Source organism: Burkholderia sp. S-53 (genome assembly GCF_025560745.1).
Lineage (GTDB): Bacteria > Pseudomonadota > Gammaproteobacteria > Burkholderiales > Burkholderiaceae > Burkholderia > Burkholderia pyrrocinia.
Genome location: NZ_CP090484.1, coordinates 2102357 through 2158524, shown reverse-complemented (window position 1 = coordinate 2158524; position 56168 = coordinate 2102357). Strand labels below are relative to the sequence as shown.

The 56168-nt window shown below is 67.1% G+C and carries 55 protein-coding genes and 1 pseudogene (1 of these 56 cut by a window edge); 26 read left to right on the top strand and 30 right to left on the bottom strand.

Going from position 1 to position 56168, the window contains the following annotated elements:
• The 3 genes from LXM88_RS31850 to LXM88_RS31840 all read left to right on the top strand — a co-directional run.
• Positions 1–367: the 3' end of a helix-turn-helix transcriptional regulator gene (locus LXM88_RS31850; protein ID WP_262543419.1), read on the top strand. Its footprint begins 518 nt before the window's first position; the window shows 367 of its 885 coding nt (coding positions 519–885); its start codon lies off the left edge, out of view; its stop codon occupies positions 365–367.
• A gap of 163 nt (positions 368–530) precedes the next feature.
• The gene (gene speB, locus LXM88_RS31845) at positions 531–1481 is read left to right on the top strand and encodes an agmatinase (protein ID WP_262543418.1); all 951 of its coding nucleotides are present in this window, start codon (positions 531–533) and stop codon (positions 1479–1481) included.
• A gap of 22 nt (positions 1482–1503) precedes the next feature.
• Entirely contained in the window at positions 1504–2985 is a 1482-nt protein-coding gene (locus LXM88_RS31840; protein ID WP_262543417.1) for an aldehyde dehydrogenase family protein, read from the top strand.
• A 327-nt stretch (positions 2986–3312) separates the two neighbouring features.
• Here LXM88_RS31840 and LXM88_RS31835 read toward each other — a convergent pair whose 3' ends face one another.
• A complete protein-coding gene (locus LXM88_RS31835; RefSeq protein ID WP_262543416.1) occupies positions 3313–3717 on the bottom strand; it encodes a nuclear transport factor 2 family protein in 405 nt (134 codons plus the stop codon).
• A 148-nt stretch (positions 3718–3865) separates the two neighbouring features.
• Complete coding sequence (locus LXM88_RS31830) at positions 3866–4621, bottom strand: class I SAM-dependent methyltransferase (protein ID WP_262547016.1); 756 nt, start codon at positions 4619–4621, stop codon at positions 3866–3868.
• 393 nt (positions 4622–5014) lie between these two features.
• Between LXM88_RS31830 and LXM88_RS31825 the strand changes: the two genes are divergently transcribed.
• Both LXM88_RS31825 and LXM88_RS31820 read left to right on the top strand, forming a co-directional pair.
• The gene (locus LXM88_RS31825; protein WP_262543415.1) at positions 5015–5551 is read left to right on the top strand and encodes a hypothetical protein; all 537 of its coding nucleotides are present in this window, start codon (positions 5015–5017) and stop codon (positions 5549–5551) included.
• A gap of 120 nt (positions 5552–5671) precedes the next feature.
• Positions 5672–7018: a DUF2325 domain-containing protein gene (locus LXM88_RS31820; protein ID WP_262543413.1), complete on the top strand. Its 1347-nt coding sequence runs from the start codon at positions 5672–5674 to the stop codon at positions 7016–7018.
• A 25-nt stretch (positions 7019–7043) separates the two neighbouring features.
• On the opposite strand, the gene LXM88_RS31815 is transcribed toward LXM88_RS31820, so the two are convergent.
• The 4 genes from LXM88_RS31815 to LXM88_RS31800 all read right to left on the bottom strand — a co-directional run bounded on the left by LXM88_RS31815 (position 7044) and on the right by LXM88_RS31800 (position 9614).
• Positions 7044–7367 carry a winged helix-turn-helix domain-containing protein gene (locus LXM88_RS31815; protein ID WP_047901809.1) on the bottom strand — a complete coding sequence of 108 codons (324 nt, stop codon included), beginning with the start codon at positions 7365–7367 and terminating at the stop codon, positions 7044–7046.
• 121 nt (positions 7368–7488) lie between these two features.
• The gene (locus LXM88_RS31810; RefSeq protein ID WP_262543410.1) at positions 7489–7980 is read right to left on the bottom strand and encodes a molybdopterin-dependent oxidoreductase; all 492 of its coding nucleotides are present in this window, start codon (positions 7978–7980) and stop codon (positions 7489–7491) included.
• Positions 7981–8122: 142 nt separating this feature from the next.
• Positions 8123–8890 carry a DeoR/GlpR family DNA-binding transcription regulator gene (locus LXM88_RS31805; RefSeq protein ID WP_262543409.1) on the bottom strand — a complete coding sequence of 256 codons (768 nt, stop codon included), beginning with the start codon at positions 8888–8890 and terminating at the stop codon, positions 8123–8125.
• A gap of 43 nt (positions 8891–8933) precedes the next feature.
• Positions 8934–9614 (bottom strand): MgtC/SapB family protein, encoded by a 681-nt coding sequence (locus LXM88_RS31800; protein ID WP_262543402.1) that lies wholly within the window; start codon positions 9612–9614, stop codon positions 8934–8936.
• A 269-nt stretch (positions 9615–9883) separates the two neighbouring features.
• On the opposite strand from LXM88_RS31800, the gene LXM88_RS31795 reads away from it, so the two are divergent.
• The 4 genes from LXM88_RS31795 to LXM88_RS31780 all read left to right on the top strand — a co-directional run bounded on the left by LXM88_RS31795 (position 9884) and on the right by LXM88_RS31780 (position 14332).
• Positions 9884–10828, top strand: a complete 945-nt coding sequence (locus LXM88_RS31795; RefSeq protein WP_412524150.1) for a choline ABC transporter substrate-binding protein — start codon at positions 9884–9886, stop codon at positions 10826–10828.
• Between the two features lie 23 nt (positions 10829–10851).
• The gene (locus tag LXM88_RS31790) at positions 10852–11532 is read left to right on the top strand and encodes an HAD family hydrolase (RefSeq protein WP_262543401.1); all 681 of its coding nucleotides are present in this window, start codon (positions 10852–10854) and stop codon (positions 11530–11532) included.
• 167 nt (positions 11533–11699) lie between these two features.
• Entirely contained in the window at positions 11700–11837 is a 138-nt protein-coding gene (locus LXM88_RS31785; protein ID WP_262543399.1) for a hypothetical protein, read from the top strand.
• Between the two features lie 44 nt (positions 11838–11881).
• Positions 11882–14332 (top strand): phosphocholine-specific phospholipase C, encoded by a 2451-nt coding sequence (locus LXM88_RS31780; RefSeq protein ID WP_262543397.1) that lies wholly within the window; start codon positions 11882–11884, stop codon positions 14330–14332.
• Positions 14333–14407: 75 nt separating this feature from the next.
• Here the strand turns inward: LXM88_RS31780 and LXM88_RS31775 are convergent, their stop codons facing one another.
• The gene (locus LXM88_RS31775) at positions 14408–15067 is read right to left on the bottom strand and encodes a M24 family metallopeptidase (protein WP_262543396.1); all 660 of its coding nucleotides are present in this window, start codon (positions 15065–15067) and stop codon (positions 14408–14410) included.
• A 695-nt stretch (positions 15068–15762) separates the two neighbouring features.
• Here LXM88_RS31775 and LXM88_RS31770 point away from each other — a divergent pair.
• The gene (locus LXM88_RS31770; protein WP_262543393.1) at positions 15763–16353 is read left to right on the top strand and encodes a GNAT family N-acetyltransferase; all 591 of its coding nucleotides are present in this window, start codon (positions 15763–15765) and stop codon (positions 16351–16353) included.
• Between the two features lie 30 nt (positions 16354–16383).
• Here the strand turns inward: LXM88_RS31770 and tam are convergent, their stop codons facing one another.
• The gene (gene tam / locus LXM88_RS31765; protein ID WP_262543391.1) at positions 16384–17169 is read right to left on the bottom strand and encodes a trans-aconitate 2-methyltransferase; all 786 of its coding nucleotides are present in this window, start codon (positions 17167–17169) and stop codon (positions 16384–16386) included.
• A gap of 138 nt (positions 17170–17307) precedes the next feature.
• Between tam and LXM88_RS31760 the strand changes: the two genes are divergently transcribed.
• A complete protein-coding gene (locus LXM88_RS31760) occupies positions 17308–18204 on the top strand; it encodes a LysR family transcriptional regulator (protein WP_262543390.1) in 897 nt (298 codons plus the stop codon).
• 131 nt (positions 18205–18335) lie between these two features.
• On the opposite strand, the gene LXM88_RS31755 is transcribed toward LXM88_RS31760, so the two are convergent.
• From LXM88_RS31755 to LXM88_RS31725, 7 genes and pseudogenes are all read right to left on the bottom strand, one after another.
• Positions 18336–18770, bottom strand: a complete 435-nt coding sequence (locus LXM88_RS31755; RefSeq protein ID WP_262543388.1) for a GNAT family N-acetyltransferase — start codon at positions 18768–18770, stop codon at positions 18336–18338.
• A gap of 196 nt (positions 18771–18966) precedes the next feature.
• Complete coding sequence (locus LXM88_RS31750; RefSeq protein ID WP_262537513.1) at positions 18967–19806, bottom strand: ABC transporter permease subunit; 840 nt, start codon at positions 19804–19806, stop codon at positions 18967–18969.
• A pseudogene (locus tag LXM88_RS31745) lies at positions 19803–20782 on the bottom strand (ABC transporter permease subunit). Before LXM88_RS31745 ends, LXM88_RS31750 begins: the two are co-directional and overlap by 4 nt.
• 10 nt (positions 20783–20792) lie before the next feature.
• The gene (locus LXM88_RS31740; RefSeq protein WP_262547012.1) at positions 20793–21893 is read right to left on the bottom strand and encodes an ABC transporter ATP-binding protein; all 1101 of its coding nucleotides are present in this window, start codon (positions 21891–21893) and stop codon (positions 20793–20795) included.
• 245 nt (positions 21894–22138) lie between these two features.
• Positions 22139–22288: a hypothetical protein gene (locus tag LXM88_RS31735; protein WP_262543386.1), complete on the bottom strand. Its 150-nt coding sequence runs from the start codon at positions 22286–22288 to the stop codon at positions 22139–22141.
• 252 nt (positions 22289–22540) lie between these two features.
• The gene (cynS, locus tag LXM88_RS31730; RefSeq protein WP_047901820.1) at positions 22541–23011 is read right to left on the bottom strand and encodes a cyanase; all 471 of its coding nucleotides are present in this window, start codon (positions 23009–23011) and stop codon (positions 22541–22543) included.
• Positions 23012–23041: 30 nt separating this feature from the next.
• Entirely contained in the window at positions 23042–23701 is a 660-nt protein-coding gene (locus LXM88_RS31725; protein ID WP_262543384.1) for a carbonic anhydrase, read from the bottom strand.
• 113 nt (positions 23702–23814) lie between these two features.
• On the opposite strand from LXM88_RS31725, the gene cynR reads away from it, so the two are divergent.
• Positions 23815–24747 carry a transcriptional regulator CynR gene (gene cynR / locus LXM88_RS31720; protein WP_262543382.1) on the top strand — a complete coding sequence of 311 codons (933 nt, stop codon included), beginning with the start codon at positions 23815–23817 and terminating at the stop codon, positions 24745–24747.
• 37 nt (positions 24748–24784) lie between these two features.
• On the opposite strand, the gene LXM88_RS31715 is transcribed toward cynR, so the two are convergent.
• Together LXM88_RS31715 and LXM88_RS31710 are read right to left on the bottom strand one after the other, a co-directional pair.
• Positions 24785–24985: a hypothetical protein gene (locus LXM88_RS31715; RefSeq protein ID WP_262543381.1), complete on the bottom strand. Its 201-nt coding sequence runs from the start codon at positions 24983–24985 to the stop codon at positions 24785–24787.
• 34 nt (positions 24986–25019) lie between these two features.
• Positions 25020–26339, bottom strand: coding sequence for a DUF3422 family protein (locus LXM88_RS31710; RefSeq protein WP_262543379.1), 1320 nt, complete (start codon positions 26337–26339; stop codon positions 25020–25022).
• A 129-nt stretch (positions 26340–26468) separates the two neighbouring features.
• Between LXM88_RS31710 and LXM88_RS31705 the strand changes: the two genes are divergently transcribed.
• Positions 26469–27344, top strand: coding sequence for a LysR family transcriptional regulator (locus LXM88_RS31705; protein WP_059605089.1), 876 nt, complete (start codon positions 26469–26471; stop codon positions 27342–27344).
• Here LXM88_RS31705 and LXM88_RS31700 read toward each other — a convergent pair whose 3' ends face one another.
• The 3 genes from LXM88_RS31700 to LXM88_RS31690 form a co-directional block, all read right to left on the bottom strand.
• Positions 27345–27905 carry a hypothetical protein gene (locus tag LXM88_RS31700; RefSeq protein WP_262543375.1) on the bottom strand — a complete coding sequence of 187 codons (561 nt, stop codon included), beginning with the start codon at positions 27903–27905 and terminating at the stop codon, positions 27345–27347.
• Between the two features lie 144 nt (positions 27906–28049).
• On the bottom strand, positions 28050–28400 hold the full coding sequence (locus LXM88_RS31695) for a hypothetical protein (RefSeq protein WP_262543374.1): 351 nt from the start codon (positions 28398–28400) through the stop codon (positions 28050–28052).
• Between the two features lie 515 nt (positions 28401–28915).
• Positions 28916–29842: a LysR family transcriptional regulator gene (locus LXM88_RS31690; protein WP_262543373.1), complete on the bottom strand. Its 927-nt coding sequence runs from the start codon at positions 29840–29842 to the stop codon at positions 28916–28918.
• 413 nt (positions 29843–30255) lie between these two features.
• On the opposite strand from LXM88_RS31690, the gene fae reads away from it, so the two are divergent.
• From fae to LXM88_RS31670, 4 genes are all read left to right on the top strand, one after another.
• Positions 30256–30780: a formaldehyde-activating enzyme gene (fae, locus tag LXM88_RS31685; protein WP_031397394.1), complete on the top strand. Its 525-nt coding sequence runs from the start codon at positions 30256–30258 to the stop codon at positions 30778–30780.
• A gap of 40 nt (positions 30781–30820) precedes the next feature.
• Entirely contained in the window at positions 30821–31843 is a 1023-nt protein-coding gene (locus tag LXM88_RS31680; protein WP_262543372.1) for an aldo/keto reductase, read from the top strand.
• A gap of 30 nt (positions 31844–31873) precedes the next feature.
• Positions 31874–33325, top strand: a complete 1452-nt coding sequence (locus tag LXM88_RS31675; protein WP_262543371.1) for an NAD-dependent succinate-semialdehyde dehydrogenase — start codon at positions 31874–31876, stop codon at positions 33323–33325.
• Between the two features lie 161 nt (positions 33326–33486).
• Complete coding sequence (locus LXM88_RS31670; protein WP_262547010.1) at positions 33487–34821, top strand: MFS transporter; 1335 nt, start codon at positions 33487–33489, stop codon at positions 34819–34821.
• A 182-nt stretch (positions 34822–35003) separates the two neighbouring features.
• Here LXM88_RS31670 and LXM88_RS31665 read toward each other — a convergent pair whose 3' ends face one another.
• Together LXM88_RS31665 and LXM88_RS31660 are read right to left on the bottom strand one after the other, a co-directional pair.
• Positions 35004–35303 carry a type II toxin-antitoxin system RelE/ParE family toxin gene (locus LXM88_RS31665; RefSeq protein WP_262543370.1) on the bottom strand — a complete coding sequence of 100 codons (300 nt, stop codon included), beginning with the start codon at positions 35301–35303 and terminating at the stop codon, positions 35004–35006.
• Positions 35300–35557, bottom strand: a complete 258-nt coding sequence (locus LXM88_RS31660) for a type II toxin-antitoxin system ParD family antitoxin (protein ID WP_262543369.1) — start codon at positions 35555–35557, stop codon at positions 35300–35302. The genes LXM88_RS31665 and LXM88_RS31660 overlap by 4 nt, the downstream gene beginning before the upstream one ends.
• Positions 35558–35970: 413 nt before the next feature.
• On the opposite strand from LXM88_RS31660, the gene LXM88_RS31655 reads away from it, so the two are divergent.
• Positions 35971–36696 carry a hypothetical protein gene (locus LXM88_RS31655; protein WP_262543368.1) on the top strand — a complete coding sequence of 242 codons (726 nt, stop codon included), beginning with the start codon at positions 35971–35973 and terminating at the stop codon, positions 36694–36696.
• Positions 36693–37058 carry a hypothetical protein gene (locus LXM88_RS31650; RefSeq protein ID WP_262543367.1) on the top strand — a complete coding sequence of 122 codons (366 nt, stop codon included), beginning with the start codon at positions 36693–36695 and terminating at the stop codon, positions 37056–37058. The genes LXM88_RS31655 and LXM88_RS31650 overlap by 4 nt, the downstream gene beginning before the upstream one ends.
• Before the next feature lie 95 nt (positions 37059–37153).
• Here the strand turns inward: LXM88_RS31650 and LXM88_RS31645 are convergent, their stop codons facing one another.
• Entirely contained in the window at positions 37154–38029 is an 876-nt protein-coding gene (locus LXM88_RS31645) for a LysR substrate-binding domain-containing protein (RefSeq protein WP_262543366.1), read from the bottom strand.
• A gap of 225 nt (positions 38030–38254) precedes the next feature.
• Here LXM88_RS31645 and LXM88_RS31640 point away from each other — a divergent pair, with 225 nt between their 5' ends.
• From LXM88_RS31640 to LXM88_RS31615, 6 genes are all read left to right on the top strand, one after another.
• Positions 38255–39193, top strand: a complete 939-nt coding sequence (locus LXM88_RS31640) for a LysR substrate-binding domain-containing protein (protein ID WP_262547008.1) — start codon at positions 38255–38257, stop codon at positions 39191–39193.
• Between the two features lie 315 nt (positions 39194–39508).
• Positions 39509–40933, top strand: a complete 1425-nt coding sequence (gene aldA, locus LXM88_RS31635; protein ID WP_262543365.1) for an aldehyde dehydrogenase — start codon at positions 39509–39511, stop codon at positions 40931–40933.
• Between the two features lie 133 nt (positions 40934–41066).
• Complete coding sequence (locus LXM88_RS31630) at positions 41067–42398, top strand: MFS transporter (RefSeq protein ID WP_262547007.1); 1332 nt, start codon at positions 41067–41069, stop codon at positions 42396–42398.
• Positions 42395–43612: a mandelate racemase/muconate lactonizing enzyme family protein gene (locus tag LXM88_RS31625; RefSeq protein WP_262543364.1), complete on the top strand. Its 1218-nt coding sequence runs from the start codon at positions 42395–42397 to the stop codon at positions 43610–43612. Before LXM88_RS31630 ends, LXM88_RS31625 begins: the two co-directional genes overlap by 4 nt.
• A gap of 17 nt (positions 43613–43629) precedes the next feature.
• Positions 43630–45297, top strand: coding sequence for a GMC family oxidoreductase (locus LXM88_RS31620; protein ID WP_262543363.1), 1668 nt, complete (start codon positions 43630–43632; stop codon positions 45295–45297).
• A 625-nt stretch (positions 45298–45922) separates the two neighbouring features.
• Positions 45923–47299, top strand: coding sequence for an acetate kinase (locus tag LXM88_RS31615; protein ID WP_412524149.1), 1377 nt, complete (start codon positions 45923–45925; stop codon positions 47297–47299).
• Between the two features lie 118 nt (positions 47300–47417).
• Here the strand turns inward: LXM88_RS31615 and LXM88_RS31610 are convergent, their stop codons facing one another.
• From LXM88_RS31610 to LXM88_RS31580, 7 genes are all read right to left on the bottom strand, one after another.
• On the bottom strand, positions 47418–48128 hold the full coding sequence (locus tag LXM88_RS31610; RefSeq protein WP_262543362.1) for a hypothetical protein: 711 nt from the start codon (positions 48126–48128) through the stop codon (positions 47418–47420).
• Between the two features lie 8 nt (positions 48129–48136).
• Positions 48137–48829 carry a C39 family peptidase gene (locus LXM88_RS31605; protein WP_262543361.1) on the bottom strand — a complete coding sequence of 231 codons (693 nt, stop codon included), beginning with the start codon at positions 48827–48829 and terminating at the stop codon, positions 48137–48139.
• Between the two features lie 3 nt (positions 48830–48832).
• The gene (locus tag LXM88_RS31600) at positions 48833–49492 is read right to left on the bottom strand and encodes a hypothetical protein (protein WP_262543360.1); all 660 of its coding nucleotides are present in this window, start codon (positions 49490–49492) and stop codon (positions 48833–48835) included.
• Positions 49493–49551: 59 nt separating this feature from the next.
• Positions 49552–50796, bottom strand: a complete 1245-nt coding sequence (locus LXM88_RS31595) for a hypothetical protein (RefSeq protein WP_262543358.1) — start codon at positions 50794–50796, stop codon at positions 49552–49554.
• Between the two features lie 688 nt (positions 50797–51484).
• A complete protein-coding gene (locus LXM88_RS31590) occupies positions 51485–52306 on the bottom strand; it encodes a quaternary amine ABC transporter ATP-binding protein (RefSeq protein WP_262543357.1) in 822 nt (273 codons plus the stop codon).
• Positions 52307–52320: 14 nt separating this feature from the next.
• Entirely contained in the window at positions 52321–53286 is a 966-nt protein-coding gene (locus tag LXM88_RS31585; protein ID WP_262543356.1) for an ABC transporter permease, read from the bottom strand.
• 70 nt (positions 53287–53356) lie between these two features.
• A complete protein-coding gene (locus tag LXM88_RS31580; protein WP_262543355.1) occupies positions 53357–54394 on the bottom strand; it encodes an ABC transporter substrate-binding protein in 1038 nt (345 codons plus the stop codon).
• Positions 54395–54966: 572 nt separating this feature from the next.
• On the opposite strand from LXM88_RS31580, the gene LXM88_RS31575 reads away from it, so the two are divergent.
• Complete coding sequence (locus LXM88_RS31575; RefSeq protein ID WP_262543354.1) at positions 54967–56118, top strand: porin; 1152 nt, start codon at positions 54967–54969, stop codon at positions 56116–56118.
• Positions 56119–56168: the final 50 nt, after the last annotated feature.

The window sequence follows — 56168 nt, the reverse complement described above, 5'->3', positions numbered from 1 at the left end:
CATCAGCGACGTGCTGTTCCCGCTGCTCGAACTGCATGCGTCGACCACCGCCGTGCGGCGCGTCGCGCACCCGACGCCCGAAGTCCATCCGCTCGCGCAGTTCGATGCGCGGATCGCGGCCGACGGCGTGAAGCTGTCGAAGCGCGAATACGAAACCTGCAAGCACCTGATCTCCGGCAAGACCGTGCCGGAAACCGCCGGGATCCTCGGCGTGCGCGTCGCGTCGGCCGAGTCGTACGTGAAGCGCGCGTTCGCGAAACTCGGCGTGCGCACCAAGCGCGAACTCGCCGCGTGGGGTTCTGCGACCGCCGCGCTCCCTTCCGCCGGATCGCACGACGGCACCGTACGCCCCCCGATCTCCGGCTGACCCGGTCCGGCCGCGCGGCCGCCTTCGGTTGTGCCGCGTCGATGCGCGGGCGCCGCTCGCATCGAGACCCGTCGATGTAAACGTTGCGACTTCAAAATCTTCGCGCGGGCGTTCTCCTCTACCATCGGCCGATCGCTTGACACCCAAAAGAGGAGACGGTCCCATGCCCCGCGAACTGAACCAGCCGATGGGCGGCAACGAGATGCCGCGCTTTGGCGGCATCGCCACGATGATGCGGCTGCCGCAAGCCGCGACGACCGACGGCCTCGACGTGTGCTTCGTCGGCGTCCCGCTCGACCTCGGCACGTCGAACCGTTCGGGTTCGCGTTTCGGCCCGCGCCAGATCCGTACCGAATCCGTGCTGCTGCGCCCGTACAACATGGCCACGCGCGCCGCGCCGTTCGACTCGCTGCAGGTCGCCGATATCGGCGACGTCGCGACCAACCCGTACGACCTGAAGGACTCGGTGCGCCGCATCGAGGAAGCGTATGACGAGATCGTCGCGAACGGCTGCCGGCCCATCACGCTCGGCGGCGACCACACGATCGCATGGCCGATCCTGCGCGCGCTGCACCGGAAGTACGGCAAGGTCGCCGTCGTGCACGTCGACGCGCACGCGGACGTGAACGACACGATGTTCGGCGAGAAGATCGCGCACGGCACGCCGTTCCGCCGCGCGGTGGAAGACGGCCTGCTGCAATGCGACAAGGTCACGCAGATCGGCCTGCGCGGCACCGGCTACCACGCGGACGATTTCGACTGGTGCCGCGAGCAGGGCTTCGCCGTCGTGCAGGCGGAGGAATGCTGGAACAAGTCGCTCGCGCCGCTGATGGCGCAGGTGCGCGAACGCGTCGGCGACACGCCCGTCTATCTCAGCTTCGACATCGACGGCCTCGACCCGTCGTTCGCGCCCGGCACCGGCACGCCGGAAATCGGCGGCCTCACCGTGCAGCAGGGCCTCGAAATCGTACGCGGAATGAAAGGCCTGAACATCGTCGGCGCGGATCTCGTCGAAGTCGCGCCGCCGTACGACCCGACCGGCACCACCGCGCTCACCGGCGCGAACCTTGCGTTCGAGATGCTCTGCGTGATGCCGGGCGTCGCCTACCGCTAACCCGATCGACAGGATGACCCTCATGTCCACCGCCGAACTTTCCCGTTCCACCGCCACGTTCGTGCTGCCCGCGGCGCACATCGCCGGCCGGCCCGTGCGCCCGCATTCCGACGCGGCCGGCGCGCCGATCTGCAACGCGTCGACCGGCGACACGATCGGCTGGCAGGAATTCGCGACGGCCGCGCACGTCGACGCCGCGGTGCGCGCCGCGCGCGACGCGTTGGCCGGCTGGCGCGATACGCCGCCCGCCGAGCGCGGCCGCATTCTCGCGACGATCGCCGAGCGCGTCGAAGCCGAACGCGACCGCCTCGCCGCGCTGCAGATGCAGGTGAGCGGCAAGCCGCCGTTCGAGGCAGAAGCCGACGTCGGCGATGTCGCCGCGACGTTCGCGTACTACGCGAAGCTGTGCGAAGACCCGACGCTGTTCGCGGCCGAGCCTGTCGCGCTGCCGAGCGACGCCGTCACGGCCGAACGCTTCCACGACGCGGTCGGCGTCGCCGCGCTGGTGATGCCGTGGAACTTCCCGATGGTCACGACCGCATGGAAGCTCGCACCCGCGCTCGCGGCCGGCTGCGCGGTCGTGCTGAAGCCGTCCGAACTCACGTCGCCGACCGAGCACGCGCTGCTCGACATCGTCGAGCAAGCCGGCGTGCCGGCCGGCGTCGTCAACGTCGTGAACGGCGGCGCCGACGTGGGCGCGGCGCTGACCGCGCATCCGCTGATCGACAAGATCTCGTTTACCGGCAGCACGGCGGCCGGCCGCAAGGTGATGCAGGCCGCGGCCGAGGACATGAAGCGCGTAACGCTCGAACTCGGCGGCAAGTCGTCGCTGATCGTGCGCGACGACGCCGATCTCGACGTCGCGGTGTCGCTCGCGGTCGCGGGCGCGTTCACGAACGCGGGCCAGATGTGCTCGGCCACCGCGCGCATCCTCGTGCACGACAGCGTGTACCGCAGCTTCATGGCCGCGTTCGAGACGGCCGTGCGCGCGCTCGTCGTCGCGCCGCCGGCCGCGGAACAGGTCGCGATGGGGCCGCTGATCTCGGCCGCACATCGTGCGCGTGTCGAAGCGATGCTCCGGAACGGCATCGATGCGGGCGCACGCGTCGCCTTCAGCGGCCGCGTCGCGGATGCGGGCGGCGCCGGCTTCTTCATGGCGCCGGTCGTGATCGCCGAACCGGCCGCCGACAATCCGCTGTGGACCGACGAAGTGTTCGGCCCCGTCGCATGCGTGAAGTCGTTCCGCACCGACGACGAAGCGATCGCGCTCGCGAACGACACGCGCTACGGGCTCGTCGCGACCGTCGTGACGCGCGATGCGGGCATCGCGAAGCAGTTCCAGAAGCGCGTACGCGCGGGGCTCGTGTGGATCAATGCGCCGCAACTCATCTATCCGCACGTGTGCTGGGGCGGCTTCGGGCTCAGCGGGATCGGCCGCGAGCTCGGCGTCGCGGGGCTGCGCAGCTATCAGGAACTGCGCCACGCGATGCGCGCGATCGACTGACCAGTGCGGCCGTTCAGGCCGTTGGCGACACCGTGTCTCGCGGCGCGGTGTCGTCTTTTTTCTCCGCGGCGTTCGGGACAACGGAAGAACCTGTCTGCGTTCCGCCAGAAAGAGACCGCCGGCCAACGCATGCGTTTCGCTCTTCCGATGGTGCTGATGTCGACGCACGAACGCGGCGACAGGTTGCCCTATCTCCTGCGGAACCCGGGTTTCATCTGGGCCGCCTCTTGCAGCCCTGGAATATTCGCACCGGATTCCACGGCCGCAACAAGCGGCCTCGCTTGTTCGAGCGGATCGTCCCGGGCGGCAGGCGCGCGTGCGCCGCCGTCACTGTCGATGTGCCGCCGCTTCCGCCTCGGTATCGTGATACTCGGTAAACGCCGTGATCTTTCCGTTTTCGATCGTGATCAGATGCACCCACTCGTCCTCGTACGTGCGCCCGGTCGAGTGGACATACCAGCGTTGTGCACCGACCACGACGACCCGGTTGCCGCTGGCGATGAACTCGCGCGGCTCGAACCGTTCCGCGGTCTGCGCCGACGCAAGCGCCGCGAAGAACGCCGCGACCTCTTGAGGCCCATGTCTTCTGCCGGCGAACGGAATGAAGCCGGTCGGCCCCGGTATGAACCAGTCGACGCTTTCGGAGAGCGTCTGCAGGATGCCGTCGATATCGGCCCGGCCGAACGCCGCGTACGCCTGCTGCACCAGTTGAACGTTGCTTTGCTCGGTCATCGTGCCCTCCCGTCATCGCCGGTTCGCAGCGTTGCGGCGCGAAGCGCGGGCTGCAGTCAATTCAGCATAGTCGAACCGCAGCGCGACACACTTAGGGTTGGCGAGCAATCGAGCAGCGCCGATTTGATATGAGCAATCCGGGATGCCGCTATCCCGCCGCCACGATGACATGCGCCTGAATCTTGCCGGCCACCGGCCCGGCGCCATGGTGGGCGGCAATTGCTTCTGTCGCCCGGTCCGTTGCCAGCTGAAGCAGGCCGGCATCGCGTGCATCGATTTCGTTGCGCAGCGGCGTTCCCAGGCAATAGGCGGTGGCAACGTCGCGTGCCGAGGCCGCGCAACTCACCTTCTCGCGTGTCTCGATGTCGACGTCGGCGAAACCCGCGTGGCGCAACTCCTCCCGGATCAGCGCGATATCGTGATACCCGTGCGGCGTGCGGGCCAGGAATCGCGGCGGATCATGCGGAAACACCATGGCGACCGCGTGGGTGACTTCGTCCGCAAAGGCGTTCTCTTCGATGCGATCCCAGACATTGAAGACAAAGCGCCCGCCCGGCCTCAGGACGCGGCGCGCCTCGGCGTAGCCCGCGACCCGGTCGGGAAAAAACATCGCGCCGAACTGACAGCAAACGACGTCGAACGACGCATCTTCGAACGGCAGGTCGAGCGCGTCCGCCTGTCGCCATTCGATGCGGCTGTCGGCGCCCTGCCTGGCGGCGGCATGGTCGAGCATGGGCCGGTTGAGGTCGGTCACCACGTAGCGCGCGCCGGGGTCGAGTCTTGGCGCAAGCGCGCGCGTGACCGCGCCGCTGCCCGCGGCCGTTTCAAGTACCGAGCGCGGCGAGAAGGCGGCGACACGCTCCGCCAGGTCGGTGGCATAGGCTTCAAAGATCAGCGGAACCATCAGCGTGTCGTAGAACGCCGGAATCGAGCCCGCAAACGCGTTGTCGCGATCAGTCACGATGCCCCCTTTGCAAACGCCCGATAACCCGTTGCAGGACACGCCGAGCGACGCCAGCGAACGCTCGGCATTGTCGGCCATCGGCGACCATCCGCGAAGGTGGCCGCGCATGCCGACGCGAAGTCGGCTGGATACATGATAGGCCTCGAAACCGACGAACGGTGCGGGCGTCGGACCTACGCCGAAAGCCGCCGTTTCCGCGGCAGCGACGAACGACGACGACGGGTTGAATCCACAGTCGATCAGCGACATTCACCGGATTTTGCGAATGTGCCGTTTTGCGCAGACGATATATCCCATAGAATATAACGACATCTGCACCACCGGAGACACGCCATGCCCCGCACGCCGACGGACCGCGCACCGCTGCGCGCCGCACGCGACCAGACGCCGGCACTGACTTGCAAGATCAGCGCGCTCAGGCCGTTGCCGAGCGACGGTCGTGCGCAGCAGGTCACGGACGTCGTCGATGCGTTCCGGCGCCTGCGCGGCAGCGTCGCGCGTTTCATCCGGCTATTCTCGGCGGCCACGGACGAAACGCTGTCCGCGATGAGTCTGCGCGACCTGCTGTCGGCGCTCGAGCGCGACGCGCGCGCCGCGCGCTTCACGCGCCTGCCCGAACTCGAACGTGCAATCGGGCACGCGCGCCACCTCGAACGCACGCGCGACGACGTGTTTTCCGATTCGTTCAGCAACGACCCGGCCGCGATGCGCGACGCGGTCACCGCGCTGGAGCGCGTCGACGTACTGCTGGTCGGACTGTGCGTCGAGTACGTGTTGGCGTGCCACGCGCCGGCATCGCTCGCGGTTTCGACCGCGGCCCCGGCCGCGGCCGCGCTGTCGCGCACCGACCGCTCGACCGCACTCTGCTGATCGCGGCACCCCGTACTGCTTGGCGATTTCCCCGCAATTTCGCCCGTTATATTCCGTGGTATATTTCGCGAATCTTTCGCGCATCCGTCCCCGGTCCGACAGGGCCGGACAGAGGTCAACATGCACGCTCCGCCCTTTCGCCTTGCCCGCACGGCGGGCCTCCCGTCGTCCGGCGGCCATCCGGCCGCGGCAACCGGCGCGCGAGTCGACGCATGCTGCGCGCCGTCGCGCGCGCAACTGGCCGAGCTGAAGCGCCGTGCGCGCCTGTCCGAACTCGACGCGAACCTGCACTGCTCGATCATCGGCACCTGCCTGACCACGCACGAACTGCGCCGGCTCGTGCCGAAATTCACCGATCTCGACCGGCAGCGCGCCACCGACCTCGAAATCCATCACGCTGCCGTCGAGCTCGCGATCAACGGCACGGCCGGCGCCAAGGCGTTGCACAAGGCGCTCGACGAACGCTATGCCGGTGCGATACGCGCGTTCGACAGCGCGAAGGATGCGGACGAACTCCTCGCACGCTGGAAGGACGCGCTCAAGAGCGGCGACATTCCGCCCGCGTACTGGGCGCTGATGACGCATCCGCGCACGACGATGGGCGTGCGCCAGGCCGCGTTCGGCGACCTGCACATGCTGTCGCACCTGGTCGGCGCGGCCAATCGCGCCGATATCCGGCGGCTGGTCGCGCTGGAGGAAGAGAATGCCGCGCTGCATGCGAAGATCGAGCGGCAGCAGGCGCGCCTGCACGAGATGAGCACGCAGCGCGACGCGGCGCTGAAGGAACTGGATGCGATGACTGCGCGCCAGAACGTGCAGCCGCCGGCTGCCGAAACCGTATTGCGCGACGAAGTACACGAACTGCGCGAAGCGCTGGCCGCACGCGACGAACGGCTCGCGCTGCATACGAGCCGCCGCGAGGCGGCCGAGCAGCGGATCGCCGCGGAACAGGCGAGCGCCCGCGCGATGCGCGCGCGGCTCGACGACCTGATGGCGATGGTGAAGACGCTGCGCGCCGAAGCGAGCGCGCTCGAACAGGCGGTGCAGGCTTCGACGGACGATCCGGCCGAGCAGACGGTGGGCACGCTGTCGATGCTTCGGCACACGCGCGTCGTGTATGTCGGCGGGCGGCCCGGTTCGAACCGCGCGATCCGGCGGATCGTCGAAACGGCGGGCGGCGACGTGACGATGCACGACGGCGGCATCGAGGATCGCAAGGGCCTGCTGGCCGCGGCGTTACCGGGCGCGCACCTGGTCGTGTTCCCGGTCGACTGCATCGACCACGATTCGATGAACCTGCTCAAGCGCATCTGCGAACGCCATCACATCGCGTACTACCCGCTACGGACCGCGAGCGTCGCCAGCTTCGTCGAACTGATCGGGCGGCTCGATGCGCAGGCGCGCGATGTCATCGCGCCGGACGCAGCCGCGGGCGACACGCCGCGCTTTTGCCTGCGGCACGGCTAGGCGAGCGTCAACCGGAAAGAAGCCTTCAGCGGCGCACCATTTTCGTGAGCGCGGCGATCTCGTCCGCGCAGGCCGCGTACGCACGTTCCTCGATCCCGCGATACAGGCGGATGATCTCTTCGCCGACCGGCGTCAGCACGCTGCCGCCGCCGCTCTGCCCGCCATGCTCGGACACCGTCGCCGGCGATTTCAGCGAACGGTTCAGTTCGTCCATCAGCAGCCACGCGCGCCGGTACGACATCTTCAAGCTGCGCGCCGCCGCCGAAATCGAACCGTGCTCGCGCACGGCCTCCAGCAGCGCGACCTTGCCCGGGCCGAGCGCGATCGTATCGGCCTGCTGGATGCGCATCCTGAACCGCACCTCTGGCTTGGGGTGTGCCGAAGTCTTCATGTTGTCCTGCCGTTAGAACGATGCGGGCAAGCATACACGATGGCCGGCGCGGCGAACGCCGGCAGTACACGGGCCGCGCTCAGAACTCGAGCACACGCGCGACGATGCCGGCCAGCCGCTTCACATGACGCGGCGCAGGCAGGAGGTCGGCGCCGGAAAACAGCAGCGGCGCGCCGTCGTCGATCGACAGCGGCGCATCGCCGCATTCGAACGCGACGATCACGTGTTCGCCAACCGGCGTGTTGTACAGCTCGTGCCATGAAAACGTGACCGCGTAGCCGTCGTGCGCATGCGCGATGAACACCATGCGCTTGAAGTCGCCGGGCGCGTCGTTGCGCAGCCCGGCCGTGTCGAGCAGGTCCTTCAGCCGCGCGCCGCGATACGGTGCGACCGAGCGGATGAAGCGGTTCGTCGTGAAGCAGCGCAGGTCGAACGGCTCGGCCGTCGCGCTCGCATGCCGGCGCAGATCGTCGAGCGACACCGTCATCGGCCGCACGAATGCGCCGGTCAGCGCGATCGAGCCTGCCGCCGTTTGATGCGCCGAAGGCGCCGCCGTCCCTGCCATCTCCATCGCCCGCCTCCGTGCAGGCGCCGCCGGATGGCGCGCCTTCGTTGTATCGGCGGATATATTACGCCGGGAAACGGCTGGCCGGCAGAATGCGCGCCGCATGCACGGCATAACCGCGGCCGATCGTGCCCCGCGCGTCTCGCCGCTACGCCAGCACGATGTTCTTGACGACCTTCCTGATGCTCTTGAAGCTGTCGACCGATTCCGCCTTCTGGTCCGTCACGAGTGTGCCGATCCGCGCCGGTTCGCAGAAGCTGATCCGGCTGTTCGTGCCGAGCTTGCTGAAATCGGCCAGGATCGCGACCTCCGCCGCGCTGTTGACCATCGCGCGCGCCACTTCGGTTTCCATCCGGTCGTAGTTCGTCGCGCCCCGCACGGAATCGACGCCGACCGGCGACAGCAGCGCGAGATCGGCGCGGTAGCGGAAGATTTCGGCGACCGTGCCGTCGCCGACCGTCGCGGCCGCGCGGCTGCCGATCATCCCGCCGAGCAGGATCGTTTCGTTCTTCGCCTGGGCCGGGTCGCTCGAACGCATCTTCAGCGCGACATCGATCGAGTTCGTGACGATCGTGAGGCCCGACAGCTTGGAAAGTTCCTCGGCCAGCAGCGTGGTGGTCGTGCCCGCGTCGATGAACAGCGTCTGCGAGCCCGTGACCAGCCGGGCCGCTGCGCGTGCGATCGCAAGCTTCGCCTTCACGTGCGTCTGCGCGCGCTCGGCGATCGGCGCTTCGTCGCCCACCTGCACCGCGCCGCCATGCACGCGCTTCAGTTCCCCCAGCGCCTCGAGGTCGACGAGATCGCGGCGCACGGTTTCCCGCGACACGTTCAGGTCGGCCATGATCCGGTCGGTGGAAACGCGCTGCATCTTCGATAACAGAAGCCGAATCCTCTGATATCGCTCTTCTTGCCACATGGGTGTCCTCGGAAGTGAAGGTCAATGTTATTCGAACGGCGATCTATGCTGCGCTCTCCTCCATCTTTTTGATGCCGACGAGGGTCTGCAAGGATTGACGGACGGCCTGGAACTCGGCGCTCGTCATCTTCGAAAACACCACGTGGATGCGGTCGTCGTCCGGCTCGGCGTCGTCCTGTTCGATGATGAACTGGACGATGCGCGCCTGGTCGATGCCGGGCATCGCCTGCAGCGACGTCAGCTTCACGGTGCCGCGGCTCGCGAGGATGCGCACGCCCCGGCGCTGCCGCGCGGCGAAGAAGCGTTTCTCGATCGGCTTCAGCCCGGCCAGGATCGCCAGCACGATCGCTGTCGCGGCGATCGCGGCCACGTACATGCCGCCGCCCACGGCCAGCCCGACTGCAGCCACGACCCACAGGCTCGCCGCCGTCGTCAGCCCGCGGATGATCTCGCCGCGCAGCATGATCGACCCGGCGCCGAGAAAACCGATGCCGGACACGACCTGCGCGGCGACCCGCGACGGGTCCAGCGACACGTTCTTCGCATCCTGGATATCCGCGAAGCCGAACGCCGACACGACCATCACCAACGCGGCGCCCACCGCCACCAGCATGTGCGTGCGCAACCCGGCCGCCCACGACAGGCGCTCGCGCTCGATGCCGACGATGCTGCCGAGCAATGCCGCCAGCAACAGGCGGGAAACGATTTCGAGTTGACTGATCATTCGAGGCCTCCTTTCTTTTGCCTTACCGATCTGGTTGATGCAGCGCGGCCGTTCCGGACCGCCGCCCGAGTTTTCCCGCCGTCGCCAGCCCGCTCGACCGGCCGTCAGCGATTTGCATTTTTGTGCGATCTTGCGATTTTGTGCGTTCTAATATACGGTACGAAAAACTGCAAAGCCAGACCCAAGTTCGTTTGTTTCATCCGATCGACACGATCAATCGTCAGACCATTCAGGCAACACGATCCGGAACACTTGCTTAGGAGACCGACATGATGAGGAAGGCATGGATGCTGGCTGCAACACTGCTGGCGGCGCTTGCGACAGCCCCCGTTCACGCGTCCGAGGGCGACGTCTGCAGGAAGGTGACGCTCGGCGATGTCGGCTGGAGCGACATCGCGGCCACCACCGGCGTCGCGATGATGCTGCTCGACGGGCTCGGCTACGAGGCGACCAAGACGATCGCGTCGCCGCCGATCGTGCTGGCCGGCGTGAAGAAGGCGCAGATCGATGCGTTCCTCGGCTACTGGGATCCGAGCATGACGCCGACGGTGAAGCCGTTCGTGGATGCCGGCGCCGTGCACCAGTTGCCGCAGCCCAACCTGATCGGCGCGCGCTACACGCTGGCCGTGCCGCAATACGCGTCGGACAAGGGCCTCAAGAGCTTCGCCGACATCGCCAGGTTCCGCGACCAGCTCGACGGAAAAATCTACGGGATCGGCGCCGGCAACAACGGCAACGCGCTGATCCAGCGAATGATCGACAAGAACGAATTCGGCCTCGGCGGCTTCAAGCTGGTCGAATCGAGCGAGGCCGGGATGCTCGTCCAGGTGACACGTGCCGTGCAGGAGCACCGGATGATCGTGTTCCTGGCCTGGGAGCCGCATCCGATGAACATCAACTACAGGATTGCCTATCTCGACGGCGGCGACGGCGTGTTCGGCCCGAACTACGGGTCGGCGAAGGTCTATACGCTCGTCACGCCCGGCTATCTCGAACGCTGCCCGAACGTCGGCCGGCTGCTGACCAACCTGAAATTCACGACCGACGAAGAGAACCAGTTGATGGTGCCGATCATGAATCACGCGGATCCGGTGGCCGTCGCGAAGGAATGGGCGAAGAAGAATCCCGGCGTGCTGTCGAAGTGGCTCGACGGTGTCACGACCATCGACGGGAAGAACGCCAAGGACGCGATCGAGAAGCTGATCGGCGCGTAAGCACGCAATCGAAGGAACCACCCATGCACAAGAATCTCGCGCTGTTCGACCTCGACCACACGCTGCTGCCGCTCGACAGCGACCAGGCCTGGAGCCGCTTCCTCACGCGGGTGGGGTGGCAGGAGGACGACGCGCACGCGGCGCTGATCGACGAGCACTACGGCCACTACGCGGCCGGCACGCTCGACATGGACGCGTATCTCGCCGTGACGCTCGCGCCGCTCACCCGCTACTCGCGGGAGCAGCTCGAACGCTGGCATGCGCAGTTCATGGACGAGGTGATCCGGCCGGCCATCACGCCGCAGGCGCGTGCGCTGGTCGACCGGCATCGCGAGAACGGCGATCTCTGCTGCATCGTCACGGCCACCAACGTGTTCGTCACGCGGCCGATCGCGGCCGAGTTCGGAATAGAGCACTTGCTCGGTATCGAGCTCGACACCGACGACGGCACGCCCGGCGGGCAATTCACCGGGCGCAGCACCGGCGTGCCGAGTTTCCGCGAAGGGAAGATCGTGCGCACGGCCGCGTGGCTGGATTCGCTCGGCTACGCACCGGCGGATTTCGAGCGGACCTACTTCTACAGCGATTCGATCAACGACGTGCCGCTGCTCGACTACGTCACGCATCCGGTCGCGACCAATCCCGACACACGGCTTTCGCAGGTGGCAGGCACGCGCGGTTGGCCTGTCATGAAGTTGTTCTGATTCGGGCGATATTCTCTGCTGTCCATTTCATGTTCGGAGGGGAAATGAAATCAGGAGTAGGCAGCACCCAGTCCAGTCAATCAGGAATCCGATTCGAATCGGATCGACAGGATGTCGTCCCGCCGCCCCGTTCGGAAAGCCGTTTTCCGCACTGGCGCGGCGTTTGCATGATCGCGCTTCTTTGCACGCTGGCCGCTTGCGGCGACGGCGACTCGGGTGCGGCGGGCAAGGTCGCCGCTGCCCGCGCATCGGCACCGGGTTCGGCCTCCGCGCCGGTCCTGCACTGCGCGAGCGCGTGCCACTGACCGACGCAGGCCCCTCGGCCGGCCATCCACGACAGAGAGCGATCATGCAAAACAAACCCACAACACGACGTCAGTTCCTTGCCGATGCGTTGAAGCTCGCCGGTGCGACCGCGATCACGGGCATGCTGCCCGAAAGCATCGCGCGCGCCCAGGCCATTCCCGCGGCTACCGTTACCGGCACGATCCAGGACGTGAAGCACGTCGTGATCCTGATGCAGGAAAACCGTTCGTTCGACCACTATCTCGGCACGCTGGGCGGCGCACGCGGCTTCGGCGATCCGCGGCCGGTCGTGATTTCGAGCGGGTATCCCGTGTGGCGCCAGCCCTGGCTGATGTCCTACGTGTTTCCGTTCAACCCGTCCCCGCCCTTCGGCACGGCGAACGGCGACACCTACTACGGCGACCTGGACCACAGCTGGACCGGCACGCACAGTGCCTGGAACAACGGCCGCTACGACAACTGGGCCGACGCGAAGACCAGCGGCACGATGTACTACTTCACGCAGCAAGACATCCCGTTCTACTACGCACTGGCGAGCGCGTTCACGGTGTGCGACGACTACCACTGCTCGATGCTCGGTCCGACCGACCCGAACCGGCTGTATCTGTGGACCGGATGCTGCGGCAACGTGCCGGGCTATTCGCCGTACACGGACAACACGATGACCGGCACCGGCTGGACGACCTTGCCGGAACGGCTGAACGCGGCCGGCGTCACGTGGAAGTTCTACCAGGACAAGGGCAACGGCCTGGATGCCGGCCACGCGTACGGCAATTCCAACAGCGCCGGCAGCACGCTCTGGTGGAACGGGAACTACGGCGACAACATCGTTCTCAACTTCAAGCAGTACCAGAACCTCGGCGCCAACGATCCGCTGGCGCCCGCGATCAACGGCACGCAGATCGACCCGAGCGGCGGCGGCAAGGAATACGACACGAACCTGTTCAGCCAGCTGCAGGCCGACGTCGCGAACGACACCTTGCCGCAAGTGTCGTGGATTGCCGCGCCTTACGCGTACTGCGAGCATCCGTCGTGGGCCGCGAGCGGCGGCGAATGGTACGTGAGCAACGTCCTGAATGCGCTGACCTCGAATCCGAAGGTCTGGGCCAGCACGGTCCTGCTCGTGATGTACGACGAGAACGACGGCCTGTTCGATCACGTCCCGCCCGCCGTCCCGGCCAGCTCCGCGGCCGGCACCGGGCAGTCGACCGTCTCGACGGCCGCGGAATTCGTCGCCAGCAGCGGCAGCGCATCGGATGGCTCGGCCAGCGGCGACGTGCCGATCGGGCTCGGGCCGCGCGTGCCGATGTTCGTGATCTCGCCGTGGTCGAAGGGCGGCAAGGTGAATTCGCAGGTCTTCGATCACACGTCGGTGGTCCGCTTCCTGGAGGCGCGCTTCGGGTTTCAGGAAACCAATATCTCGCCGTGGCGACGCGCGGTGTGCGGCGACCTGACGTCGGCCTTCGATTTCTCGAACGCCGACCAGACCGTTCCCGCGATCCAGCCGCCGGCGAGCAACATGAACCCGAACGGCCCGGCCGTCCTGATCCCCTACCCGACCACCACCGCGGTGCCGGCGCAGACGGCCGGCCGCAGCACCGCCTGCCGCCTGCCCTACGAGTTCTTCGTGCAAGGCAAGGTCGACCGCGCCGGCAACGCGCTGTCGCTGACGATAACCAACACCGGCACCGCCGGCGTACACCTGCAGGCGTGGGTCGACGGCACGAGCACGATTCCCCGGCATTACACGATCGCGGCCGGCGCGAGCCAGTGCGCGAACCTGTCGGATTCGCTCGCGCTGAATGCCGGCGGCGGCTACGACTATTCCGTGTACGGCCCGAACGGCTTCCTGCAGACGTTCCGCGGCAGCGTCGGGTCGTCCGGCAACACGGGATCGACGGCCGAAATCAGCCTGTGCTACGACGTGGCGAACGGCAACGTGCAGATCACGCTCGACAACTCCGCCGGCTCCAGTGCGACGACGTTCCAGCTCACCGACAACGCATACGGCATGAACACGAGGCAGTCGGTCACCGTCGCCGCCGGCGCGACGCAAGCCGTCACGTGGTACGGCGACGGCGGCTGGTACGACGCAAGCATCCGCGACGCGAACGATCCGAACTTCCTGCGCCGTATCGCCGGCTGCGTGCAGATGCAATCCGGCACGTTGCTGACGGATTCGGCGATCGGCAATACGAACGGGAAATTCGTCGCGGCGCTGGCGTCGCAGGGGTCGTCGTACGGCACGCTGCGGTTCGACTACGTCGTGCCGCCGTGGCGCCACAGCCCGAAGAACTGGGTAGGCATCTATGCGCGCGGCGCGCAGCCGACCAAGGGCGGCTACAAGTCGTGGGCGTACCTGCCCAAGAGCACCGGCTCGCTGCTGTTCTCGTCCACCGCGAACAGCACGCTTGCGTCGGGCCAGTACGACGCGTGGTATCTGTTCGACGACGGCTATACGCCGCTCGCGGGCCCCATCCCGATCAGCATCTGAGATCGCGGCGGTCCCGCCGTTGCCCAAGGGCCCCGGCCGGCGCGCATGCATGTCGCGCGCCACCGGGCGCCTCGCTTACACGAGCAGGTCTTCGTGGAACGCGCCGAACGGCCGCGTCGGATGCGCGATCTGGATCTCGAGGATCCACAGGCCGGCGGCCGGCGCGCCGTCGAAATCGCCGAGATTGCCGGCCTTGTAGATCGCGTGCGGGAAATCGCTGACGCGATGCCCCTTGATGTCGACGTTCAGCCGGAAGCCGTGCGCGTCGGCGCGTTGCGCCGCGAATTCGTACAGCGCGATGCCCGCGCATCCGGTGGTCCGCCAGTGATGCTCGACTTCGCCGTAGATGATGCCCGCCGCGCGCGCGCAGGCATGCATGTCCGGATCGTCGCCGCACACGAACGTCGCGCCGGCATCGCCCTCGTGCTTCGCCCAGACGGCGCCGAGGTCGATGAAGTAGATGTCGTCGTCGGCGAGGACGGGGTCCGCCACCGACCGCTCCTTGAACGTGCGCAGCGTGTTTTCCCCGAAGCGGACGAGGATCGGATGCCAGATCCGGTCCATCCCGAGATCCTTGAGCACGCTCAGCCCCAGCGCGTTCGCTTCCGATTCCCGCATGCCGGGACGGATGCCCGCGGCGATCGCGTCGACGGCCTGCCACGTCATGGTTCTTGCGTGCTGCATCGCGTCGAGCGAAAAGGCCTCGCCGACGGCTTCGCGGTGCGTCGAATTCAAAATGGTGCTCCCGTGCGGGTGAATGTGGGGTGATGGAGTCGAACGGTGCCTCGATATGCACCGGAAAATATATCGCTTTCCGCACCGGCGCGTTGCCCGTGCGCGCCGTCATCCACAGCGAAACGGGCGCTCCGATGGCGCGCCCGCTGTCGTGCCGGCACCGGTTCCGGACGTCGCGACGGGCGCTGCGCGCGTCGGCAACGCCCGCCCGGTCGACCAGAACGTGTGACGCAGGCCGATCCGCATGACGAGCGGCGTGTTCGCGCCCGCACGGCCGGCGAACGACGGCGACGAGCCGATCCCGGCCGGTATCGGCACCGCGCGGCCGTTGATCGTATTGCTGGCAGGCCGCGCTCCCGTACGCGCCCGTGCGTTTCGACAGTGCAAACACGATGCACGGCGGCCGGCATCGCACCGATACCGGCGCCGGGCCGACATCGAAATCCAGCATAATCGGGCGGGTCAAGCAGTGCCGCAGCCAGCGCGCGAAGTCGCAGATGCCTGCGGCGCCATCCGGTTCACGGCTTGCCCGCGTTCGACAACCGTGGATACAGCCAGTCCGGGCCGATTTCGCACGCGGCAAAATGTGCAGGTGCAGAAAAGACGACCAAGGAGCGAACGCGGCGCGTATCACGGCACCGGCGATCGCGTCATAGACAAGACCACACCACCCGCCGAAGACAGGACACCGACACATGGACCGAACCGAGCACATCAGCATCGAACCGGCGAGCGGGCTTTCCGCCGACGAACTGGAACGATGCGACTTCTCGTTCGACATCGCATGGGAACTGAATGCGCCGTACCAGGACTTGCTCGATCTTCGCGCGCTGCCGGTCCGGCGCAAGGACTACGGCTTCGATCCGGCCGGCTGGGCAAGCGAAGCGTCAGGCAAAACGGCGCTCTTTCGCGCGACGGCCGGCGGGCGGCTCGCCGGGTTCGTGGCGATCGCGGAGAGCTGGAACGGGATGGCCGAAATCTCGGAGCTGGCCGTCGACCGAAATTGCCGGCGCCAGGGGATCGGGCAGTTCCTGCTCGCGGCGGCTGAAGCATGGGCACGCAACCACGGGTTCGGCTTCATGCGGCTGGAAACGCAGGCGAACAATGTCGCGGCCTGCAGCACGTATGCACGCACGGGCTTCGTGCTCGGCGGCCACGACCGCTTCCTGTACACGGATGGCGACCACGACGGGGAAGTCGCGCTGTTCTGGTACAAGGATCTGCGCGACGGGCAGACCGCACGGAGCCGCACGGTCGACCCGGAATCGGTGCGGGCGGTGCGCTGACGCAGCGTCGCCCGGCGCGCCATTGCCGCATCACGTCCGCGTCGCCACGATGAACAGGCGCGGGAACGGCAGCAGCACGGTGCCGTCGGCAAGTGCCGGATAGCCGTTCGGGCCGGCGAGCGCCTCGCGATAGCGCGCGAGGAACGCACGCTGTTCGCCGTCGTCGAGCGCCGCGAGGAATGGCCGCAACGCGCTGCCCTTGAACCATTCGACGACCGCATCCGCACCGCCGCGCAGCGGGTGGTAGTAGGTCGTGCGCCACACGTCCACGCGCGAACACAGCGGCGCCAGCAGCGCGTAGTAGTCACGCGCGTCGAACCGTTCGGTGCGCGCCGCGCCTTTCAGCTTGTTCGCCCAGGGCCCGGCTGCTGCGACTTCTCGCATCAGCCGGTGCGCCGGTTCGTCGAGGTTGTCGGGCATCTGCACCGCGAGATGGCCGCCCTGCGCGAGCCGACCGACGAGCATCGGAAACAGCGTGTCGTGCGCGGGCACCCATTGCAGCACCGCGTTCGACAGGATCAGGTCATAGCCGCCCGGATCGTCCCACGTGGCCACGTCCGCGAGATCGAAACGCAGTGCCGGCAGGCGCTTGCGCGCGGCCGCGATCATGTCCGCCGACGCATCAATCCCGTGGATCGTCGCGTCGGGCGCGCGTGCGATCAGCGCTTCCGTCGAATTGCCGGGCCCGCAGCCGATATCGACCGCCGTGCGGATCCGCGTATTCGGCACCGCGGCCAGCAGGTCGCGCACCGGCCGCGTGCGTTCGTCCTCGAATTGCACATACTGGTTTGCGTATTGATCGAGTGGGGTCGTCACGATGGTCCTCCTGGTCGGCATGGGCGGCGTCGCCGCATCCGGGCGCGGGATGCATGCGGCCGCCGATGCAGCGCATTCTGCGACTGACGCCGCACTTCAGTAAAATGAATTTAATATCGTTATTGATTCAAATTTCTGATGAAGATCGATACGCTCGGTGTCCAGGCTTTCGTCGCGATCGCCGACGGCGGCAGCTTCCGGCAGGCGGCCGACACGCTGCACGTGACGCAGACGGCGATCACGCAGCGGCTGCGCAAGCTCGAATCGTTTCTCGGCGTCGCGCTGGTCGAGCGCACGACGCGCCGCACCACGCTGACCGAGATCGGCCGGCGTTTCCTGCCGCAAGCGCGGCGGCTGCTGAACGAGTTGTCCGACGCGCTGACCGAAATCCGCGAGACGGGCCTGAGCCAGCGCGGCGACGTCACGATCGCATGCGTGCCGACAGTCGGCGTGCAATACCTGCCGCGCATCCTGCGCGCGTTCTCCGGGCACCGGCCGCACGATCGCGTGAAGATCCTCGACCACGCATCGGCCTCGGTGCTGCAGGCCGTGCTGCGGCGCGAAGCCGAATTCGGCATCAGCATCGCCGGCGACCAGCACCCCGAACTCGTCAGCGTGCCGCTCACGCACGACCCGTATGTGCTCGTCTGCCGCGACGATCATCCGCTCGCGAAGCGGCGGCGCATCCGCTGGGCGGCGCTGCAGCCGCACGCGTTGATCTTCGCCGGCGAAGTGAGCGGCAACCGCGGGCTGCTCGAAGGCGCGCTGAAGACCAGCGGCGTGTCGCTGCATTCTTTCTACGAAGTGCAGCGCAGCTCGACCGCGCTCGGGCTCGTCGCCGAAGGGCTCGGCGCGGCCGTGGTGCCGAAGCTCGCGCTCCAGAAGAACGCGTACCCGATGATCCGCACGATCGAGCTCGTCGAACCGTCGGTGTCGCGCACGCTGGTGCTCGTCACGCGCAAGAGCGCGCAATTGTCGCCCGCCGCGCGGGCACTCTACGACATGATCGTCGCGCGCGCGACGCCTGCTCGGTGATCCGTGAGCGATGCCGGCGCTTGCGACGCAGCGCCGGATACGCGTGGCGGGTCATCCTGCGTTGTGCTTGCCGTCGCTCGCTCACGATGTCGGCAGATGTCAGGAACAAGCCTGCGGCCGGGAACACACGCTTAAAGCACCTTGACCATGAACACGCGGGCGGTGCCTTCCGGCTCGCACGGCACTTCGCCGAAGGTTTCGTAACCCTGTTTCCGGTAGAAGTCCGGCGCCTGGAACGAGATCGTGTACAGCACCGCGCGGGCGCACCCGCGCCGTTTCGCTTCCGCTTCGGCCTCGCGCAGCAGCCGGCTGCCGAATCCGCCGCCGCGCAGCGATTCCGGCAGGTAGAACAGATCGATGAAGAACAGGCCGAGCGACGTCCGGCCGGTGAGGCCGCCCAATACCTCGCCGGTCGCGGGATCGGTCACGTAGATGTCGAGCGCGGCCGCGTCGGCGCGCCCCGTCATCGCATGGTTGAATTCGCCGAGCTTGCGGCTGATGAAGTCGCGTGCGGCCGGCTGCTCCGTGTCGGTCAGTTGAAGGGTCACGTCGGGATGGGTTGTCATCGGATCGGGCGAACGCATGCGTGAAAAGGCCGCCGGGCGTGCAGCACCCGCAGCGGGCGTCGCACGACTATAGCGCGTCGCCCGTGCGCCGGCATGCTGCCGAATCGAGTGCGACCGACGCGGCCGTGGCAAAAGGACGAACGGCGGGCGCATCGCGCGCCCGCCGCTCCGTTTCACGTCGTCACGTTGCGTCGGCTCACGCCACCGCGAACGCCGCCTTCATGTCGGCCACGCGGCGCCGTTCGCGCGCGATCATCATCCGGTTCACGACGATCACGCCGATCGTCACGGCCGTGATGAACAGCGTCGCCAGCGCATTCATCTCCGGGTTCAGCCCGAGCCGCACGCGCGAGAACACCACCAGCGGCAGCGTCGTCGACCCCGGCCCCGACAGGAACGCCGACAGCACCAGGTCGTCGATCGAGAGCGTGAACGACAGCAGCCACCCCGACAGCAGCGCCTGCGAAATCAGCGGCAGCGTCACCACGAAGAACACCTTCAGCGGCGTCGCGCCCAGATCGAGTGCGGCCTCCTCCAGCGACTTGTTCATCTCCTTCACGCGCGACTGCACGATGATCGCCACGTACGACACGCACAGCATCACGTGGCCGATCCAGATCGTCACCATCCCGCGGCCCTTCGGCCAGCCGAACATCTGCTCCAGCGCCACGAACAGCAGCAGCAGCGAGATGCCCTGGATCACTTCCGGAATCACCAGCGGCGCGTTGATCATCCCCGTGTACAGCGTGAAGCCCTTGAAGCGGCCGAAGCGCGCGAGCACGAAACCCGCCCACGTGCCGATCACGACCGACGCGGTGGCCGTCAGCAGGCCGATCTTCAGCGACAGCCACGCGGCGGTCAGCAGCTCGTCGTCCTGCCACAGCGCCGCGTACCACTTCAGCGAGAAGCCCGACCACACCGTCACCAGCTTCGACTCGTTGAACGAGTACACGACCAGGCTGATGATCGGGATGTACAGGAACAGGAAGCCGAAGGCGAGAACGCCCGTCGACAGCGGTTTGCTCGGCTTGATCATTTCGCTTCCTCCAGTTCCTTGACCTGGTAGTACTGGAACAGCGCCATCGGCACCAGCAGCAGCATCACCATCGCGACCGTCACCGCGGACGCCATCGGCCAGTCCATGTTGTTGAAGAATTCATCCCACATCACGCGGCCGATCATCAGCGTGTCGGCCCGCCGAGCAGTTCCGGAATCACGTACTCGCCCACCGCCGGGATGAACACCAGCAGGCTGCCGGCGATGATCCCGTTCTTCGACAGCGGCAGCGTGATCCGCGTGAACGCGACCCACGGCTTCGCACCCAGGTCGTACGCGGCCTCGAGCAGCGTCAGGTCCATCTTCACGAGGTGCGCGTACAGCGGCATCACCATGAACGGCAGGTACGAATAGACCATCCCGATGTAGACGCCCGCATCGCTGTGGTACAGCCGCAGCGGCGTGTGGATGATGCCCAGCGCGATCAGCGTGTGGTTCAGAGGCCGTCGTCCTTCAGGATGCCGATCCATGCGTACACGCGGATCAGGAACGACGTCCAGAACGGCAGCATCACGGCCATCATCAGCACGTTGCGCCGGTTCGGCTCGGCGCGCGCGATGTAGTACGCCATCGGGTAACCGATCAGCAGGCACAGCACCGTCGACACGGCGGCCATCTTCAGCGAGCTGAGGTAGGTCGCGATGTACAGGTCGTCCTGCAGCAGGAACGCGTAGTGCGACAGTTGCAGCGCGAAGTGCACGACGCCGTCCTTCATCTCGACGAGCGACGTGTACGGCGGATGCCCATCACCTGGTCGGCGAAGCTGATCTTCAGCACCAGCACGAACGGCAGCGCGAAGAAGACCGCGAGCCACAGGAACGGCACGCCGATCGCGACGTTGCGGCCGGACGGCAGGAAGCGCGACAGCGCGGCGAAGCGGCCCGGGCGCGACCGGCGCCGGTGCTCGCGGCGCCGGTCGACACCGGCGCGGACGGAGTGGAAGCGGAGGTTCTCATCGTGTCGTCCTCATTGCGTCAGCACGACGCCGCTGGCCGGCGACCACGACACGAACACGTCGTCGTTCCACGAAGGCGCACTGTCGGTCATCAGGTGCGAGCTCGACAGGTTCGACACGACCGTCTTGCCGCTCGGCAAGCGCACGTGATACAGCGAGTAGCTGCCCATGTACGCGATGTCGGTCACGACGCCGCGCGCCCAGTTGTGCTTCGAGCCCGGCTTGTCGCGCGATACGTGCACGCGTTCCGGGCGCACCGAGATGCCGACCGGCATCCCGAGCGGGCCGGTCACGCCGTGGCTCACGTACATCCGTGCTTCGAGGTCGTCGCTCTCGACGAAGATGTGATCGGGCTCGTCCTCGACGACGCGGCCTTCGAACAGGTTCGTCGAGCCGATGAATTCGGCCGAGAAGCGGCTGTTCGGGAATTCGTAGACTTCGCCGGGCGAGCCGATCTGCACGATCTTGCCTTCGCTCATCACCGCGAGGCGGCTCGCCATCGTCATCGCTTCTTCCTGGTCGTGCGTGACCATCACGCAGGTCACGTCGACCTTCTCGATGATGTTCACGAGTTCGAGCTGGGTCTTCTGGCGGATCTTCTTGTCGAGCGCCGACATCGGCTCGTCGAGCAGCAGCAGCTTCGGGCGCTTGACCAGCGAGCGTGCCAGCGCAACGCGTTGCTGCTGGCCACCGGAAAGCTGATGCGGCTTGCGCTTCGCGTACTTGCTCATCTGCACGAGCGCGAGCGCGTCGGCCACGCGCTCCTTGATCTCGTGCTTCGGCGTGCCTTCCTGCTTCAGGCCGAACGCGACGTTCGATTCGACCGTCATGTGCGGGAACAGCGCATACGACTGGAACATCATGTTCACCGGGCGGCGGTACGGCGGCAGCGAAGCGAGGTCTTCGCCGTCGACGAAGATCTTGCCGGAGGTCGCCATTTCAAGCCCGGCGAGCATGCGCAGCAGCGTCGACTTGCCGCAGCCCGAGCTGCCGAGCAGTGCGAACAGTTCGTTTTTCGCGATCGTCAGGTTCACGTTGTCGACGGCCGTGCTGTCGCCGAATTTCTTCACGACGTTTTCGATGCGCACGAAGGCGTCGTTCGGCTTGAGCATTTCCGTCGGCGCGCGATGAACTGCATCAGGTGTACTGAATGAATCCCGTTTCATGATGGTCCGTATTGAACAAGTAAGCGAATGTCAGCGGTCAGGCGCGACAGCCTGCCGGCGCGGCACGCCGCCGTGCGGCGGTCACCGGCGCGACCGGTCGTGCGGTCGCGCAGTGCCGGCGGAGAGGGATCGAGCGATTCCTCATCCGGAACGAATGGCGCAAGGAAGCAGGTGTCGGGGCGGCGCGGCGATCAGCCGCGACCGGCCGTGGTCGTCGCGACGAGCGGCATCGTCGCGTAGCGGCCGTGCCGCATGCGCACGACGAGCCGCGTCGGCTGTTCGGGCGTGGCACCGGCATCGGCCGATGCGCTGGCTGTCATGTTGATTTCATCGGTTTTCATCGGGCTTTCCGCACGTTTCTATCGTCTCCAGTGCGAATTTTTAAACCCGTCAAAAACTTTATGGATCGCGGATTTCCGTTCCGGACATTGAACGGGATCGATGTTTGGGCAGGCGGGGAGAACGGGGGCACGACACGGCCCCGCGCGGCAGCACGGACACCCGGCGGCACGGCAGCCGCCGGGTGGAACGGAGGGTGGGGAAAACGAGCAGCCGGGGCGGCTGCGCCGCGCGCCGTGCCTGCGTCGGAACAGTCAGAACGGCTTGGTCGGCAGGTACTTGCCGTCGAGCGTGATCACCGCGCGCGAACCGCCCTCCGGATCGTCGACCTTCTTCACGTCCAGCCGGAAATTGATCGCGCTGATGATGCCGTCGCCGAACTTCTCGTGGACGAGCGCCTTCAGCGTCGTGCCGTACACCTGCAGCATTTCGTAGAAACGGTAAATGGTCGGGTCGGTCGGCACGCGATCGTCGATGCTGCCGCGCAGCGGAATCGTCTGCAGCAGCAGCACCGCATCGTCGTCGAGGCCGAGCTTGTCGGCGACGACGCGCGCGGCGTCGGCCGGCAGCGCATGCTGGCCGAGCAGCGCGGCCGTGACGAACGCTTCGCTCAGGCCCGTGCCTTCGGTGAGCTGCGCGAACGACAGGTTCTTGCGCGCCTTCGCGAGGACGACGGTCTCGGCAAGCGCGTGGCGGGCGGTCTGACTGTGCTGGGACTGGATCATGGTTATACCTCGTGGTTGGGTGGGAGCAGTTCAGGCCGCGACGGGGAGCGTCGCGGGCGTGGCGCGGACATCGGGATGGTCCGCCAGGGAGACGAACCGGCCGGTCGCGCCGTCGTGGGCATCGATGCAGCCCGATTCGATGTCGTAGACCCAGCCGTGCAGCGCGAGACGCCCTTCTTCGAGCGCGAGCCGCACGGCGGGGTGCGTCTTCAGGTTCGCGAGTTGCGCGACGACGTTCTCGCGCACCATCGAGTCGATTCGCTCGCGTTCGCTGCGATGCGTGCGCGCCTCGTTCACGACGCGCGCCGAATCGGCGTAGCGCAGCCAGTGGCCGACGGCCGGCATGTGATCCATGCACTGGCAGGTCGCGATCGCGGTCATCGCGCCGCAATCGGAATGCCCGCAGATCACGACGTCGGTCACGCGCAGTGCGGCCACCGCGTATTCGACCGATGCCGATACGCCGCCCGGCTCGGGGCCGTATGACGGCACGATGTTGCCGGCATTTCGGATCACGAACAGATCGCCCGGTTCGCGCTGCGTGACGAGTTCGGGTACGAGCCTGCTGTCCGAGCACGAGATGAACAGCGCACGCGGGTTCTGGCTGCGCGCGAGATCGCGGAACAGCGCGACGCGCTCCGGATAGGCGTCGCGCTGGAACTTCAGAAAGCCTTCGATGATGTCCTTCATCGCGTGTTCTCCGGTGTGAGTGAAATCGATGAAGGGCAGGTTACGCCGGACTTCCAATAACGTAAAAGACTGATTTATGATCAACCGGATAAGCACGACTTATAGGAATCGCCATGCTGCTGCGCCATATCAACTACTTCCTGGCCGTCGCCGAACACCGCAGCTTCACGCGCGCAGCCGCCGCGCTGCACGTGTCGCAGCCCGCGCTGTCGCAGCAGATCCGCCAGCTCGAGGAGACGCTCGGCGCGCAACTGTTCGACCGCACCGGGCGCGTCACGCGCTTGACGGACGCTGGCGACGTGTATTTCCGCTATGCGCGGCAGGCATTGCACGATCTCGCGGAAGGCCGGCGTGCCATTCACGACGTGCAGGATCTCAGCCGCGGCTCGCTGCGGATCGCGGTCACGCCGACTTTCACGAGCTATCTCGTCGGGCCGCTGGTCGAGGCGTTTCACGGTCGTTATCCGGAGGTGTCGTTGTCGGTGCGCGAAATGTCGCAGGAGCGCATCGAGGCGCTGCTCGTCGACGACGAGCTCGATGTCGGCATCGCGTTCGATGAAGTGCAGACGGCGGATATCGAAGTGGAAACGCTGCTGGTCGAGACGCTTGCGCTCGTCGTGAACCGTCGGCACGCGCTCGCCGGAAAACGCAAGGCCGGCCTGCGCGCGCTGCACGACGCGCCGCTTGTGCTGCTCACGGCCGAGTTCGCGACGCGCGTGCAGATCGACCGCTATTGCCGCGAGCACGACGTGCGGCCGCGCGTGCTGATGGAGGCGAATTCGCTTGGTGCGGTGATCGAGATCGTGAGCCGCACGAATCTCGCGACGCTGCTGCCCGCGACGATCGCGACCGGGCACGACGATCTCGTCGCCGTTGCGCTCGATCCGGCCGTGCTGCGGCGCACGGCCGTGCTGCTGCAGCGCAAGGGGGCATACCGGAGCGCGGCCGCGCGCGCGTTCGTCGAACTGGCGCTCGCTCAGGGGGCGGGGAAAGCGAAGGGGGAAGGCGAATCACGTCCGGCACGCCGAAAGGCGGCCGGCAAATGAACGCCTGCGTCTTGTCGGATCGACGCGAAGAAACGCGTCAGTTGTAGCCGAGAATCGCCACCGCCGCGACGTCCGGCCGATCGAGCGTATTCCCGACGAGCGACGTCATCGGCTCCTGCAGCACGGCCTGATACGAGCTCACGCGCGCCTCCTCCGGCACGCCGGCTTCATCCGATGCCGGTTCGTCGAACGCATCGAAACCGCTATAAAACCCCGGTTGTTTCTGCGAAAAAGTCATCTCCACTCCTTTCTTCGATTGTGTTGTCTATGTCTTAACCAGCTTGCTTCAACGCCGCCGCTTGCACGGGCGTGCCGTCATGCACGGCCTCCGATCGCGCAAGCTGCGCGCGCGTGCGCCGCGTGATGTGAATCACCGCGAATACCACCGGCGCGATCAGCAGGCCTTCCGCCAGCTCCGGATCGACCGGCAGGTTCATCACGTGCAACGCCTTGAACGCTGCCGTCGCAAGTGACAGCACGTAGTACGAAATAGCCGCCACCGACAGCCCTTCGACCGCGTGCTGCAGATGGAGCTGGTTGCGCGCGGTGCGCTCCATGCCCGCCAGCAGGCGCGTCACGTCCTTTTCCTGCGCGAGGTTCACGCGCGTGCGCAACAGGTCGACCGCGCGTGCGATCCGCGCGGCGATCTGCTCATGGCGCGCCCACACGCTGCGGCACGTCTCCATCGCCGGCGCGAAGCGCCGCTCCATGAATTCGGCGATCGTCGGCATCCCTTCGATACGCTCCTCGCGCAATTCCTGGATGCGCGCCAGCACGAGCTTTTCGTATGCACGCGACGCGCTGAAACGCGCGCCCGAACCCGACAGCGATTCGACCCGCACCGCGAGATGCGTGAGCTTGACGAGCAGCGCCGCGTCGTCGCCGTCGGCGCCGCTCGCGTCCATCCGCTGCATCAGCGCATGCAGTGCCGCGTGGATCTCGTCGAGCTCGCGGCTCATCCGGCGCGCGACGGGCAGCGCGAGCAGCGCCATCATCCGGTACGTTTCGATTTCATAGAGACGCTGCAGCAGGCGGCCGCCCTGCTCCTCGCGGAAATCCTCGTCGACGACGAGAAAGCGCATGAAGCCGTCGTCGCGCACATGCCAGTCGCAGAACACCTTGCCGCCGCCGAGCACGTCGCTGCCGACGAGCGCGGGCCCGTCGATCCAGCGGCGCAGGTCGCCGCAGACGAGCCGCGCGGCATCGCCCGACAGCAGTTCCATCCGCACCGCGACGAAGCGGATGCCGGCGAGCCGCGCGAACCATGCGGCCGGAATGCCTTCGATCGCGAGATCGTCGAAATAGCCGGTGTCGCGACGCGGCGCGACGAACGTAAAGGTCGAGAATTCGGTGTGGCGTTCCCACTTCAGGTGCCAGCCGCACGGCGACTGCACCGCGTAGTGCGTCGCGCCTTCATGCGGCACGGCAATGCCGGTGTCGCGGCACAGCGCGTGCAGCAGCGTTTCGTGGATGTCGGGCTGGCCGTCCGCGTAGATCGCGTAATGCGTGAGCGACACGGCTTCGGCCAGCCGCAGGAACGGCCGCGCATGCAATTCCGCGGCCAGTGCGGCGCGCAACGGATGGTCCATCATCGATACACCACTCTTCCCTGTTCAAGCCTGCGTGCCGGGCAAAACGCCAGCGTGATCGCACTATGGCAGACACACATCGACAATAAAAACGCATAATGCTGATCGTTACGTTCAGTTTTCCTGATACCCATGAAGATGCTCGATCACGACGTGCTGGCCACCGTCGTCGCCGTCGCGGAGACGGGCAACATGACCCGCGCCGCCGAGGCCGTGAACCGCTCGCAGTCGGCCGTGAGCATGCAGATCAAGAGCCTGGAAGACGCGATCGGGCGGCCGCTGTTCGTGCGCAAGCCGCGCAGCATCGTGCTGACGCGCGAAGGCGAGGTGCTGCTGGGATTCGCCAGACGAATGCTGGCGCTGCGCGACGAGGCGTGGGCGGCCGTGGTGCGGCCGGAAGTGACCGGGAAGGTCGTGATCGGCGTGCCGGACGACTATGCGTCGTCGCTGCTGCCGTCGGTCCTGAAGAAATTCTCGGCGACCTACCCGAAGGTCGAGATCCAGGTGATGGGGCTGCCGAGCAGCGCGCTCGCGCCGCTGATCAAGGAAGGCACCGTCGATCTCGTGTGCGGCACGCGCATCAAGGGGCTGACCGGCGACTTCATCCGCCACGAGCCGATGGCGTGGGCCGCGATGACGAACGGGCCGCGCGTGTGGGAAGAACGACCGCTGCCGATCGCGGTGTTCATGCCGGGCAGCGTCGCGCGCGAGAACGCGATCCGCAGCCTCGAACGCGCGAAGGTGCCGTACCGCACCTCGTATGAAAGCCCGAGCCTGCTCGGGCTGCTCAGCATGGTCGAGGCCGGCCTCGCGGTCGCGCCGCTCGCGCGCTGCGCGATTCCCGCGCAACTGTCGATGCTCGGCCGCTCGCACGGACTGCCCGACCTGCCGCCGCTCGAACTGATTCTCGCGCGCAGCACGAAATCGAAGCGGCCGCCGTGCGACTTTCTCGCGGAACAGTTGATGGAAGACCTTCAGCGCCAAACCGGGCAAACCGCCGACGCGTGATCAGCGCGTCGCGCCAAACCCCGCCGCGGCCAGCGCCGCATTGACGTTCGCCGCGACCGCGTCGACGAGTGCTTCGAGCGTATCGCCGCGCACGTGCGCGTGTTCCGGCGCGACATGCTCCGCACGTTGCCAGCCCCACTGCGCGCCCGACGCGACCGACAGCGTCGCGCCGAACCGGTTGCCGTGACGCCGGCCGAAGATGCTCACGCGCCGCTCGTCCAGATATTCCTGCTCGGGCAGACAGAGACGGATCTCGACCGCGACCTGATCGGGATCGTTGACCCGCGCGGTCGGACTGACCGCCTGCGCGAACACCTTGCCGACCCGCAACGTCACGTGACTCTCCCAGGCCGCGAGCGGCCCGCCGGCCGCGTCGACGCGCTCGGTGTCGACCGACCACTGATGCCCGTCGGGCACGACGATCGCCTGATGCAGCAGCACTTCGGCCACGCGGACCGTCGTCAAGAGCTGCCGCGCGAGCTGCCGACCCGACGGCAGCGACACCGTCCGCACGCGTCGGCTTGCCGGCCGCGCGGTACGCACTTCTTCCGTGAAGTACATGGACACTCCGTATTCAGGATCGGCGCCGCGCGCGACGCGGCGCACGAACATCCGCCGCCGGCGGCCGGACAGCACCGCGACCGGCGATCCGGCAGCGATTCAAACGAGCAACAAGCAACGAACGCGCAATGACCGTGCCCCGGCTCACCGGGCCTGCGGGCCGACGCGCAACCGGCGTGCGACGGGCCCGATCACCGCATCGGCCTGCTGCGCGATCAGCATGTGCAGCGTGAAATCCAGATCCTCCGGCGCGATCTCGAAGTGCACATGGATCACGTCGCGCACGGCGCGCGCGCTGACGACATACACGCCGAGCGGCGAATGCAGCAGCGCTGCGAGACGGGCGCGCGCAAGTTCGCCGGAGTCGGCAGTCAGCGTGACGGGCAACTGCAGGCGCGCGCGTGGCGGTGGGAACGGAATGACGTTGTTGCGTGCGCCGGCGGGCAACTGGCGGCCGGCGACATCGAAGGCGGGAACGGGATGAATGAAGGTCATGGAGCGGACGGAAGCCGTCTCGGCTGTTCGACACATGCCCAGCTTAGAAGACGACGCATAAACGCCGTGCAAAAAAACGGCGCGGCGGCGCAAAAAACGGCATGTGGAACGCTGCCCGCCGTCAGCGGGCCGCGCGGCCGGCGGGCTACCGGCTACCGGCTGATGGCTGATGGCTGATGGCTGATGGCTGATGGCGGGTGGCGGGTGGCGGGTGGCTGATGGCTGATGGCTGATGGCTGATGGCTGATGGCTGATGGCTGATGGCTGATGGCGGGTGGCGGGTGGCGGGTGGCGGGTGGCGGGTGGCGGGCGACGGGCGGCGGGCGACGGGCGGTGGGCGGTGGGCGGTGGGCGGTGGGCGGTGGGCGGTGGGCGGTGGGCGGTGGGCGGTGGGCGGTGGGCGGTGGGCGGTGGACGGTGGGCGGTGGGCGGCGAGCGACGTGCGACGTGCGCCAGGATCGAGCCGGTCGCCTCGCGTCAGGCTCGCCCGCCCCCCTGTCGCCCCAGTCGCCCCGCTACGCGAACGCCTCGAGCGACGCACGCCGCCGCTCGTCGACCATCGATTCGATCAGCGACACCAGATCGTCGGTCAGCGGGTCGCAGATGCCGGGCGAGCGATGCAGTTCGAGATCGGCCGCTGGCAGCGGCGGCAGCCCGTCCGTCTCGTCGAGCACGCGCCAGTTCTCGGGCAGCGTGCAGCGATCGATCATCGTCACGGCTGCGCCGTGGTTCACCGCGATCTTGATGCCGGTCGGGCTCTGGCTCGTATAGACGACGTGATACGGCCGCTCGGCCGTCGCGAGCGCCTGCAGCCCGCGTTGCCGGTAGCAGCACGTCTCGGGAAACAGCGCGAGCGGCACCGACACCTGCGGGCCGAGCGCGAAATCCCGATGCGCGGCCCACACGACGTCGTGACGGCCGAGCAACCGTCCGCCCGCATTCGGCCCGTGCCGCACGACGAGCGCGACGTCGAGCTCGCCGGCCTGCAGCCGTTCGAGCAGTTCGAGCGACGTCCGGCATTGCACGTGCAGACGCGCGCCCGGCCGCATCGCATAGAACGACTTCAGCAGGTCGGGCAGCCACAGCTCCGCGTAGTCCTCGGGCAGCCCGAAGCGCACGACGCCGCGGTCGCTGCTCGTCTGCTTCAGCGCGATGATCGCGTCGTTCTGCACCTGGATGATCCGCCGCGCGTGGATCAGGAAATTCTCGCCGTCGCACGACAGTTCGAGCCGCCGGCTGTTGCGCATGAACAGGTGCGTGTCGAGCCGCTCCTCGAGCGTGCGGATGCGCAGGCTGATCGTCGACTGCGTGCGATGCAGTTGCCGGGCCGCCGCGGTGAAGCCGCCGCTTTCGACGACGGCGACGAATGCGCGGATCAGCTCCGGATCGAGCGACGTCAGCTTCGACCAGTCGGGCTTCGAGAAAACGCCGGGCCGCCCCAAGTTTTCCGCGACGACGGAAGTCCCCTTGGGGGCGTGCCCCCCTTGGGGGGGCTGACGCGAAGCGACAGGTTTCTCAATGGCAGCCATCGGAATTACTCGCTTTCGAAAAGAAAAGGGAAGACGAAAGATAGGGCTCGGAGTACGCCGATTGTTGTCCGGATGCGCTCGGCCCTCCAACCCCTGCCCGGGTATGACAAACCCGGAGCCTGCACGCGAGAAACCGCCCGCCGATTCCGCCCCGCATGCCGTCTCGACGGCGGCCGCGGCCCGCCCGGCGGGCGTTTGCGCGCCGGGCTCAGGGCTTTCCCGGAGACGACGAAAACTCATAGCCCGATCAGAAAACATCGATTCACCGGCCGCTGCGCGGCCCACCACAATCGCCTCACACCCAACCTCATCGACGAGACACCGCAATGACCGCATCCCAACCCAGGCAGCTCTACATCGGCGAAGGCTTCGAAGGCCCCGGCGTCAACCTCGCGCACATCAACGTGCTGGTCGGCCCGCGCAACGGCCCGGCCGGGCAGGCATTCGCGACCGCGCTCGCGACGCCGTCGGCCGGCCATGCGCCGTTCGTCGTGATCGCGCAGCCGGGCGTGCCGACCAAGCCGCTCACGCTGTACGTGAACAAGGCGCAGATCGCCGGCGACTTCCACGGCAATGCCACGTGGGGCGCATCGCAGGCCGGCATCGCGAAGGCCGTGGCCGAAGCGCTCGAGAACGGCACGCTGCCGCCCGAAGCGGAAAACGACTGGGTCGTCGTGTCGGCGAACTGGGTCAACCCGCAGACCGACGACCTCGACGCCGTGTTCGAGAACAACTACCGCGCGTGCCGCAACGCGATCGTCGCCGCGATGGAAGGGCTACCGCATCGCGACGCGGTGTTCGCCGCCGCGCGCGACGTGTCGAACCCGTTCTACACGCCGAAAAAGAACTGACAGACAACGCGCGGCCGGCCAGGCCGCACCAGGAGGAAGCATGGAATACGTCCGCCTTGGCCAGTCCGGCCTGAAGGTGTCCCGCCTGTGCCTCGGCACGATGAACATGGGCACGCCCGAGTGGAAGCCGTGGATCTTCGACGAAGCGCAGAGCGAGCCGATCGTGCGCCGCGCGCTCGACGCCGGCGTCAACTTCATCGATCTCGCGGATTTCTATTCGACGGGCGTCGGCGAGGAAGTGGTCGGCCGGATCCTGAAGCGCAACGCGCGCCGCGAGGAGCTCGTCGTGACGACCAAGGTCGGCTACGACATGGGCAGCTACCCGAACGCGGGCGGCCATTCGCGCAAGCACGTGCTCGACGGCATCGACGGTTCGCTGAAGCGGCTCGGGATGGATTACGTCGACATCTTCATGCTGCACTTCTTCGACGTGAACACGCCCGTCGAGGAAACGATGAGCGCGCTGCACGACATCGTGCGCGCGGGCAAGGCGCGCTACATCGGCGTCTCGACGATGTACACGTGGCAGTTCGCGAAGATCATGCAGGCATGCGAACGAAACGGCTGGGACAAGCCGATCAACATGCAGCTGCAGCTCAACCTCGCGTATCGCGAGGAAGAGCGCGAGATGGTGCCGTACTGCATCGACCAGGGCGTCGGCGTGTCGGTATTCAGCCCGCTCGCGCGCGGCCTGCTGACCTGCGAGCCGCAATCGACGCGCAACCAGACCGACTTCTTCACCGCGCAGATGTACGGCGACGCGTCGTCGCTCGCGATCGCCGAATCGGTCGCGAAGGTCGCGAAGCGGCGCGGCGTGCCGCCCGCGCAGATCGCACAGGCATGGGTGCTGGGCCGCCCGGGCATCGCAAGCATGCTGGTCGGTGCGGATTCCGTCGCGCAATTCGACAGCGCGCTCGGTGCGCTCGAAACGCAGCTCACCGAAGATGAACTGCACGAGCTGGAACGCAACTACACGCCGTGCGACCTGATCAACGACTACACGGCCGGCAAGCGCATCGCGCGCGAGTCGCGCCCGGCGCAGGGCAGTTTCGCGGCGGATTGAAGGACCGAGGCAATGAAGGAACGACACACAATGAACGAATTTCTGAGGACCGGCCATTACATCGGCGGTGAATGGCACGAATCGCACGACGCGAGCGACGCGACCTATCCGGTGCTGAACCCGGCGACCGGCGAGACGATCGCGAAGGTCGCGAAGGGCGGCGCCGACGACACGCAGCGCGCGATCGATGCGGCCGCGCACGCGTTTCCCGCGTGGCGCGCGCTGACCGCGAAAGAGCGCGGCGCCCGCGTGAAGCGCTGGGGCGAGCTGATGCTCGAACACCGCGACGCGCTCGCCGAACTGCTGACACGCGAACAGGGCAAGCCGCTCGCGGAAGCGCGCGGCGAAGTCGCGTATGCGGCGAGCTTTCTCGAATGGTTCGCGGAAGAAGCGAAGCGCATGTACGGCGACGTGATCCCGAGCCCGAAGCCGAACGCGCAGATCGTCGTCACGCGCGAGCCGGTCGGCGTCGTCGCGGCGATCACGCCGTGGAATTTCCCGCTCGCGATGATCACGCGCAAGGCCGGCCCCGCGCTCGCGGCCGGCTGCACGATGGTGCTGAAGCCTTCCGAAGAAACGCCGCTGTCGGCATTCGCGCTCGCGGTGCTCGCCGAGCGCGCGGGCGTGCCGGCCGGCGTGTTCAACGTCGTGTCGGGCGATGCGGTCGCGATCGGCGAGACGCTGACGAGCTCGACCGTCGTGCGCAAGCTGTCGTTCACGGGTTCGACGCGGGTCGGCAAGCTGCTCGCGAAGCAGTCGGCCGACACGCTGAAAAAGCTGTCGCTCGAACTCGGCGGCAACGCGCCGTTCATCGTGTTCGACGATGCCGATCTGGATGCGGCAGTCGAAGGTGCGATCGCGTCGAAGTTCCGCAACACCGGCCAGACCTGCGTGTGCGTGAACCGCTTCCTCGTGCAGGACGGCGTGTACGACGCGTTCACGCGCAAGCTCGCGGATGCCGTGCGCAAGCTGCGCGTCGGCAACGCGCTCGCGGGCGACGTCGACCAGGGGCCGCTGATCAACGAAGCGGCGCTCGGCAAAGTCGAACGGCACGTCGCCGATGCGGCCGCGAAGGGCGCAAGCGTGCTCACCGGCGGCAAGCGTCACGCGCTCGGCGGCACGTTCTACGAGCCGACCGTGCTGACCGGCATGACGCCCGACATGCTGATCGCCGAAGAGGAAACCTTCGGCCCCGTCGCCGGCTGCTTCCGCTTCACGACCGAGGAACAAGCCATCGCCGCGGCCAACGACACGCCGTTCGGGCTGTCCGCGTACTTCTACACGCGCGACCTCGGCCGCGCGTGGCGCGTGTCGGGTGCGCTGGAAAGCGGGATGGTCGGCGTCAACGACGGGATCATCTCGACCGAAGTCGCGCCGTTCGGCGGCGTCAAGCAATCGGGGCTCGGCCGCGAAGGCTCGAAGTACGGCCTCGACGAATACGTGGAACTCAAGTACACGCTGATGGCCGGCCTCGGCCGCTGACCGCCGACCGCTCTCCGCGGTCGATCCGCGCCGCGCGCCGCCCGGCCGCGCGGCGCCCCGCACGGCTCTCGCGACGTCGTCCGACGCCCGCGCACCGCATGCATAACAAATCCGGAGGCAGCTTGACCCAAGCCAACGTTCAATCCGGCACCGCGCGCGCGTTGCCGCTGTCGCGCGGCGCCGATGCGCCGCACCGCCCCGTCGCGCTCGACGACGTGCCGCTCAACCGTTTCCACGTGAAGATCGCGGGCTTGACGTTCGGCGCGCATTTCACCGAGGGCTATACGCTCGGCACGGTCGGCTATGCGCTCGCCGCACTCGGCCGGCAGATGCCGATCGACGCGTTCTGGATGGGGATGATCGGCAGCTCGGCGCTGATCGGCATCTTCTTCGGCAGTCTCGTGTTCGGCTGGCTGTCCGACCGGATGGGCCGGCAGAAGATCTTCCTGACGAGTTTCGTGATCATCACCGCGGCCGCGTTCGCGCAGTTCTTCGTGAGCTCGCCGCTCGAACTGTGCGTGCTGCGCGTGCTGATCGGTTTCGGGATGGGCGGCGACTTCACGGTCGGCCACGCGATCCTCGCCGAATTCTCGCCGCGCAAGCATCGCGGCGCGCTGCTCGGTTCGTTCAGCGTGATCTGGACGATCGGCTATGTCGCCGCGAACGTGCTCGGCCTCGCGTACAGCGACGCCGCGCCCGATGCATGGCGCTGGCTGCTCGCGTCGGCCGCGCTGCCCGCGCTGATCGTGCTGGTGCTGCGGGTCGGCACGCCCGAATCGCCGCGCTGGCTGCTCGGCAAGGGCCGCGTGCAGGAAGCGCGCGCGATCGTCGCGAAGCATTTCGGGCCGCACGTGATGCTCGACGGCTCGACCGAACCGCATGCGAATGCGGGCTTCTCGCGACTGTTCCAGCGCGACCTGATCCGCCGGACGGTCTTCAACTGCGCGTTTTTCGTGTGTCTCGTGATTCCGTATTTCGCGATCTACACGTTCCTGCCGACGATCCTGAAGACGATCGGCCTTGCCGAAGGCTTCGGCGCGGACCTGCTGCTGAACGCGTTCCTCGTGCTGGGTGCGCTGATCGGCATCTGGCTGACGATCCGGCTGTCGCGGCGCGGCTTCCTGATCGGCTCGTTCGCGGTGACGTGCGCGTCGCTCGTCGCGCTGGCAGTGCTGCCGTCGTCGGCCGCGCTCGCGATGATCGTCGCGTTCGCGATCTTCACGCTGACGATGTCGGCATTCAGCAACCTCGTCGGCGTGTTCCCGCCCGAGTGCTTCCCGACCGAAGTGCGCGCGAGCGGCGTCGGGCTGGCGATCGCGTGCAGCCGGCTCGGTTCGGCGATCGGCACGTTCCTGCTGCCGGTCGGCATCGCGACGCTCGGCTTTCACGCGACGATGTTCGCGCTGGCCGGCGTGCTGCTGGTGGGGATGATCGTGTCGATCGCGTGGGCGCCGGAGACGAAGCACCTGACGCTGGAGGAGGCGTCGGGGCATTGATGACGGAGGCAGGCTTCATGCTTGCCTGCGTCGTCGCGCTCGGGGCTTTCGCATCGTCACACGGCTCATGAGCCGCGGCGATGCGGAATGCGATTTGAACGAACCCGGCCGAGGCCGGGTTCATGCATTCTGGCTGGTGGTTTTTCGAGTTCCCGGCCGGCCGACGGGGTTGGCGATATCGCTCAGAACAGAATCGATGCGTAGTCCCGCGCGCCGTGCAGGATGTGGAGGATATCGATCCGCGTCGGCGGATCGCCAACTACCCGATAGAAGATCTGGTAGTTGCCGTACACGCGGTGCCGCACGCCGTGGCGCTCGAAACGCGGCACGAGCGGAAACGCCAACGGCATCCCGGCCAGGCCCAGACACTTGTCGCGAATTTCCCGCACGAAGGTCATGGCTCGTTGCGGATTGTCACGCGCGATGTAATCGGCAATCGCTTCGAGTTCGGCAATCGCGAAGTCCGACAGGCGGACGGTCATGCCTGACGATTCGCCTGCGCCCGATACTTCGCTTCGAGGCGATCGAATACTTCCTCCGCATCCGCGCCGCGTCCTGCTTCCGCATCGGCGAGGCTGCGCGCGATGACTGCGTCCAGCGCATTCAGTTGCGCCTCGCGATCCTGAATCAGGCGCACGCCTTCCCGCAGCACTTCGCTCTTGGAACCGTAACGCCCCGATTCGACCAGCTTCGCGACGTAAGCCTCCAGTTGCTGGCCCAGTTCGGCACTGATCATGTCGACCTCCCGACGGCATTGAATTCGATGCATGCAGGGTAACCCGGTTATCAACAGTTATCAAGAGAATGAACTCCAGTCGGATCGGCACGAATGCGGGCGCCGCCATCGGGCCGATGGACGGAACGGGACCGCGCCGGGCCGCTGCAGCGGCGCCCGGCGTTCATCCGGTTCTCGCCTGCTTTCAGGTAGCCTTGCCGGGCCCGCCCGGTGCGAACGACGATCATGATTGAAGACGTCGTCACGCCACAACCCGGCCTGAAGGTCTATCCGTCCGATGCATTCGTCTTCGCCGAGCCCGCTGCCGGGCTCGCGCGTCACCTGCATCCGCTCGTTCGACCTGGCCGTTCGGCGGACTCGGCCCGCCGGATTCGCGGCGATATGCTGGGGTTTTCCGCTTTTCGCCCGCCACCATGCCCGCCCGCCTTGTCGATCTCAGCCATGTCCTGCCGTACGAGACGACGTACTTCGACGATCGGCTGGCGATCGAACGAAACGATCTGGATATCTCCGCGTTGCTGGGCGTGGACCGTCACGTTTCCGACGAGTTGCTCGTCTCGTTATGCGGCGCGCCGGCCCGGTCGGACGTCCAGGCCTATCTCGACAGTGCCGGCAAATTGACGTTCGCCATCACCCACCCGACGCTGATCCGATCGGAAAACCGGATATCGGTATTCCGAACCGTTGATACGCGGGTGCTCGAACTCCGTGCAATCGATCTGGCCGACGGCGCGGTCGCCGGACTCGGCGCGGCAATGCTCTGGAGGATCGTTCGGGCGTGTGATACGTTGGACATCACCCGGATCAGCGCTTTGGCGATGGGCGGCCGCAAAGCGCCGCCGGAACCCGGCGGGCCTCGGCTCCATGGATACTACGCGTGGCCGAGGTTCGGATTCGATGCGCCCATTCCAGGTGCGCATGCGGACGAAGCCGCCCTGTTCCAGTATTTCCAGGGGTATCCGGTCGGGTTGGCCGACGGGTCGCTTCGATCCCTGCGCACGCTCTATGCGACCCGGGTCGGGCGAGACTTCTGGCGAGTCGCCGGATCACATCGGTGGGTGACATTCGACGTTGCGCCGCATGGCGCATCCGTGTTGACACTGCGGGATTACTTGATCGAGAAGGGGATTTACGAATGACGGAAAAGCACAGCCGAATCGCCGGATTCCGGATCGCGCGACCGTCGGTGGCGCGCAGTCGTACGAGCGGGAATCGTCTCATCTGGCGCGCGGAAATGAGGCGACTCCTCGAAGCATTCGTCGCGAACGAACTCCGTCGCAGTCTCGCGCGCACGTCCGCCGCCGAGTCGGTCGCACAGCCGCCCCGCGAGCCGACGCCCCCGCTGCCGAGAAAAGTCTTCAACGTGGGACGCATCGATCCGTCGAAGTGCACGTTGCCCATCATCTCGGAAGCCGAAGCCAAAGCGATCGGGGGCCGGGAAACGTTCATGCATTTCGGCCTGGATCCCGATCTGTACACCGCAACGTGTGACACTCTCTGACAGATCGGGATGGGAGGATCGCCGTGTGAACGATCGACGCACATCGTCGTCATGATCGACGCCGCATCGCGATCCAAATGCCTCCGCCCCCGCCCCTACCCCCTCCTCGCCGCCTGCCCCCGCAACCACGCGGCGAACGCCGTCACATGCTCGACCGCGACGCTCTCCGGCTCGACATCGAGCCAATAGCCGAACGGCCCGATCGGCTGCACCGGCGACAACCGCACGAGACTGCCCTCGCCGATCTCCTCCTCGATCATGTTCAGGTCGACCACCGCGAGCCCCGCGCCCTTGCGCGCCGCGCGGATCGCCTGTTCGAGCGTCGAGAACTCGATGCCGTCGCCGATCCGCTCGACGTCGAAGCCCGCCTGCTCGCACCAGTCGGCCCACAGCGTCAGGCGCTTGCCTTCGTGCAGCACATGCAGCGACGGCAAGCGGCCGAACAGCGCATCGAGCGCATCGCCGCGATAGCGCGGCGCACCGACGAGCGCATGCCGCTCCATCATCAGCAGTTCCGACTGCATCCCCGGCCGCGCCGCGCGCCCGAAGCGGATGTGGCAATGGCAATCGTCGGCCGGCTCCGTGCGGATCGACAGCTCGACGTCCGGCAACGCCTCCGCGAGCGTGCCGAGCCGCGGCGAAAACCACTGCGTCGCGAACGTCGGCGGCAGCGACACCGTGAGGCGCCGCTTCGCACCCGGCCGCGCGGCGGCGACCTCGCCGACACCGCGCTCGATCGTGTCGAACGCCTGTCCGACGAACGGCAGCAACCGCTGGCCCGCATCGGTCAGACGCACGCCCTTGTGATCGCGCTCGAACAGGCGCGCGCCGAGCGCTTCCTCGAGCAGCCGGATCTGCCGGCTTACCGCGCCTTGCGTCACGCACAGCGACACCGCCGCGCGATTGAAGCTCAGATGACGCGCGGTCTCCTCGAAAAATCGCAGTGCGATCAGCGATGGCAGGCGTCGCATGATGTGTGTCCCTCTCGTTCGTGTTGTTGCCGGCCGGCCCAGCCGGCCATCCTGCGGGCAGCTTTATCGCAAAAAAATGCACCGACCGTCAGGCCGTGAAAACCCCGATGTCCGGTGCGCGCGGCTCGGGGCGCCCGCCTCACCGTTGATCGTCCCCGCCTCGCCGGCCGCCCGCCTACAATAAGCATCCCGCACCACACACGACACCGCCCCGTGAGACGCAAGATGCCGGCGCTTAACGCGCTGAAAGCCTTCGAGATGGCCGGCCGCACCGGCAGCTTCACGCGCGCGGCCGAGCTGCTCAACGTGACGCAGAGCGCGGTGAGCCGCCAGGTTCGCCAGCTCGAAGGCCAGCTCGGCGAAACGCTGCTCGAGCGCCGCCATCACCAGCTCGAACTGACGGCGGCCGGCCGCGTGCTGCTGCGCGCACTGCAGCAGTCGTTCGACAAGATCGAACTGACCGTGCGCAGCCTGCAGGAAAAAACCCACCTGAACCGCCTGCGCGCGAACGTGCCGCCGACCTTTGCCGCACGCTGGCTGATGCCGCGCCTCGGCCGGCTGCGCGACGCGCATCCCGAATTCGAACTGAGCCTCACGACGCGCATTCACGACAGCCTCGGCGAATCGCGCGTGCTCGACTGCGCGATCCGGTTTGGCGACGGCGAATGGGACGGCTTCGACAATGCGCTGCTGATGCAGGAGCAGCATATCGCCGTCTGCGCGCCCGCGCTGTATGCACGGCTGCGACAGGAGGGCGCGCCGATCGACCTGAACCGCTTCACGCTGCTGCACGTGCTCGCGACCGACGACCAGCGCTACCTGACCTGGCAACACTGGCTGAAGGCAGCCGGCATCACCGACGTCGACACGCGCGGCGGCTACGAATTCGACCTGCTCGACCACGCGATCCGCGCGGCGATCGACGGCCTCGGGATCACGATCGCCGACCGCCACATGGTCGCGCGCGAGCTTGCGACCGGGCAACTGATGCAGGTGCTCAACGTGCATGTCGACGGCCACCAGTCGTACTGGTTCGTCACGCGGCCCGAGCAGACGAACCTGCCGCACATCGTGCAGTTCCGCGACTGGCTGCAGCAGGAAGTGTGGCTCGCGAAGCGCCACCTCGAACCGTCGTCGCCGCTGCCGCAGGTGCCGCTGGCCTGACGCTCGATCCGGCCCCGACTGACCTCGATCGCCGGCCGCGGGCGACACCTTACCGGCTCCCGCGCCCGCTCGCATTCGGACCAGTCGGAAAATGCGGTCCGGCCACCGCGCGCGCTCCATCCCGCCACTGCCGCACCGGCCTTGCCGGACGAGCGATTCCAGCCGATTCGTCGAGTAACGTGCGTTTTTCTCATGCTCGACGCGAAAATAAGTCGTTTGTCGTGCGCTAAACGCATGACCAGAATGGCCTCTGTCCCGTGCCGCGCGTTTCGCCGCCCGAAGCGATCCGCCCGCATCCATCGGAGGAGCCACTTCATGCGCATCGAACGCAACTACGTCAACGGCCGTTTCGTCGTCCCGGAAAGCGACGCGACCATCGTCGTCCACAATCCCGCCACCGAAGCGCCGTTCGCGCGCGTGCCGGCCGCGACGCCGGCCGACGCGCTCGCCGCCGTCGACGCCGCGGCCGCCGCGCAAAAAGCCTGGCGCAAGCTGCCGAGCGCCGAGCGCGCCGCGTACCTGCACCGCTTCGCCGATGCGCTGACCGCACGCGCGCCCGACATCGGCGCGGCGCTCGCGCAGGAATCCGGCAAGAGCGTCGAGGACGCATCGAACGAAGCCGTCTACGCCGGCCAGATCACGCGCTACCACGCCGAGTGGGCGCGCCGGATCGAGGGCGAGATCATCCCGAGCGACACGCCCGACGAGAACCTGTTCCTGCAGCGCGAGCCGATCGGCGTCGTCGCGTGCCTGATCCCGTTCAACTATCCCGTCTACACGCTGCTGCGCAAGGTCGCGCCCGCGCTGATCGCCGGCAACACCGTGGTCGTGCGGCCGAGCAACCACACGCCGGTGTCGGCGTTCGAGATCGCGAAGGCCGCCGACGACGCGGGTTTCCCGCCGGGCGTCGTCAACATCCTGACGATGGACCACGCAACGGCAGAGGCGCTGTGCACGCATCCGGCGGTCGGGATGATCACGCTGACGGGCAGCGTGAACGCGGGCCGCAAGGTGCTCGACTACTGCAAGGCGAACATCGCGAAGCCGTCGCTCGAACTCGGCGGCAAGACGCCCGCGATCATCGAGCCCGACGCCGACCTCGAACGCGCGGCCGCCGCGCTCGTCGCATCGAAGACGACCCATTGCGGCCAGCTGTGCACGGCCATCGAACGCGTGTACGTGCACGACAGCGTGCACGACCGCTTCGTCGCGCTGCTCAAGGAAAAGATGGGCGCCGTACGCAGCGGCAACCGCGCGGCCGATCCGTCGAACATGGGTCCGCTCGTCAGCGCGTCGGCGCGCGCGCACATCCACGGGATGGTCGAACGCGCGGTCGCGGCAGGCGCGACGCTCGAAACCGGCGGCGCGATCCCCGACGGCCCCGGCTTCTTCTACCCGGCCACGCTGCTGACGAACTGCCGGCAGGACATGGAGATCGTGCAGGAGGAAACCTTCGGCCCGATCATGCCCGTGCTGCGCTACTCGACGATCGACGAAGCCATCGGCTTCGCGAACGACCACCAGTTCGGGCTGTCGTCGGTGCTGTACACCGAGCACTACCGCACCGCGATGACCGTCGCGAACGCGATCGAGGCGGGCGAGCTGTACGTGAACCGCACGCCGGCCGATCCGTACCAGGGCTTCCACGCCGGCTGGAAGCGCTCGGGTCTCGGCGGCGACGACGGCAAGCACGGGATGCTCGAATTCACGCAGACGCGCCTCGTCGTCATGAAGTACTGACGCGGCAACGCCGACGCACCGTTTCCGGCGCGCGCATCCCGGCACCACGCCGCGCGCGCCGCCCCCGATCCGATCGAACACAAAACAAATCTGCAGACCTCCGCATGACGGAAGTCTGATGGAGGAAGACATCATGCCGACCCAGCCGTCGACGCCCGGCGCGTCGCTCGCGTTGCAGGACAACACGCAAGACGCACACGCGTCGCAAGACTCGCGCGCACAGCGCTACCTGCAACTGCTGCTGCTCGTGATCGCCGCAGGCGCGATCTACCCGATGCTGTACCTGCGGCAGGTGTACCAGCCGACGATGCTGCAGTTCTTCCGTATCGACGACGTGCAGCTCGGCTACCTGTATTCGTCGCTCGGCACGATTTTCCTCGTCAGCTACCTGCCGAGCGGCTGGCTCGCCGACCGCCTGTCGCCGCGCTGGCTGATCTGCTTCTCGCTGCTCGCGACCGGCGCGCTCGGGCTCGTCTATGCAACCGGGCCGTCGTTCAACACGCTCGTGCTGATCTTCGGCGGCTGGGGGCTGACCACCGGCCTCACGTTCTGGGCCGCCGTGATCAAGCGCGTGAACATGATCGCGGGCCCCGACGAGCAGGGCCGCTTCTTCGGGCTGCTCGACGGCGGCCGCGGGCTCGTCGAGGCGCTGCTCGCGACGATCGCGATCACGCTGTTCGCGTACGTGACGCAGGCGCGCGGCGGCACCGATGCGGCCGGCTTCAAGCTCGTCGTGCACCTGTATGCGTTCTTCTGCATCGCGCTCGGCGTGCTGCTTGCGCTGGTGAAGGATCCGTCCCGCGCGAACGATCGCGCGGCGGCCACCAAACGCCGCGAAGGCAATGTACTGACCGACCTGAAGACGCTCGCGGCAATCCCCGAGCTGTGGCTCGTCGCGGCGATCGTGTTCTGCGGCTACCAGGTGTTCTGGGCGACCTACAGCTTCTCGGCATACCTGCACGAAGGCAACTTCGGGCTCAGCGCGACGGCGGCCGGCTTCATCACGACGCTCAAGCTGTGGATGCGCCCCGTCGGCGGGATCGGCGGCGGCTTCCTCGGCGACCGCGTGTCGAAGGTGTCCGTGCTGTTCTGGGCGCTCGTGCTTGCCGCGCTGTCGCTCGTCGGGCTGATCGCCGCGCCGCCGCACAGCCCGCAGGCGATGCTCGTCGTGCTCGTGCTGTTCATCGGCATCCTCACCTACGCGGTTCGCGGGCTGTACTGGTCGCTGCTCGACGACTGCAAGGTACCGACGCATTGCGCGGGCCTCGCGATCGGCCTGATCTCGGTGCTCGGCTATTCGCCCGACGTGTTCGTGCCGCTGATCAACGGCTACGTGACGCAGACCTACCCGGGCGCGCACGGCTACCAACTCTATTTCGGCTATATCGCGGCGATCGCGCTCTGCGGCGCGGGCGCCGCCGCGTTCCTCAAATACCGCCTCAACCGCATCAAGGAGTCCGTATGAAGATCGTTTCGCTCGAAACCCACATCGTTGCCGTGCCGCCGCCGCATGTCGGCGGGATGTACTGGATCTTCGTGAAGCTGAAGACCGACGACGGCATCGAAGGCGTCGGCGAGATCTACTCGGCGACGTTCCACCCGAAGGCGATGGGCCCGATCATCGACGACGTGTTCGACCGCTACCTGCTGAACCACGACCCGCATCACGTCGAGCGGCTGTTCCGGCAGACGTATTCGAGCGGCTTCACGCAGCGGCCCGACCTCACGATGATGGGCGTCGTCAGCGGCCTCGAGATGGCGTGCTGGGACATCATCGGCAAGGCCGCCGGCAAGCCCGTGTACGAACTGCTCGGCGGCAGGATCCACGAGCGGCTGCGCTCGTACACCTACCTGTATCCGAAGAACGCCAACGGCGAATACGACTACGACGATCCCGACCTCGCGGCCGAATGCGCGGCCGAGAACGTGAAGCTCGGCTTCACGGCCGTCAAGTTCGACCCGGCCGGCCCGTACACGGCGTATTCGGGCCACCAGTTGTCGCTCGAAGTGCTCGACCGTTGCGAGCTGTTCTGCCGTCGCGTGCGCGAGGCCGTCGGCAGCAAGGCCGACCTGCTGTTCGGCACGCACGGGCAGATGGTGCCGTCATCGGCGATCCGGCTCGCGAAGCGGCTCGAAAAATACGATCCGCTGTGGTTCGAGGAACCCGTTCCGCCGGGCCAGGAAGAAGCGATCGCCGAAGTCGCGAAGCACACGTCGATTCCGATCGCGACCGGCGAGCGCCTGACGACCAAGTACGAATTCCACAAGCTGCTGCAGGCCGGCGGCGCGTCGATCCTGCAGCTGAACGTCGCGCGCGTGGGCGGCCTGCTCGAAGCGAAGAAGATCGCGACGCTCGCGGAAGTGCACTACGCGCAGATCGCGCCGCACCTGTACAACGGGCCGGTCGGCGCGGCCGCGAGCATCCAGCTCGCGACCTGCACGCCGAACTTCCTGATCCAGGAAAGCATCATGACGTGGGGCGGTTTCCATGCCGAAGTCGTGAAGACGCCGATCCGCTGGGAAGACGGCTACATCGTCCCGTCGAACGAGCCGGGCCTCGGCATCGAGCTCGACATGGATGTCGTGCGCCGTCACACGCCGTACACCGGCGAGCGGCTGCACCTGCAGATGGGCGAGAAGCCCGTCGACGTGAAGGATCTCGCCCCCGCGAAGGGCTGACCGGGAACAACGCGACCATGACTTACGACTACATCATCGTCGGCGCGGGCTCGGCCGGCTGCATCCTCGCGAACCGCCTGAGCGAATCGGGCGGGCACTCGGTGCTGCTGCTCGAAGCGGGCGAACGCGACGCGTCGTTCTGGTTCAAGGTGCCGGTGGGCTTCACGAAGACCTACTACAACCGCCGCTACAACTGGATGTACTACAGCGAGCCGGAAACGCAGCTCGCCGACCGCAAGCTGTACTGCCCGCGCGGCAAGGTAGTCGGCGGATCGGGCTCGATCAACGCGATGGTCTACGTGCGCGGCCAGCGCAGCGACTACGACGACTGGGCGGCGGCCGGCAATCCGGGCTGGGCGTACGACGACGTGCTGCCGTACTTCCGCAAGCTCGAAACCCACGCGGCCGGCGCGACCGACCCGCAACATCACGGTTCGACGGGGCCGATCCACATCACGTCGATGAAGGCCGACGTGCATCCGATCGTCCACGAGTTCCTGACGGGTTGCGCGCAACTGAACCTGCCGCGCACCGACGATTTCAACGGCGCACAGTTCGAAGGCGCGGGCATCTACGACCTGAACACGAAGAACGGCGAACGCTGTTCGAGCAGCTTCGCGTACCTGCGGCCCGCGCTGGGCCGCGCGAACCTCACGCTGCGCTCGGGCGTGCTGGTGCGGCGCGTGACGTTCGACGGCACGCGTGCGACCGGCGTGGTCGTGGCCGGCGCAAACGGCGACGAGACGCTCGTCGCCGCGCGCGAGGTGATTCTCGCGGCCGGCGCCGTCGATACGCCGAAGCTGCTGCAACTGTCGGGCGTCGGCGATCCGGCGCTGCTCGCGCGTCAGCGCGTACCGCTCGTGCATGCGCTGCCGGCGGTCGGCCGCAACCTGCAGGACCACCTGTGCGTGAGCTTCTACTTCAAGGCGAACCGGCCGACGCTGAACGACGAGATGGGCACGCTGCTCGGCAAGCTGAAGATCGGGCTGCGCTATCTGCTGACGAAACGCGGCCCGCTCGCGATGAGCGTGAACCAGGCCGGCGGCTTCTTCCGGGGCACGGACGATGCGCGCGAGCCGAACCTGCAGCTCTACTTCAACCCGCTGTCGTACCGGATTCCGAAGAGCGACCGCGCGAGCATCAAGCCCGAGCCGTATTCGGGTTTCCTGATCGCGTTCAACCCGTGCCGGCCCACGAGCCGCGGCACGATCGAGATCGCGTCGAACCGCGCGGAAGATGCCGCGAAGATCCGCATCAACGCGCTGACCACGCAGAAGGATCTCGACGAAGCCGTGCAGGGCAGCAAGGTGATCCGTGCGCTGATGCGCGCGCCGGCGCTGAAATCGATGACCGTCGAGGAAATCTCGCCGGGGCCGCAGGTCGACTCCGACGAAGCGATGCTGCAGTACTTCCGCGAACAGTCGGGGTCGATCTACCACCTGTGCGGCTCGTGCGCGATGGGGCCGGATTCGGCGACGTCGGTCGTCGATGCGTCGTTGCGCGTGCACGGGCTGCAGGCGCTGCGGATCGTCGACGCGTCGGTGTTCCCGAACATCACGTCGGGCAACATCAACGCACCGACGATGATGGTCGCGGAGAAAGGCGCGGATCTGATCCTGGCGGACGCGCAACGCGCAGAAACCGCCGGCGCGCGGATGCGCACCCGCGAAACCGTCCCGCACTGATGCGACGGCCCGACGCTCGCGCCCCCCTGGCGCGAACCGTTCCCGGCGGAATCGACGCACCCCGCGGATGAGAGGGTGCGTGCGATTTCCGCGTGATCGCGTCCCCGGCGACGGCGGCCGGCCCCATGCATCGTCTGGTCTGAACAATGCCCGCCGGCACACGGGAAAACACCGCCATGAACACGCCGCGCGACCCGCTCGCACAGGCTCGAAACATGCATCCGGTTTTGACGGAAGTCCCCGCGAAACAGGTGTCGCCGTGTCGTCCGTTGTCCACCGCATGCGAACGAGGGTTTGTCTGGTTGGCTTTCGATGCCGGCCTGCACTAGCCTCGTGAGGTCTGCCGCCGCGTCGTTCGGCCGGCGGGACGCGACGTTGTGGTGACGTTGTGCACATGGACAATCCAGTGTCGGCGCGCGGCCTCGCTGCCGAAGTTTCATGGCGTTCGATCACGCACATCGATGCCGCCGGAGAGACATTCTTTGGCTCGCGTGCGATGCGATGCGCGTTCAGCGGACGCGTGACGTGACGTGGCGCGAAGCGAAGCGATCCGGGGCAACGCGCGCGCCGCCCTGCCGTCGGTGTGCACCGGGGGGAATCGCAGGCCCGATCGTGGAGACGCACCGTGAAACGCATGCCATTTCGCTGCATCCATGCCATCAGCTATGCAAGCGTGCTGCTGTTTCAGGCCCAAACGCAGGCGCAGTCGCTGGACGCCCAGTCGACGCAGGAGAACATTTCCGCACTGCGCCAGGAAGTCGATCACCATCTGCAGGAACTGAGCGCGCTCAAGCGCAAACTGGCCGACGAAGAAGCCAATCTCACACGCCTGAGCCGCGCGCTGGACAACCGGGAACTCGCGGCCCGGCGCGGTGCAGGCCCCGGTGATGCCGGCGGCCCCGGCGACGCAGCGACGCAAGCCGATACCGGCGCCCCGGGCGGCACAGCCGGCACGGCAGGCACCGCCCCCGGCAACGCGCAATCCGCGGCCGGGTCCGCCGCGCCGCCGAACCAGCCGGTCGGCCAGGCGCCGGTGCCGGACACCGCACCGCCACCCGTCGCGCCGATCTTCGATCAGCCCGGCGTGCTGACGCCGAAGCACAAGTTCGTCGTCGAGCCGTCGTTCCAGTTCAGCTATTCGTCGTCGAACCGCGTCGCACTCGTCGGCTACACGATCATCCCGGCGCTGCTGATCGGCCTGGTCGACGTACGGGAAGTCAAGACGACCACGCTGACGGGCGCGGTCGCGGTGCGCTACGGGATCACCAACCGGATGGAAGTCGAAGTCCGCGTCCCTTATGTGTACACGACGAACGACACGATCAGCCGCGAGATCTTCACCGGTTCCGCCCAGGACAACGCGTTCAACAGCCACGGCAAAGGCCTCGGCGACGTCGAAATGACGCTGCGCTACCAGTTCAATACCGGCGGCCCCGACAAGTTCTACTACATCGGCTGGCTGCGCTTCAAGACCGCCACCGGCAAGAGCCCGTTCGACGTCGTCACCGACTGCGTCACGCGCTGTGTCGGCAACGCCACCGGCACCGGCCTGCCGCTCGAGCAGCCGACGGGCTCCGGCTTCTACGCGATCCAGCCGGGCCTCACGTGGCTCTTTCCGTCCGACCCGGTGGTGTTCTTCGGCAACTTGAGCTATCTGCACAGCTTCAGCCGCGACAATCTCAGCCTCACGATTCGCGATGGGCAGAAGGACTTCATCGGCAAAGTGCAGCCCGGCGACATCTGGGGTTTCAATATCGGCATGGGCCTCGCGCTGAACGAGAAAGCGTCGGTGAGCCTCGGCTACGACCAGAGCATCGTGCTGCCCACGAAACAGAACGGCCAGACGGTGCCCAGCTCGGTGCGCGTGATCCTCGGCTCGCTGCTCCTCGGTTACTCGTACCGGCTGTCGCCGAAGACCACGCTGAATCTTTCGGTCGGCGCCGGCCTCACGCGCGACACGCCGGACGTGATCCTGACGCTGCGCGTGCCGATTGCATTCTGATCGCCGGACGGCGCCGACGGCGGGCCGCGCGACGCACGCCGGCCCCGGCGTGCCACGGCCCGCTGATCTGCCGCTGATCTGCCGTTCACCTGTCGCTCAGCGAGCCTTCATCGCTGCGTCATCGTCCCGGCAACGCGCCGATCAGCGCGTTGTTCAGCGTCGACATCACGTTCAGGTTCTTGAACGTCGACAGCGTGTTGACGGTCGTGTTGATCGTCGTCACCGCCTGGATTTGCTGGTTGCTCAACGTGTTCTGGATCACTGCGCCGGTCAGCGCCGGCAGCGCGGCGGGCTGCGCGGCGTTGCCGGCGCCGACCTGGATCAGCGCGCCCGCGTTCGCGGCCGCCAGCGCCTGCGCCTGTTGCGCGGTGATATGACTGATGTCCGGGATGTTGAAGCTGGTCGTCGTGACCAGATTGCCGTTCACGAACGCGACACGCGACACGCCGAACGAAACCTTCAGGCCGCTCGGCATATCGAAGCCGCCGCGCATCGCATCGAGGCGCGCGTCGCTGAGCGCGATCGCGCCGGTTGCCGGCCAGTTCCGTTCTTGCGCGCCGCCCGGTTCCGGGGCCGGCGGCCCGGCCGCGCACTCCGCCATCGCGAGCGGCGCGGCACGCAGGATCGGCGCGCCCCCGGCCCGCGACTCCGCAGGCGCCGTATCGGCGCCCGCGTTCGCGCCGGTCGCCGGCGCAACGCCGCTCGTCTGCACGACAGGCTCGACGGTCGCGGCCGGCGCGCCGTCCTGCATCGCCGCCGCACTCACGGACGTCACCCCGCCGCACACCATCGCGGCGATGCCGGCGATCTTCCTGGTCTCGGATCTCATGACGGTCCTCAATAGTCGCGCGGGCCGTGCTTCGGCACCACGACGTAGTACAGGCCGTCGCGGGCGATGCCGGTGTCGAGCGGCGCGCTGGGCGCAACGCGCCAGTCACGCGGGTCGTTGAACACCGCCAGCTCGGGCCGGTTGTGGATCACGAAAATCACATGGTCTTCCCACTTCTGCTCGAAACTCGCCAGCGACATCGGTCGCGTGCCGGTGGCCGGATCGCCGACGAGCACACGCCCGTCACGCAGCCCCTTCACGACCACGAAATGGTGATAGCCGTGCTCGGTGATCAACACGATCGCCGGCGTGTGCGTCTTGACGAGCGTCTGCAACGGCAATTCGTAGCCGTCCGCGACGAAGCCGTGCGCGGCGAGAAAACGCCGGATGTCGAGCAGCGAGAAGCCCTGCCGGCGGATCTTCTCCTGATTGCCGTTCTCCCACATCTGGGCGAAGGCGGTCTGCTCGGTCATCGGATAGTCATACTGATAAGTCAGCAGCGTCGCGACGGCAGCCGACCCGCAACTGAAATCGAACTGCTGCTTGACGGTGCGCTTGAAGCGCGCTTCCTTGAGACTCGTGACGTGCATCGCATAACCGGCGCCCGTCGGATCGACGACCGTCATCTCGTCCGCCTGTGCAAGCGGGCCGGATAGCGCACAGGCGAGTGCCGCGATGCACGCTGCGGCAACCTGTCTCATCGCTCAGTTCCCGAAGCGCACGTTGAGCACCGTCGCGTTCTGAATCAGCACGTTCGCGCCGGTATTCTGGATGACCGTCGGCAGGCCGCTCGCATTGGCGAACGAGCCGTCGGTGATCGCATTCGAGCCGGTCGACACCCGGTTCGCCACGTTGTCGGTCACTGCGCCGGTCAGATAGTTCTGGCCGATCAGCGCATCGCCGCCCCGATGCTCGTCGAGCTGGTCGGGCGACATCGCGACGCCGAAGCTGCCCGCTTGCGCGGTCGCGGCGCCGTTTTCAGGGGGTGTAGCTGTCGCAGGGGATGCGACGGCCGCAGCCGGATCGGCCTGATCCGCGCGTGCGGCAGGTTGGGAAGGTGCGGCTGCCGGCGCAACGCCAGCGGCTGCCTCCACCGCAACGGTTCGCGACCCCTCAGCCGTGGCATGGGCCGTCAGGCCCGGCAGCAGCGCCGCAGGCAATATCACCAGCGAAAGTGCCGTTCGGATTCGCATGGCTGTCTCCTTGGTCCCTGCGCGAGTCGGCTCGAACCCGGCGCACAGGGAGCGGAATCCGCGTGACCGTCGATCGACGGAAATCGGCCCGGCCTGCGTCAACGAGAGCGAGACGGCCGTTCGGCCATCCCGCCCTCGCCGGCAGTCCTGTCCATCGGCGATGGCATGCAAGCCGCGGGATCGCCTGCGCCCGCGTCGATGCATCCGGCTCGCCAGGACCAACCGGCCTTCTAACGTCCTACGGTCAGGTTCGCCTGCACGGTCACAGCCTGCTGAACGAGCGACGCCATGCCGCTGTTCTGGTTGGCGACCATGATGCCCGCCGCAGTCTGGCCGACGCTCGCCATCGCATTGGACATGTTGAACGTCCCTGCGTTGACCGCATTGGCTCCGCCTGCGCCACCCGCGCCGCCGACCGCGCCGTTACCGACGCCGCCGTTGCCGGTGCCGCCTGCGCCGCCCGCGCCGCCCATCGCGCCCACCGCGCCGCTACCCGCGGTTGCGCTGCCGTTGCTGGCCGTCGTCGTCGCGCCGCCGTTCGCCGCGCTGCCGCCCGTGCCCGCGCCGCCGGCACCGCCGTTGCCCGCAGCGGCCGTCGCCGCGCCACCGTTGCCGCCCGCCGCCGCACCCGCACCGCCAATGCCCGAGCCCGATCCGCCCGAAGCGGTCGACGTACCCGCCGACCCTGCGCCGCCCGTGCCGCTACCCGAGCCACTGCCGGTACCCGTGCCGGTGCCGGTGCCGCTGCCGGCCGATGCCGACGCACTTCCGCTGCCATGATTCCTGGCCCACGTGGAACCGGCATCGGCTGTGCCGGTGCCGCCGCCCCAGCCGGTGCCGCTGCCCGTGCCGGAGCCGCCTACGCCGACCGAAGCCGCGACTGCGCCGCCGCCCGTGCCGGAGCCGTAGCCGCCGCTCGCAGTGGCATTGCCGCCACGCCCGCCGCTGGCGACAGGTGAACCGCCGGCTCCGCCGCCGCCGCCGTTGCCGGTGCCGGCCGTCGCGCTGCCATTGCTGGCGTTGCCCGCCGTGGCGCTGCCGTTATGCGCGCTGCCGCCGCTGCCGCCGGCGCCGCCTTTGCCGCCGCCGCCGCCGTTACCGCCCGTGCCACCGTAGCCATACCCGTTGCCGCCCTTGCCGCCGCTTCCGCCGGCCGCGCTGCCCGAGTTGGTCGCGTTGTTGCCAATGCCCCAGACCTGGACATTGCTCACGTACCCGTCGAGTTTGCTGATCGCGACGATCTTGGTGCTGTTGTACGAATCCTGATAGACGCTCGCGCCGGGTGAAACTTCATTTGCATTGGACCCGGTGGTGCTGGTCTGGGTTGAGCCGACTGTGTTGGTGAGAGTGTTCGATCCGTCATCCGCTTTCTGGCTGCATGTCGAACTGGTATCGCTGCTGCATGGATTCGCCATCGCGTAGCCACTGCATCCCAAGGCGAGAAGCGCAGCGGACGCCAATAAAGTTTTACGCATGAAATCCTCCTGAAGTAACGAGGAACGGCTTGGCCGACCGCACCAATCCGGACGACATCACGCATCGGCGATGCCAATCCTCCAAGCGGCCCGAATACAAAGAGACCGTTGGATTTTTCACGCGACATGGCCCGTCCCGCCCGATTCCGGCACGCGATTTATGTTTCAAGTCTGAAACGTGCCGATCGGCACGGCGCCGCGGCATCCGTGATGCGCGGACGGATTTCGCCTTTGTATTCAGGTGCTTGCCCGATCAACCCAAGGCTGGCCCGGCACGCGCGGAATGTTTCACTTTTGACGCTACCGTCCGGGCGCATCCGGGTATGCCTGTAGCGCCGGGTATTCGATCTCGATCGCAAACGCACGCCCGGCAAGGACCCACGCGAATTCATTCCGTCAACGCGTTAAAAGCCCGCATCAAGCGCCATTCAGAAATGTTTCGACTGTGATAGGTCGCTTTTTCTTCGGATCCCGTTAGCGGCGAGCACTGGCGCGCGCGGGTCGGGTGATCGACCGGAACGAGGATTCCGGCCGGCAGGCGCGATGGAATGGCGACGCACATCCCGCTGCGGTGCACCGCACCGAATCCACGGGCCACCGGAGGTTCAACCGTGTGCGGGCGCCCGCCGGCGGCCGCTCGAAACGCAGGCGTGGCGCCCCGTGCTTCGGTGGCCGTTCTTGCGCCGGCTCAGTTCACACTCGACCGCTTCTCCACGAACCGCCGCACATAATCGTCCGCCGGACGCGACAGGATGTCGTCCGGCGTTCCGACCTGCACCAGCGTGCCGTCGCGCAGGATCGCGATCCGGTCGCCGATGCGCAGCGCCTCGTCGAGATCGTGCGTGATGAACACGATCGTCTTCGAAAGCGTCGCCTGCAGTTCGAGCAGCTGATCCTGCATCTCGGTGCGGATCAGCGGATCGAGCGCGGAGAACGCCTCGTCCATCAGCAGCACGTCGGTGTCGGCCGCCAGCGCACGCGCCAGCCCGACACGCTGCCGCATCCCGCCCGACAATTCGTCCGGATAATGATCGCCGTAGCCGTCGAGCCCGACCTTCGTCAGCCAGTTGCGCGCCGCGTCGGCCGCATCGTGCCGCTTCTCGCCGCGCGTGCGCAGCGCATACGCGGCGTTGTCGAGCACGGTCTGGTGCGGCAGCAGCCCGAAGTTCTGGAACACCATGCTGACCTTGTAGCGGCGCAGTTCGCGCAGCCCGTGCGCATCGAGCTTGATCACGTCGCTGCCGTCGATCACGATCTCGCCGGCCGTCGGCTCGATCAGCCGATTGAAGTGCCGCACGAGCGTCGATTTCCCGGAACCCGACAGCCCCATGATCACGAAGATCTCGCCCGACTCGATGCCGAGGCTCACGTCGTTGAGCCCGACGTTGCAGCCCGTTTCGGCCAGCACGTCGGCCTTGCGCTTGCCGGCGCGCAGCAGGTCGAGCACGCGCGCATGCGCGGCCTGCGGCCCGAACAGCTTGTACACGTGTTTGACGTCGATGGTCGCCATGTCTGCCTCCGTTCCTATGCGCGCGACGATTGCGTCGCCTGATTCGAATCGACGCCCGCCGACTGCGCCTTGCGCGGCAGCCGGTACGGCACGCGCGACGCGCCCTTCTGCCGGCGCTGCTGCGCGAGCCGGCGGCGCGCGCGTCGCTCCTGGCCGAAGCCCTGGCTGATCCGGTCGATCACGATCGCGAGGATCACGATCGCGAGGCCGGCCTGCGTACCCTTGCCGACGTCGAGCGTCTGGATGCCCGCGAGCACGTCCTCGCCGAGCCCGCGCGAACCGATCATCGACGCGATCACGACCATCGACAGCGCCATCATCGTCGTCTGGTTGATGCCGGCCATGATGCTCGGCCGTGCCAGCGGCAACTGCACGTTGACGAGCAGTTGCCAGCGCGTCGTGCCGAACGCGCGCGCGGCTTCCGTCACGTCCGGATCGACCTGGCGAATGCCGAGATCGGTCAGGCGAATCAGCGGCGGCAGCGCGTAGATGATCGTCGCGAGGATCGCGGGCACCTTGCCGAGACCGAACAGCATCAGCACCGGAATCAGGTACACGAAGCTCGGCAGCGTCTGCATCACGTCGAGCACCGGCAGCAGCATCCGGCGCAACCACGCGCTGCGTGACGCGAGGATGCCCAACGGCACGCCGAGCGCAACCGACAGCACCGTCGCGACGAGCATCAGCGCGAGCGTCTGCATCAGCTTGTCCCACAGACCAAAGCAGCCGATCGCGTAGAGCAGCAGCATGAAGAGCACGCCGAGGCCGATGCGGCGCGTCGCATTCCACGCGATCGCGCCGACGACCAGCAGCACGAGCCACGGCGGCGCCACGCGCAGCGCGCCTTCGAGCGGCACCAGCAGGTAGCGCAACAGCATCGTGCTGAAGTGATGGAAGCTGTCGCCGTATTGCGCGACGAAAGTCTCGAGCGCGCTGTTGACCCAGTCGGCGATCGACAGGTGCAGAAAGAAGCCGTTCATGTTGAATCTCCGTCGCGCCGCGAGGGCGCGTGACGGCGGCGGCAGGCGCGGGCCCGCCGCCGCGCGCAGGTTACGCGCCCTTCAGGCTGCCGGCGATCTTCTGCGCGACGTCGGCCGGCACCCACTGCTTCCACATGTCCTGGCGGGTCTTCAGGAACTGCGTGGCCATCGCCGCACCGTCGATCTTCTTCGTCGTCATCTCGAGGATCGTCTGGTTCAGGAAGTCCATCGGGAAGCGCACCTTGCCGAACACGCCGACGAGATCGGGGTTCGCATCGGCGAACGGCTTCGACACGCCGACCGTCAGCCGCGACACCATGTACGACGATGCGCACTGCTGCGTGCTGCTCTCGTCGCGCAGCGTCTTCCAGCATGCTTCGTTATAGGCCGGCATCTTCAACGCGGCGAACTTGTATTTCGCCATCAGCGCGGCCGGGCCCCAGTAATAGAACACGATCGGCGCGCCGCGCTGGTATGCCGACGCGATCGCCGCGTCGAGCGCCGCGCCCGTGCCCGGATGGAAGTTCGTGTACGACTGGTCGAGCTTCAGCACGCGCAGCAGGCGCGTGTTCACGCGCTCGCAGTCCCAGCCGGTCGGGCAGTTCAGGAAGCGGCCCTTGCCCGGTTCCTCCTCGTCGACGAACACCTGCTTGTACTTCGGCAGATCGTCGACCGATACGAGCCCCGGCGCGACCGGCTTGATGTTGCGCGCCGGATCGCCCTTCACCACGTATTCGGGCACGAACCAGCCTTCCGTCGTGCCGCCCGGCAGCGTGTCGCCGATCAGCTTCACGGCGCCCGACGCGACGGCCTTCGCGGTGATCTCGCTGCGGCCCGTCCACTGCTCGGCCCAGATCTGCAGGTCGTTGCGCGCGAGCGCCGTTTCCGTCGCGGCCGTGCTGCCCGGCACGACGTCCGTCTTGCAGCCGTAGCCCTTCTCCATGATCTGCCGCAGCACTTCGGTCGCGAACGACCCGCTTTCCCACGTGATGCCCGCGAAATGGACCGTCTTGCCGTCGGCGCACGCGCCGCCGGCCGCATGGGCCGCGGGCGCGGACAGGATCGCCGCGGCGGCGAGAAGGACCGTTTTCAGTCGTCGAATCTGCATGGTGGGTCGTCTCCAAATCGAATCTGTTGTTTGTGCGTCGCGGCATGCGCGGCGACCGGCGAATCGCGAATCCCGCCACGTCCGGTCAGCCTGCATGTTTCAGCCGCCAATTTGTTTAGGGAAACGAGTAATTCCGATCATTGCGATCGGCAGCGCCAATCGATCGCCGGGCGCCCTGTCAGGCCCGCCGGACGGTCCTCGCGGCCGATTTGCCGAGACCGTCGACGACCCGGCGCGGGCTGCGTCGCGCCCCCGTTCGGCGGCTGCCCGGCCGGCCTTGAACCACGGCTGTTCGCACGCCGTTTCGGCTGCCGAAACCACCCGTCGCGCCCCCATTGGCGATCCCGATCCCATCCATCGAAATTACTCGCTTTCGATTCCTTTCAGGGTTGGGAAGAATGCGCGGAGTCATCGGAGGAGACACGACCCGACACTGCCGGTCGCCGCGCCGCCGCGCCTTGCGCGTTTCCGGCGCCGCGCGCGCTGCGCCGGGTCGCCCCGGATGACGGGACGCGCCTCGCCGGACGCGCTCACGACAACCGATACAAGCTGGATACCCCGGAGATCTCTCAATGAACAAGAAACTGACGGCGCTCGCCATAACGGCCGCATTCGCGTCGCCCGCGTTCGCACAAAGCAGCGTCACGCTGTACGGCGTGATCGACGAAGGCCTGAACTACACGAACAACGTCGGCACCGGCCACGTCTACGAAATGGCGAGCGGCTACGCGCAAGGCAGCCGCTGGGGCCTGAAGGGCAGCGAAGATCTCGGCGGCGGCATGAAGGCGATCTTCCAGCTCGAGAACGGCTTCGACGTGAACACCGGCCGGCTCAACCAGGGCGGCCGCATGTTCGGCCGCCAGGCGTACGTCGGCCTGAGCCAGGCACAGTACGGCACGCTGACGTTCGGCCGCCAGTACGACTCCGTCGTCGACTATCTCGCGCCGACCACCGCCAACGGCAACTGGGGCGGCTACCTGCTCGCGCACCCGTTCGACAACGACAACACCGACAACTCGTTCCGCCTCGACAACACGGTGAAGTACGCGAGCCCGAACTTCGGCGGCTTCCAGTTCGGCGGCGCGTACAGCTTCAGCAACAGCACGAGTTTCTCGGACAACCGCGCGTACAGCTTCGGCGCGCAATACCAGAACAACGGGCTGCTGATCGGCGCCGCATACCTGCAGGCGAACCATCCGGGCAACGGCTCGGCCGGCGCGATCACCGCGAACGACGCGAGCTTCATCGCCGAGCGCATGCGCGTGTTCGGTGCGGGCATCAACTACACGTTCGGGCCCGCGACGGTCGGCTTCGCGTACACGAACTCGAACTACAAGAACCCGACCGGCAACGGCTATCTCGGCACGCCGGGCGCGATCATCGCGCCGGGAGCGACGGTCAGCGCGATCAAGTACCAGAACTTCGAAGTGAACGGCGCGTACCAGATCACGCCGTCGTTCATGGTCGGCGCGCAGTACGTGCTGTCGCTCGAGAAGTACGACGCATCGACCGGCGACGCGAAGCCGAAGATCCATTCGGTCGGGCTGATGGCCGACTACAACCTGTCGAAGCGCACCGACGTGTACGTGCAGGCTGCGTACCAGCACATCGCCGGCGACAAGACGAACTCGATCCTCGACCAGGCGTTCATCCCCGGCACCGACGCGCCGTCGTCGACGTCGAACCAGGTGGCCGTGCGTCTCGCACTGCGCCACAAGTTCTGACGCCACGCGGTTCTCCCGACTTCACGCGACACCCGCGCGACTCCGCCGAG

What these genes read in the sequence shown, in the direction of transcription:
- speB (WP_262543418.1), top strand. Translation starts at nt 531, where the DNA reads ATGCCCCGCGAACTGAACCAGCCGATGGGCGGCAACGAGATGCCGCGC.
- LXM88_RS31835 (WP_262543416.1), bottom strand. Translation starts at nt 3,717, where the DNA reads ATGACCGAGCAAAGCAACGTTCAACTGGTGCAGCAGGCGTACGCGGCG.
- LXM88_RS31840 (WP_262543417.1), top strand. Translation starts at nt 1,504, where the DNA reads ATGTCCACCGCCGAACTTTCCCGTTCCACCGCCACGTTCGTGCTGCCC.
- LXM88_RS31585 (WP_262543356.1), bottom strand. Translation starts at nt 53,286, where the DNA reads ATGAACGGCTTCTTTCTGCACCTGTCGATCGCCGACTGGGTCAACAGC.
- LXM88_RS31625 (WP_262543364.1), top strand. Translation starts at nt 42,395, where the DNA reads ATGAAGATCGTTTCGCTCGAAACCCACATCGTTGCCGTGCCGCCGCCG.
- LXM88_RS31780 (WP_262543397.1), top strand. Translation starts at nt 11,882, where the DNA reads ATGCAAAACAAACCCACAACACGACGTCAGTTCCTTGCCGATGCGTTG.
- LXM88_RS31815 (WP_047901809.1), bottom strand. Translation starts at nt 7,367, where the DNA reads ATGCGCATCCAGCAGGCCGATACGATCGCGCTCGGCCCGGGCAAGGTC.
- LXM88_RS31695 (WP_262543374.1), bottom strand. Translation starts at nt 28,400, where the DNA reads ATGACCTTCATTCATCCCGTTCCCGCCTTCGATGTCGCCGGCCGCCAG.
- LXM88_RS31590 (WP_262543357.1), bottom strand. Translation starts at nt 52,306, where the DNA reads ATGGCGACCATCGACGTCAAACACGTGTACAAGCTGTTCGGGCCGCAG.
- LXM88_RS31595 (WP_262543358.1), bottom strand. Translation starts at nt 50,796, where the DNA reads ATGCGTAAAACTTTATTGGCGTCCGCTGCGCTTCTCGCCTTGGGATGC.
- LXM88_RS31675 (WP_262543371.1), top strand. Translation starts at nt 31,874, where the DNA reads ATGAACGAATTTCTGAGGACCGGCCATTACATCGGCGGTGAATGGCAC.
- LXM88_RS31645 (WP_262543366.1), bottom strand. Translation starts at nt 38,029, where the DNA reads ATGCGACGCCTGCCATCGCTGATCGCACTGCGATTTTTCGAGGAGACC.
- LXM88_RS31735 (WP_262543386.1), bottom strand. Translation starts at nt 22,288, where the DNA reads ATGAAAACCGATGAAATCAACATGACAGCCAGCGCATCGGCCGATGCC.
- LXM88_RS31710 (WP_262543379.1), bottom strand. Translation starts at nt 26,339, where the DNA reads ATGATGGACCATCCGTTGCGCGCCGCACTGGCCGCGGAATTGCATGCG.
- LXM88_RS31650 (WP_262543367.1), top strand. Translation starts at nt 36,693, where the DNA reads ATGACGGAAAAGCACAGCCGAATCGCCGGATTCCGGATCGCGCGACCG.
- LXM88_RS31755 (WP_262543388.1), bottom strand. Translation starts at nt 18,770, where the DNA reads ATGACAACCCATCCCGACGTGACCCTTCAACTGACCGACACGGAGCAG.
- LXM88_RS31630 (WP_262547007.1), top strand. Translation starts at nt 41,067, where the DNA reads ATGCCGACCCAGCCGTCGACGCCCGGCGCGTCGCTCGCGTTGCAGGAC.
- LXM88_RS31580 (WP_262543355.1), bottom strand. Translation starts at nt 54,394, where the DNA reads ATGCAGATTCGACGACTGAAAACGGTCCTTCTCGCCGCCGCGGCGATC.
- LXM88_RS31605 (WP_262543361.1), bottom strand. Translation starts at nt 48,829, where the DNA reads ATGAGACAGGTTGCCGCAGCGTGCATCGCGGCACTCGCCTGTGCGCTA.
- LXM88_RS31640 (WP_262547008.1), top strand. Translation starts at nt 38,255, where the DNA reads ATGCCGGCGCTTAACGCGCTGAAAGCCTTCGAGATGGCCGGCCGCACC.
- LXM88_RS31655 (WP_262543368.1), top strand. Translation starts at nt 35,971, where the DNA reads ATGCCCGCCCGCCTTGTCGATCTCAGCCATGTCCTGCCGTACGAGACG.
- fae (WP_031397394.1), top strand. Translation starts at nt 30,256, where the DNA reads ATGACCGCATCCCAACCCAGGCAGCTCTACATCGGCGAAGGCTTCGAA.
- LXM88_RS31760 (WP_262543390.1), top strand. Translation starts at nt 17,308, where the DNA reads ATGAAGATCGATACGCTCGGTGTCCAGGCTTTCGTCGCGATCGCCGAC.
- LXM88_RS31830 (WP_262547016.1), bottom strand. Translation starts at nt 4,621, where the DNA reads ATGGTTCCGCTGATCTTTGAAGCCTATGCCACCGACCTGGCGGAGCGT.
- LXM88_RS31660 (WP_262543369.1), bottom strand. Translation starts at nt 35,557, where the DNA reads ATGATCAGTGCCGAACTGGGCCAGCAACTGGAGGCTTACGTCGCGAAG.
- LXM88_RS31785 (WP_262543399.1), top strand. Translation starts at nt 11,700, where the DNA reads ATGATCGCGCTTCTTTGCACGCTGGCCGCTTGCGGCGACGGCGACTCG.
- LXM88_RS31705 (WP_059605089.1), top strand. Translation starts at nt 26,469, where the DNA reads ATGAAGATGCTCGATCACGACGTGCTGGCCACCGTCGTCGCCGTCGCG.
- LXM88_RS31810 (WP_262543410.1), bottom strand. Translation starts at nt 7,980, where the DNA reads ATGGAGATGGCAGGGACGGCGGCGCCTTCGGCGCATCAAACGGCGGCA.
- LXM88_RS31795 (WP_412524150.1), top strand. Translation starts at nt 9,884, where the DNA reads ATGATGAGGAAGGCATGGATGCTGGCTGCAACACTGCTGGCGGCGCTT.
- LXM88_RS31620 (WP_262543363.1), top strand. Translation starts at nt 43,630, where the DNA reads ATGACTTACGACTACATCATCGTCGGCGCGGGCTCGGCCGGCTGCATC.
- LXM88_RS31575 (WP_262543354.1), top strand. Translation starts at nt 54,967, where the DNA reads ATGAACAAGAAACTGACGGCGCTCGCCATAACGGCCGCATTCGCGTCG.
- LXM88_RS31825 (WP_262543415.1), top strand. Translation starts at nt 5,015, where the DNA reads ATGCCCCGCACGCCGACGGACCGCGCACCGCTGCGCGCCGCACGCGAC.
- LXM88_RS31715 (WP_262543381.1), bottom strand. Translation starts at nt 24,985, where the DNA reads ATGACTTTTTCGCAGAAACAACCGGGGTTTTATAGCGGTTTCGATGCG.
- cynR (WP_262543382.1), top strand. Translation starts at nt 23,815, where the DNA reads ATGCTGCTGCGCCATATCAACTACTTCCTGGCCGTCGCCGAACACCGC.
- LXM88_RS31680 (WP_262543372.1), top strand. Translation starts at nt 30,821, where the DNA reads ATGGAATACGTCCGCCTTGGCCAGTCCGGCCTGAAGGTGTCCCGCCTG.
- LXM88_RS31805 (WP_262543409.1), bottom strand. Translation starts at nt 8,890, where the DNA reads ATGTGGCAAGAAGAGCGATATCAGAGGATTCGGCTTCTGTTATCGAAG.
- LXM88_RS31740 (WP_262547012.1), bottom strand. Translation starts at nt 21,893, where the DNA reads ATGCTCAAGCCGAACGACGCCTTCGTGCGCATCGAAAACGTCGTGAAG.
- aldA (WP_262543365.1), top strand. Translation starts at nt 39,509, where the DNA reads ATGCGCATCGAACGCAACTACGTCAACGGCCGTTTCGTCGTCCCGGAA.
- LXM88_RS31820 (WP_262543413.1), top strand. Translation starts at nt 5,672, where the DNA reads ATGCACGCTCCGCCCTTTCGCCTTGCCCGCACGGCGGGCCTCCCGTCG.
- LXM88_RS31800 (WP_262543402.1), bottom strand. Translation starts at nt 9,614, where the DNA reads ATGATCAGTCAACTCGAAATCGTTTCCCGCCTGTTGCTGGCGGCATTG.
- LXM88_RS31770 (WP_262543393.1), top strand. Translation starts at nt 15,763, where the DNA reads ATGGACCGAACCGAGCACATCAGCATCGAACCGGCGAGCGGGCTTTCC.
- cynS (WP_047901820.1), bottom strand. Translation starts at nt 23,011, where the DNA reads ATGATCCAGTCCCAGCACAGTCAGACCGCCCGCCACGCGCTTGCCGAG.
- LXM88_RS31700 (WP_262543375.1), bottom strand. Translation starts at nt 27,905, where the DNA reads ATGTACTTCACGGAAGAAGTGCGTACCGCGCGGCCGGCAAGCCGACGC.
- LXM88_RS31610 (WP_262543362.1), bottom strand. Translation starts at nt 48,128, where the DNA reads ATGAGATCCGAGACCAGGAAGATCGCCGGCATCGCCGCGATGGTGTGC.
- LXM88_RS31750 (WP_262537513.1), bottom strand. Translation starts at nt 19,806, where the DNA reads ATGATCAAGCCGAGCAAACCGCTGTCGACGGGCGTTCTCGCCTTCGGC.
- LXM88_RS31725 (WP_262543384.1), bottom strand. Translation starts at nt 23,701, where the DNA reads ATGAAGGACATCATCGAAGGCTTTCTGAAGTTCCAGCGCGACGCCTAT.
- LXM88_RS31665 (WP_262543370.1), bottom strand. Translation starts at nt 35,303, where the DNA reads ATGACCGTCCGCCTGTCGGACTTCGCGATTGCCGAACTCGAAGCGATT.
- LXM88_RS31790 (WP_262543401.1), top strand. Translation starts at nt 10,852, where the DNA reads ATGCACAAGAATCTCGCGCTGTTCGACCTCGACCACACGCTGCTGCCG.